Below are 56267 nucleotides of genomic sequence, written 5' to 3' on the forward strand. Positions count from 1 at the left end.
AATTTAACTTGATAGTAATAATAAAATTTTTTAATTGTAGGATTGTTATAACCAAGTACCTAAACATATATTTATCCCTAAAAACTTTTAAAGATTTTTTAAAGATTAAATATATTCCAATTTAGTTTAATAGCTACTTTTAAAACTTTTTCTTTAAAAAATATTATTTTTATCTGAAGCCTGTCATTGTAAAAATTTAATTTATTCAATGAGTTGATGCTATTTTTAATATTATTTTATAAGTTGACCTGTTTCTCTCTTAATCAGTAGGTCCGGGGTTCGAACCCCCGTCAGCCCACCATTCTTTTTCTAATTCCTTGAAAAAAAATTATTGTTTGGTATTCTATTTTAATAGTTTTTTGTTAAGGAGATTTGATTTGAAAAAAGCTTTGATAAATTTAATTTGTACTTTTATTCCTAGTAAGAACTTAAGGGTTAAGATTAGGAATTTGTTTTTGCATAAAGATTCTATGTCTGAAGAAAAAATATTACAGTACTTTGCAGATAACTATCATAATGAGGAAGTTAAAAAATTAGGTTTTGGAATAACTTCACAAGCTTATTTAGTTGGAGATATATTGTTTAAATTTCAAAGAAAGAAATATGATTATTCAGTTAATAAAATAGAAAAAAATAATTGTGATTTTATTTCAGAGAGAGTTGATGTGGAGATTCCTAATATTACTTTACATAAAGATATAAAAGGGCTTTCTTATAAAATATTAAAGGGACATGTTGTTAAAACACTTATAGATAAATCAGATGTTGTTAAAGATGTTAATGTTACTTTATCCTCTTCTGCTGATTTTTTATCGCAATTGCATTTTATTGATTTAAAAGAAGCTAATGGAAAAATAAAAAGGAAATGTAGATTGTTATCTTTGAAGCTTGAAGGCGTTTTTTTAAGTTTGTTCTTTGTTAAAAAATATTTTTCTTTTAAGGAAACTTTTAAAATAATTTCAATGGTGTTTAAATCTTTCTTTTTGAAAAAGGATTTATCTATCATTCATAATGATTTTTCATTTTATAATTCTTTATTGGATGATGATGGTAAAGTTTCTGGTATTATTGATTGGGCAGGAGCTGCTATTGAAGAAAGATATTGGGATTTAGCATCATTCAAAGTTAGGCTTAGAAATAATAAGCATTTTGATATTTTTATAAATGAATATGATAAAAAAATTGGAAAAGAAACTGATATTAAAAAGATTAATATCTTAGCATTGTTGAAATCTTTGGATTTACTTTACACAGTATATTCTATGAAGAATGACGGTCGTATTAGAATGCAAATTAATTTTATAAAGGATTTAATAAAAGCTTATTAGTAAAAAAAACAGTTACTGTTTTGTAGTATTTATTGATTTGATTTATTTTGTGATACTTGTTCTAATTTAAGTTGTTATTATGAAACTTAAGAAAAGGAGGTTATCATGAAAACATTTGATACAGTTGCATTATTATTAACAATAATTGGTGGTATAAATTGGGGGCTTGTTGGTCTTATCAATTTTGATTTAGTTGCGTGGATTTTTGGAGCGGGTTCTGTTTTAGCTAGAATTGTTTATATCTTAGTTGGTATTTCAGCTATAGTTAGTTTGAAAGAATTATAATTAATTTAATATAAGGAAATTAAAAACGTCCATTTGGGCGTTTTTACTTTTATATAATGTGTTGTTATAGTATAATTCTTTTATATAAATTGGAGGTTTTTATGGTTAAAATTAAATTGAATATGGCTAGTTCTGCAGATGGATTTGTTGCAGACGAAAATGGTAAAGTTGATTTTTTAAATAGATATCCTATGGAAGAAACTGCCAGCAAGAAATTTAGTGATTTTATGGATAGTATAGATGTTATAGTTATGGGATCTAAATCTTATTTACAATTGCCTGAATTAAGTCCTGATGAATGGCTTTATAAAGGAAAGAAAATTTTTGTTTTTTCTGATGGAAGGTTCCCAGTTCCAGATATTGCTAAAGGAGAAGAAATTAATTTTTGTAAAGGTGAAGTGGATTGGTTTATAGACCAAATAAAGAGTTCTTCTCAAAAAGCCGTTTGGTTATTTGGTGGAGCAAATATAGTTAAGCAATTTCATGATGAAGGTTTTATTGATGAATATATTATTACATTTGTTCCTGATGAGTTAGGAAAAGGAATAGAGTTGTTTAAATCTAGTGTTGATTTATCTAAATTGAAAAAGGTTTCTGAAGAAAGTGTTGGTGTTTTTGTAGAAAAGATTTTTGTGAAATAAATTTTTTATTGTTTCAATTTCGATTCTAAATTATTATTTAAATAAATTGTGATTAAATATTGGAGGTAAATATGGATTTAATGTTTTTATTAGTAGTGATAGGATTTTTAATCCTTTCAGGTTTAACTGTTGTTATGCAATATGAAAAGGGTGTTGTTTTTACACTTGGTTCTTATAGTAGTACTAGAGAGGCTGGGTTGACTTGGGTGTTTCCTATTATACAGGAACTTAGAAAGGTTGATATGAGAATTAAGACAGTGGATGTTCCTAAGCAAGAGGTTATGACTAAGGATAATATTCCGGTTTATATTAATGCGGTTGTTTATTTTAAAGTGAAAAATCCAGAGGATGCTGTGATTAAGATTTCCAATTATGTTTATGCTGTTTCTCAATTAACGCTTTCAGCGCTGAAAGATGTTATTGGTACTAATGATTTAGATGCAGTGCTTTCTGAAAGAGTTAGAATTGGTAATGAAATTAAGAAGATTGTTGATGCTGAAACTGATAAATGGGGTATTGATGTAGATTCTATTAATGTGCAAGAAGTTGAGTTGCCAGAAGATATGAAGAGAGCTATGGCAAAGCAAGCTGAGGCAGAAAGAAATAGAAGAGCTATGATTATTGCTGCTGATGCGGAAGCTCAGGCTTCGGCAAAATTATTAGAGGCTGCGAAATTATTAGAGAAGAGTCCTTTGAGTATGCAAATGAGAACGTTGCAAACTATTAAAGATATTTCTAATTCTTCATCTCAAAAGATTGTTTTATTTCCGACTGAGTTGAGTGGAATTGCGGATGCGTTAAAGCCTAAGAAAAAATAAATAAAAATGGAGCCAAATGGCTCCTTTTTTATAATCAGTAGTTTAATTAATTTCCTATAATACTCGTTTCTCCCTCAAATGTTAATATATTTATATTGAGAGCAGATGCTTGGGCTTTTTGTATTCCTTTAGGGTGCACAAAATCACCACATACCTCTGTTAATGCAATTGCTTCATCCCAATGTAATTTAGGAAGGTGTTTTGCATCCTTTTCTTTAGGGTCTTTATTATAGATGGCATAATCTTTAAGAAGAACAACTTCTACTATTCCATAGAATTTAGATTCTTTTAAAGCTATTCCAATTTCTATGGCACTGATATCAGAGCCATCTAAAGAAATTGTTCCCCATCTACCATGTATTCGGCCAATAAAGCCAGGTATTATTGGTACATAACCACTTTCAAGCACTCTATATATATCTTGAGTGTTGACATTTAGGATTTCTAATCCATTTCCGTTCTTTTTTAGATTTACAGGATGTTGGAATTGTTGTTCATTCATTAAAGCGCTCTCTATTTCCATTGCTTTTAAATTATTATTTAAAAGATTGGCAGTAGATAACTCTCCAATTGCTAAATTTTCATGATATTCGGCAGTTCCTTCTTTATGAAAGCTAGATGCAATAAGGGCTCTAGTAAATCCTTTAAGTGCAGAATTTACAATAATTACTTTATAACCTTTAGAACTATAATTATTAATTATTTCATAAATTTTTGAGTGTTTCTCCTTTATTTTTTCGGAATCATATAAACTTCCGATAGAAGAGCCTCCGGCTTTGATAATTACTACTTTTTTATTATTCATATGTACTAGGTTTAAATTATTTAATTTGAGTCCAATATATTTAATATACTTGATAAGTCAAGGAAAATTAAATAGGGACCATGAAGGTCCCTAAATTTATGCCGCTATGTTTTTAGTTTTCAGACGGCGTTTTTTGTTTATATACTTTTTCTTTTTTGGTTTGATATGTGCCGTAGCTCCAACTCTAACAGATTTGATTTTTCTGCTGCGAATTTTTTGTACATTTCTTCTGTATTGGATGATGATGTAAAGTCCATCATCTGACCATCCTAGAAAAATACCTTTTTGAGTTTTTTTGAAACCACGAACCTCAAGAAAGAGAAAATCGTTTACAGAAACATTGTTAGTTTCTAGATTTTGATTTAGTAGATAATTCATAATAGGTTTAAATTATGTTTATAAAACGTTGATGAATTATTTTTAAACATAAAATATGCAATTGCAAGTGGAAAAAATATTTTTATAAAAAAGAGGCTCTTTCGAACCTCTTAATATTTATTAGAATTTGTTGTTTTTAGGGAAGCCGTAGGGAACCATTTTTCCTACCTTAGCTCTATTATTTTTCCACATTTCAACGTCTGCTGGTTTTACGGAATATGTTTTGCTGCCGCTTGCCCATGAGAAACCTTCAAGTGATTTGAATGAGATTACATCGCTAAGATGAGTTTTCTTTTCTTTATACTTTTGAAGGATTACACCTTTACCTTTTCCAAGTGTTGGTAATTCATTAATATCGAATATTAACAACATTCTATTATTACCTGTTATGGCGATAAGGTCATCATCTTTTTCTATGATTTTAGCAACTACAGGAGTATCTCCAGTTTTTAATCCCATAACAGTTTTACCGTTTTTAGTTGAGGCAATAGTTTCTGCTATTGGGGTTTTGAAACCGTTTCCACTTTTTGAAGCTAGAAGGATTTCTTTTTCTTCATCTGTCTTGTCGTTGTAATCGAAGATTTGAACTATTTTTGCAGTCTTTAATTCTATCATTAGGTTGATAGGTTCGCCGAAACCTCTTCCTCTTGGAAGTTTTGCAGGGTCGATTGTATAGAACCTTCCATTGTCAGCAAATATTAATAGTTTATGTGCTGAATTGGAGTGTATTGCAAAGCCAAGTTTGTCACCGTCTTTGAATGCGAAATCTTGAGTTAGGTCTACATGTCCTTTAAGGGCTTTGATCCAACCTTTTTCAGAAATGATTATTGAAAGAGGTTCTCTAACTACGAAGTCAGCTTCGTTGTAAGATAGAGTTTCAGCTTCGTTATCAATTTTAGTTTTTCTTTTACCAACTTTAGTTTTCTTACCGAATTTAACTTTAGTTTCTTCTATGTCAGTTGCAACTGTTTGAAGTTGTAATTCTTCTGAATCTAAGATTTCTTTAAGGTGATCTCTTTCAGCTTCTAACATTTTTTTATTTTCTAGAATTTCGTTTTCTTCAAGTTTTCTTAACTGTCTTAATTTCATGTTTAAGATAGCTTCTGCTTGAACGTCGCTTAGACTAAATCTATCCATTAATAATGGTTTTGGTTCATCATTGTTTCTGATGATGTTGATGATTTCGTCTAGGTTTAAGTACGCGATTAATAAACCGTTTAAGATTTCTAATCTGTGCTCAATTTTATCTAGCTTATATTTACTACGACGAACTAGAACTACTTGTTGATGATCGATAAATTCTTGTAGGAATTCTCTTAGAGGCATAACTCTTGGAACACCTTTTGAATCTAGTGCGTTCATGTTGTAGTTGAATTTGATTTCAAAGTCAGTGTTTTGTAATAGTTGAGCCATAAGTTTTTCAGCTTCGATGATTCTGCTCTTTGGTTCGATTATGATACGAACGTTTTCGTCAGATTCGTCTCTGATGTCAGCAACTGTGTTTAGTTTTCCGTTGTTGATAAGCTCAGCTGTTTTTTCTATTAAACGAGATTTTTGAACTTGGTATGGGATTTCAGTGATAGCTATTTGATAAGCGCCTCTACCTAGTTCTTCTTTTTCCCATTTACATCTTAATTTAATAGCGCCTTTACCTTCTTCGTAAATTCTTGAAATAGTGTCGTGGTTTTCGCAAACTATTCCGCCAGTTGGGAAGTCAGGTCCTTTGATGTATTTTGTTAATTGTTTTGTTGTAGCTTCTTTATGTTTGATTAGGTAAAGTAAAGCTGCACAAACTTCGTCTACGTTGTGAGGAGGGATATTTGTTGCCATACCTACGGCGATTCCCATTGCTCCGTTTGCTAGAAGGTTAGGGAAGCAACCTGGCATAACTGAAGGCTCGTTGTGTTCGCCATCGTAAGTTGGTACGAAATCAACTGCGTCTTCGTCTAGACCTTCCATAAGTTTGATTGCAATTTCTGTTAGACGGGCTTCTGTATATCTCATTGCCGCTGGGCTATCACCGTCTACGTTACCGAAGTTTCCTTGACCATCTACTAGTGGAAAACGTACTGAGAAGTCTTGTGCTAAACGAACCATAGAGTCATATACTGCTGTGTCACCGTGTGGGTGATATTTACCGATTACGTCGCCGACGACTCTGGCAGATTTTTTAAAGCCGGATTGAGGTGCAAGTCTTAATGCACGCATTGCGAATAGTAGTCGTCTATGTACTGGTTTAAGACCGTCTCTCACGTCCGGTAGGGAACGAGATACGATTGTAGACATAGCGTACTCTAAGTATTTTTCCGATAGGGCTTCAGCCAGTTGGATTGTTTTTATTTCATTTATCATTCTTTTAAACTTCCTTTTTCTGTTTCTGATTTTAGAACTTAGAACAGAAAAAATCAAGTTTATTTTTCCTGTGTCTTTTAACCCAATTTAAGCCAAAGTATCGATTCTTAATTTTCAGTCATGTATTATTTATACACTCCTAAAAATTAAAATCTACTTTGACTTTCTTGAATTAAAATACTTTGGAAAAAATTTCTTATGAGAATTTGTTCTTGTTGATTTATTTTAATATAGTTGTTATCAATTAATTTTTAAATTTATAGTAATGGAGGTTATGAATGGATAATTTTAAATTAATAAAAGATATTGAAAGTAATTCTTATGATTATAAAGATACTTTAAAAGTTTCACCTATAGTTGTTAAAATTGCTGAAATAATTAAAAACTCTGAGAATGGAGATGTATTTGGTATAAATGCAGATTTTGGTGTTGGTAAAACAGTGTTTTGTCATAGGTTAAAGAAGTATTTAGAAAGTGATTTTGATAATATTATATATTTAGATATCTGGAAAGATGATCTTTCTGATAATCCTTTAATGCCAATAATATATTCTATTACTAATGAACTTAGCACTAAAAATGATATAGTAAATAAAAAGTTAAAATCTATAGGGTGTGCTTTAGCTAAAACTGCTTTAAAAGCTGGTATTGGATATATAGAACAACAAGCTAATTTAAAAATAAAAGATACTTTTGATAAGGAATTTAATATAGATGGAGGAATTGATTCAATTATAAAAAGTTTGGAAAATGATGATGAATTTAAAAAATCTGAATACTTTAGAAATAAAAAGTTAAAAGATGAATTTAAAAAGACTTTGAGTGATTTTTTGAAAGACAAAAGTATTTTACTTATTGTTGATGAGTTAGACAGATGTAGACCTGATTTTGCAGTTCATACTTTAGAAATTATAAAGCATTTTTTTGATGTTAATAATTTAAAATTTGTCATATCTTCAAATAAAAATCAGTTACAAAGTGCTGTTAAATGTATTTATGGAGTAGAAGATTTTGATGGATATTATAGAAGGTTTGTTGATATAAATTTCAATTTACCAAAAGTGGATTTTCAAAATTATTCAAATTATCTTTTTAATGATATCGGTTTAAAGTATGATAAGAAAAGAGTTTTAACTTTTTCTTTTAAGGATCAATTTAATTTAAAAAATATTGATGATGTTTTATCGGATACATTTTCTTATTATTCAAATTTATTTAATTTTTCTGCTAGAATGCAAAAACAAATTTTTAATAAATTACAAAGTTTTGTTAATTCAGATAGTGAATTTGTTTTTATTCCTGAAATACATTTGGTATTATTATTAATATATGAATATAATTTGCAAATGTTTTTGGATTTAAAAGAAGATCCATCTCTTATTAATAGGCTTTTAGATAGTAAGATATCTGAAAGGTATGGTTATTGGAGAAATGGACTTTCAACTATAGAGAGAAAAAATATTATTTATCTGTTTCAGTTTAGAGAATTAAGGAAAAATTTATCGGAATGGTATTTAATTAGTAACTTGATTAAACCTGTCGATTCTAAATCTGCTTTAACAAATATAAATTTATATCAGAATATTTTTTCAGATAAAAATATAAATTATTCAGATGATAAATTTTTTGAAATTTTAAGAAATAGTTTTGACTCTATAGAGTTTATAGAAAAAGTATTGGAAAATTAAAAATTTAAAAAAATAATTCTTGATTAAATGGTGTGCCGATGGTACACTATTTTTATATCGGGTGATTATCTGATTGGGGCTTCAAAACCTCTCGTAAAGCGGTCTGCTAGCAGAACCTGAAAAGGTCAGATCGAAAACAAAAAACTGCCTTCTTTGTCTTTAGGGACTGGGAGGCAGGGTTATGTCCAGGCTTCGGCTAAAAGCCCGCGCTGTCTTTACGCAGTTTTGAACTCCCAGTCCGTTTGTTTTTACTCTCGGGCTTTTTTATTTTATTGGAGTTTTTTTATGAGAATGATTTTAGTTTGGTTTTTAGTTATACTTTTGGTGATATTTTATCCTATTTATGATTTTCTTCGAGCTCTAATTCGTTGGGATTGGGCATCTCTAAAGGATAATGATGAGGAGTGGTTTTTTTGTGAAGAAGATCACTGTGATGATGGGGATTAAATAAAGGCCTCTATAATTAGAAGCCTTGGGTTTTTAAATTTTTTTATTATACGGCTGTCGCCACGGGTCTGCACACTTGTAGTTCGTCACCGGGTATAAAAGGAACCCAGCATCTATTGTATGTTTTTACAATAGTGTCTACATTGAAAGTGTCTAATACTTCTTTGGCAATCATGATGTCTTTTTCATCGTGTATGTTAGATGAAAGAGTGTCTTTTGAAAAGACATCGAGTTCGTTGCTTACCAGAAAAGTTTTGCTGCTAACGTTTTCTCTTTTGCCTTCGGGAGACTCAGCGTTGAATGCGTAGAAGCCATAAGCTTTGTTTGATAAAGCTATTTGAATGATAGATTCTAGAACAGTGTCTTGTTCTATCTTTTCGATGGTTTCATGATTTTGCTTACATGAGCATGAACATTTTAATAATACAAGGTAGAGATTCATAAACTTTGATTTAATTAGGTTTAACTTATTTATCTAATTTAAGTTAAGGGAATTGTTTGGTCATGTCAAGGGAAAATGAAATTTTAAGTTGTGAAAATATGGCTAATTATTTTTGTGAATTAGCTTGATAAGAAGGGATTGCTATATTATAATAATATGACTATTTAAGATGAGAATTTTTAGGAGGAATTTTAAATGAAAAAGTGTTTTCATTCTAGGCATAAAAATAATTTTGGTGATGTGTTAAACAAGCACATGTTTGATGCTCTTTTTGATGATTGGAAAAGGGTGAAACCATGGAAGGCTAATTACTTTATGATAGGTAGTATTATTGATAAAGTTTTGCAGGATGGGACTAAATTTCATTTTAAAAATTTGTTTAAGAAAAAAGATGATTTGACGTTGCTTGGAACTGGGTTTATTCAGCCATCTCCTTTTAAAAAAGATTTGATTCATAAAAATATTATACCTGTGGCTGTTAGAGGTGAAACTACTAAGGCTAGACTTGAAAGTATGGGCGTTGATTGTAGTGAAACTGTTCTTGGTGACTGGGGTTTGATAGCTGATAAGTTTGTGGATTTTGAAAAGAAAGAAAAGAAATATGATGTTGGAATTATTCCTCATTATGTGGATAAGGAGCATCCTACTTTAAAACGATTCGACGGGGATAATAGGGTGAAAATCCTTGATATTAGCCGAAATCCTAAAGATTTTATAGAGGGCGTTTGTGAGTGTGAAACGGTGTTGTCTAGTGCTATGCATGGTTTGATTATTGCAGATGCATTGAAGATTCCTAATCTCGCCTTGAGACTTTCTGATTTGGTTGTTGGTGGTGAGTATAAATTTAATGATTATTATTCTGTTTTTGGAAAAAAGGTTAAGTTTTTATATCCAAAAGATTTAGATGAAATTGATGATTTGAAAAAATATATTAGTGAGAATTATGAGCTTTCTAATGATGAAATTGATAGGGTTAAAAAGAATATTTATGATTGCTTTTTGAAGGTTAAAAAAGTTAATAAAAAATAGGTGGGTTTCAGTATGACTAAAAAGAAGAAAATTATATTGTCGTTGACTAGTTATGGGAAGCGAGTTGATACAGTTTATTTGACTATTCAGACTTTGTTGAAGCAGACAAAAAAAGCTGACAAAATCGTTCTTTGGTTGGCTGAAGATGAGTTCAGTTTGGAGACTATTCCTGCGAGTTTAAAATCGCTTGTTGATGAAGGTAAGTTGGAAGTTGGTTTTTGTAAGGATATAAGGTCGTATAAAAAGTTAGTTCCTAGTTTGAAGAAATATCCGAATGATATAATAATCACTTTTGATGATGATATTTTTTATAAAAATGATATCGTTGAAAAATTATATAATGCTTATTTAAAAGAACCGGAGTTGTTACATTGTATGAGAGGTCGTATGATGAAATATAATTCTAAGGGAGAATTGTTGTCTTATAAAAAGTGGAGGAAATTTCCTTTATACTTTAAAGCGGATATAAATATCCTTCCTACTACTGGTGGTGGAACATTATTTGTTAAAGAGTATTTTGATGAAGATGTATTTAGAGATGATGTTTTTATGAAATTGGCTCCTCATGCAGACGATGTTTGGTTTAAAGCTATGACTATGAAGAATGGTGTGAAGTGTAAGCTTATTAAGAGAAGGTTTTGGCATTCTACTAAGTTGGATAATATTGATGGAACACAAGAAGGTGGTTTATGGGAATTAAATAGAAATATTTATGAGGGGAATAATCCGCAGATAAAAGCTGTTTTTGAAAAGTATGGAATTTGTAAGATGGTAGATATTCCTAAAAAGAAATAAAAATAAAAGCCTCATAAGTTGGAGGCTTTTTTTGAAAAAATAAATTGTTTAATTTTGGCAGTTTACTTACTGTTCTTTAATCTCCATCAATTGGTCGTTATCTTTTATGAAGTTGGTCCAGAAGCCGTTGTAGCATTTTACAACATATTCCATATTTTCCATTTCTTTCATTAGGTTTATTAGACCGGTGATAGTGTCTTTTTCGATCTTGGACTTAAACTCAGTGATTTTTTCTAGTTTTTTAAGGGTGAAAAGTTCACATTCATTTTCTTTAACAAGGAAGATTGTTTTTGATTTATTTTCTTGTGTGCTATTTGGGCCATTTGCTTCAAATGTTTTAAATCCAAAGGCATTATTTTTAATGGCTTTTTGGATGATCTCATCCATATATAAATTGTCACTAATTTCTTCTGTTTCATAATAGATGGGTGAAACTGAAGGAACAAAAATAAAGTACTCTACGTATTTTTTCATTTCTTTTTTATTTAAAGGTTACTTAGTCTTTAAGATATATTATGTTTGATTTTTATCAAGCTAAAAATTTTTCAAATGAGTTTGTATAAAAAAGCCTCCCAGATGGGAGGTTTATTTTTTAATATGATCCACTTAAGATTGGTGGGATGATTTGTTTTTTTCTACTCATTACACCAGGAAGCCATTTTGATACATTGTTTTCAATCTTAGTATCGAAGGCTTTATCTATACGGAACATGTCATTAGATACTACTAGCAAGTAACTGCTTTGCTTTATGATATCTGTGATTATCATTATAACAGTTTCGTATCCGTCATCATTTTTAATTCGGTTCATTTCAGAAATGATTTCTTCTTGTTTAGAAGGGGAAATGTGATCAGCATCGATAAGTTCTATTTGTCCTATGCCGAACATATTTTGACCAACAGCAACGTTTTTGAAGTCTCTTCTGATTAATCTTTCTGCAGGAAGATTAACGTCAGATTTAACTTTGAACATTTCCATACCAACTTCTTCTACGTTTATTTGAGCGATTTTGTTTAGTTCTTCTACTGCAATCTTGTCTGCTTCAGTAGTTGTAGGAGATTTGAACATAACTGTATCGTTTAATATTGTAGCAATAAGGGCTCCGGCTATGTTTTTAGGAATTTCAAGATTGTGATGATTATATAATTCTTGTATGATTGTTCCACAACATCCAACAGGTCTGATCCACATTTCTAAAGGAGCAGAAGTTCTAAGGCTTCCTAAGTTATGGTGGTCTAATACGAAAACAACTTTTGCTTCTTCAATATCTTGAGGAAGTTGTTCGTTTGTTGTAGTGTCTACAAGGGCTACTTTTTCGCCTTTAACTTCTTCTATTAATTCTGGAGCTTCAAGAGAGAATTTTTCTAATATCCATGTACTATCGTTTGTTAAGTCTCCTTGAGTGCAAGCAGTTGAAGCTCTACCTGTTTTGTTTAGCACATCTGAAACTGCTATTGATGATATAGTGCTATCTGCATCTGGGTTTTTGTGGCCGAATACTTTTATCACTTTTTAACCTTTCTAAATTTTTTCTCTGATTTAGGTCCATAATCCTAATAATTTGGAATTGTAGTTTAATATGACTGATTCTAAATTGCAAGCGAGAATTTAAAAGGGATAGGTAAAAATTTGTTTCAACTATTTCTGGTTTTTGTTAGATTTTTTCTTATATTCTTTTTCTATTGAAATTTCGGGGTTGGTGTTATAGTATGTAGAGAGCTAAATTATAAGGAAATTATTATGAAATTTTTAGATCAAGCAAAGATTTTTATTCAATCAGGTAAGGGGGGTGATGGTATCGCTTCTTTTCGTCGTGAGAAATATGTAGAATATGGCGGCCCTGATGGTGGTGATGGTGGCCGTGGTGGTGACGTTATATTTAGAGCAGTTAATGACTTAAATACTCTTATTGATTTTAGATTTATACAGCATTTTAAAGCTTCTGCTGGGCAAAATGGTATGAAGAAGGTTAAGACTGGAAAGTCTGCGGAGGATCTTATTATTAAAGTTCCAGTTGGTACCGAAATTTTAGCAGAAGATGGAAGAACTGTTTTGGCTGATATGGTTAAAGAAGGTCAAGAGATTAAAATGTTGAATGGTGGTAAAGGTGGATTAGGTAATGTTCACTTTAAATCATCTACAAATCAAGCTCCTAGAAAATGTATTCCAGGTGAGCCAGCTGAGGAGATGTGGGTTTGGTTAAGATTAAAATTGATTGCTGATATTGCTTTTATTGGTTTTCCTAATGCTGGTAAATCTACTTTATTATCTGTTTTGACTAGAGCGAAACCGAAGGTTGCTAATTATGCATTTACTACTTTAAATCCAAATCTTGGTGTTTGTAAGTACGGTGAGCAAGAGCTTGTGTTAGCTGATCTTCCAGGATTGATTGAGGGTGCCGCTGATGGAGCAGGACTTGGAGATAGATTCTTAGGTCATGCGGAAAGATGTAAGGCTATATTACATGTTATAGATTCTTCTACTGAAGATGTTGTCGAAGCTTATGAATCTATTAGAAATGAGTTAGAAGATTATAATGAAGTTTTTGGTGGTAAGAATTTAGAGAAGAAAAAAGAGATTATTGTTCTTAATAAATCAGATCTTTGTTTGGATGAAGAAATGGATGAAAAAGAAAAAGCTTTAAAGAAAATTACTAAGAGTGAAATTATTCGAGTTTCGGGAGCAGGAATGCTTGGACTTGAAGAGTTGAAGCGAAAGTTATTTTCATTATAATAAAATTAAAATTCCTCCTAAAAATTTGGGAGGAATTTTTATCTTTTGTGTTGCGATGATATATTTTATATGTTAGCATTTTTTTTCGATTTAAAATTTTTTTTGGGTAGTATATGAAAAATAGAAAAAGTATTAAATTATCTCTTATAGTTCCATTTTATAATGAAGAAAAAATGGTTGATATTTTTTTTGAAACAGTAATTCCTATTGTTAAAAAAATCTCAAATGATTATGAAATAATTTGTGTTAATGATAGTTTTGCAGATACTACTTTTGAGTTGTTAAAAAAGTGGCACTTTATAAATAATAAAATAAAGGTTTTAACATTTTCTAGGAATTTTGGAAAAGAAGCCGCTATGACTGCTGGTGTAGATTATTGCACTGGTGATGCGGCGGTTTTTATTGATGCTGATTTGCAAGACCCCCCTCAAGAATTATCAAAAATGGTTGAAAAATGGAAAGAGGGGTTTGATGTTGTTTTGATGAAAAGATTAAGAAGGAATAAAGATTCTTTTTTTAAGAGGGTAACAGCCTATTGTTTTTATAGGATAATAAATTTCATGAGTCATAAAATGGTTGAAAAAGATGTTAGTGATTTTAGACTTTTAGATAGAAAGGTTTTAGATGTTTTAAAGTGTTTAAAGGAAAAAAATCGTTTTATGAAGGGGTTGATGTCTTGGTCAGGATTTAAGAAATGTGATCTTTATTTTGAGAGACCCGCTAGAATTAAGGGAAAAACTAAATTTAATTGCTCAAAGATGATTCGACTGGCTTTTGATGGTATTTTTTCGTTTTCTATTATGCCAATAAGGTTATTTACTTTGTTAGGAATTCTTTTGTCTATTATATCTTTTATCTGGATTTTTTATATTATATATCAAAAACTATATTTAGGAGATGTTGTAAGTGGTTGGGCTTCAATAATGAGTATAATTTTGTTTTTTAATGGGGTTATAATGATAGGTTTAGGTGTTCTTGGAGAATATGTAGGTCGAGTTTATAATGAGGTTAAAGATAGACCTATTTATGTAGTGGATCAAGAGTTGTTTTAGATGGTAAATTTATTTTTTAAATTATCAGAAAAGTTAAGATATTTAATGATAGGTGGCTTAAATACTATTATTGGATATTTAATATTTATTTCATTAACATTAATATTAGAAGGTAAAATTAATTATATTTTTATTGTTCTTTTAAATTATGTTTTTGGATTTAATGTTAGTTTTTTTAATTTTAAATATTTTGTTTTTAAATCTAAAAAGAGAATAAGGGATGAATATTTTAAAACTATAAATAGTTATATTTTATTATTTTTTATTAATTCATTTTTAATGATAATTTTTCAAGAAATTTTGAAAGTAGGTTTGATTTTGTCTCAAGGTATTATAATTATATTTATGACAATAATAACTTATTTAATACATAAAAATTATTCTTTTAAAAAGGAGAGCACTGTTGAAAAATAACATGAAAATATTAATAATTTTATTAGGTGTTTCTTTAAGAATTTTTGCAGGATATAATAAACAATATTATCACACGGATGATATATTTTCTTTTGAAATAATTAATGATAATAGTTGGGCTGAAGAAAGAATTAATGAAGATAATTGGAATAAAATTATAGATGGTAATATTTTAAAATCGGATGTTGAAATTTCAAAAGAAGAGATGTTTAATTTTAATTTTTTAGAAGTTGTAGGAAATAAGGAGCCTCATCCACCATTTTATTATATAGTTTTGCATATTGTTCAATCTTTATTTGTAGATGGAAAATTTTCTAAATGGCCAGGAATTATTTTGAATATATTTATTTATATTCTATCATCTGTTTTTTTATATAAACTTTCTAAATTTTTTATTAAGAAAGAATTATTATCATTATTCACTGTATTTTTATTTGCGATAAATACATAGGCTATTTCAAGTACAGTTTTTATAAGAATGTATGAGATGTTTATTCTGTTTACTATTTTAATATTTTATCTATTTATTAAATTTATAGAGCAGAACCATGTTGATAAAAAATTGTTGGTAAAAATTGGTATAACTTCTATTCTGGGAGTTATGACGCATTATCATTTTGTTTTTTTTATATTACCTTTATTTTTAGTTTCTATTATATATCTATATAAAAAGGGAGATTTGTTGAAGATAAAATCTTTGTTTGTTTCTATGGTTTTATCTGCTTCTTTATTTTTTATTTTATGGCCTTATGCTTGTCATCAAATATTTGGAAGTTATCATGGTATGGTTTTGCTTGGAGGGGTTTAATGTTAAATTTTATTCAATTTAATTTGAGTTATTTTCTTTTAATTGTTGTTTTGATTGTTTTTTATGGGAGAGTAAATACCAAAAGTAATAAGGGGTTTAATATATATTTTTTATTTTATTCTGTAGTTTTTTCTTTTCTTTTGGTTGAATTCTGCAGAACTTGGAATTCTCCTAGATATTTATATTTTATAATACCTTTGATATTTTTATTTTTAATATCTTTTGTTGATAGGTTTGTTAAAAAGAAAGTTTTTATTTATTTATCTACTCTGTTATTGTTAATAGTTAATTTTATTGTTTTTGGGGTGTTTAAAGTGAACTATTTGAATTATGATCAACCGAGTTCTCCTACCTTTACTGAAGATAGGAGTGTTGTTTTTGAATTTGTGAAAGATTTTGATCAAAATAAAAGAGATATTTCTACTGTCGTAGTTTTAGAAGAAAATTGGAAGAAGTATAAATTTGATGATAAAAAAGTATTTGATAGATCTTATAAAGACATAACAGTTTCTAAATTAATGCCTTTGTTAGTGAATAGAGAAAAATTATATATGGTTGAAAAAGGTGATTTGTCTGATATTAAATGGGATGGCATTTTAAAAGATTTCGGAAATCCTAATGAGATTTATATTTTATCTAAGAATAAAATTCTTTATTTAGACTCTTTATATAAAGAGAGAAAATGTTATTTTCTATTTCATAGAAATATATGCTTTTATAAAAAATAATTTGTTGCGTTTTTGTTCTATATGTGCTATTTTGTTTTTGTTATATATTTAAGGAGAAATTTATGTTGCAAAAAAAGGATTTTAAAAATATTCGCGGTACTATTAAGATGGGTAAATCTTTAGCTGGTTACACTTGGGTTAAAACAGGTGGTGAAGCGGAGATGTTTTTTGAGCCAAAAGATATAGATGATTTGGTTTGCTTTTTGCAGCAGGTGAGACCTGGAACGTCTGTTCAATATATTGGAGGGGGTTCTAATTTGTTGGTTGTTGATGAAGGTGTTAAGGGAGTTGTAATTAAATTGGGCATGGCTTTTTCTTCTATTGAGTTGAATGATAAAGGGCAGGTTGTTTGTGGTGCTGCGGCTATGCCTGTTTCTATATCGCACTTTGCATGTAAGAATTCTTTAAAAGGTTTGGAATTTATGTCGACTATTCCTGGGACAATTGGAGGTGCTATATTTGGTAATGCTGGTTGTTTTGGTGGAGAGATAAAAGATGTATTAGCTTCTTGTAAGGTTGTTTCTGAAGATGGTGATATTGGTGAGTTATCTAATAAGGATTGTGGTTTTGTTTATAGAAAATCTGATATAACTGATTTTATTGTTGAGGCTACTTTTAATGTTGAAGAGGGTGTGCAAGAAGAGATAGCTGAGAAGATTTCTGAGCAAAAGAAAAAGAGAAGTGCAGGGCAGCCTATGGGTGAGAAGACTTTTGGATCTTGTTTTAAAAATCCAGAAGGGACTTCGGCTGGTGCTTTAATAGATCAAGCTGGTTTAAAAGGTTTTTCTATTGGTGGAGCTGCTGTGTCAGAGAAGCATGCTAATTTCTTAATTAATAAAGGTGGAGCGACTACTCAAGATTTCTTAGATTTGATTGCGCATATACAGAAAGTAGTTTTGGAAAGAGATAATATAAAATTAGAAACTGAAGTTCGAATTTTATCATAGTTTAATGAGAGATTTTGGGGATTTTACTTTATCTGATTGTGAGAAATAATTTTCTCATTTACTGCATGTAAACTTCGAAATCATTTTCACTTCCATCTAAATCAAAATTACCAAAACGTTGTGTTGAGATATTTTTATAAGGGGATAATCATGGATGGAGAAAAACTATGTATTCTTTGCAATAAGAATTTAGCGGAGACTAGAGAGCACAAAATATTAGCTGCTTTTATTAGGGATTTAACAAAAGAAGAAGATACTAAAGAAGTTTTTGTTCATAAAACAAAAAATGTATTTGACGGTGTTTATGAAGATTTTAAGTTTTCTAAAAATGATAAAGGTGGTGCTTTAAAGTTCAAAGACAAGCAATTATGTTTTAAGTGTAATAATGAACGCAGTCAAAGTATAGATAAGGCATTTATAAAATTTATTAATAATGCAGAAAAGATATCAAAAAGTTTTGATGAAAGACAAATAACTTTAGTTAAAAATAACTTTATTCCAATAAAAAATTTAGAATCTTTAAATCAAGTTATTAAATATTTAATTAAAATTATAATTTGTATGATTGATGAAGCAAAACTTGATATTCCAAAAGAATTAATAGGTGATGATTTTTTTTTACAAGATATAAATTTAAATAAGGTAAAATTTAAAATTAAATTGTTAGATTTTATAACAGTTAATGAAAAAAATACATTGATACCAACCAATGGTGACTTATTGATAGAAAGTGGAAAGAATATTTTTCTGAAAAATTATAGAATAAATGGTGTTAATATCTATTTTAAATATTGCTTAGATGAAAAAATTGATATTAAAATATAAAAAAGGTCTCGATTGAGACCTTTTCTTTTTAAACTTATATTCGGTAAATTATTTTTGACCAGTTAGTTCTTCAGGTTTAACTTCTTTTTCTTTAGTTTTAACTTGAGAAACGATGTGATCTAATATTTTAGCTTCAAATAGTTGAGCTCTAAGCATTTGCATAGCTTGAGGATTCTCATTGTAGTATTTAAACACTTGTTCGTGTTGTCCTGGGAATCTCATAGCTTCTTGCATGATAGCTTGTTGAGCATCATTTTCGTCTACTTTAATTTCAGCTTTTTTACCAATTTCAGCAACTAGAAGACCAAGTTTAACTCTTTTTTCAGCTAATTCTTTTTGTTCAGCTTTAAGTTTCTTTTCACCTTTCTTTTTATTTTCTTCAGAAAGTTTATCTTCTTTAATTTGTTGTTCGAATGGTTTCCACATAGCGTTGAATTCTTGTTCAATTAAGCTTTCTGGAAGAGTGATTTTAACTTTAGCTAATTCGTCTAAAACTAAATCTTTCATTCCGTTTTTAGAAAGGCTTTCATAGTGATCTTGAGTCATTTCTTTGATTGAATTTTTAAGATCTTCTAAGTCTTTTCTACCAACTTGTTTAGCTAATTCGTCATCAATCTTAACAGGAACTTTTGCTCTGATGTCATGGATTTTAACTTTGAACATAGCAGGTTTACCAGCAAATTCTTTAGCATGGTATTCTTTAGGGAAAGTTACGTTTACTTCTAATTCGTCGCCTTTGTTTTTACCAATTAGTTGATCTTCGAAACCTTCGATGAAAGAGTTTGAACCTAATTCTAGGTTATGTTTTTCACCTTTTCCGCCAGGGAATGCTTCGCCGTCAATGAAACCTTCGAAATCGATAATAGCTACGTCACCTTTTTTAGTGGCTCTATCTTTTTCTAATTTAGCTGTGCTAGTTCTGCTTTCAGCTAATTGTTTTAATGAAGTTTCGATTACTTGGTCAGTAACTTTTGCAACTTTCTTTTCAACAGTGATTTTTGAAAGTTCGATATCTTTATCTTTGATTTCAGGTAGAACTTCTAATTCCGCTGTGAATTTTAACTCTTTATCCTTAACAAATGAAGTGATTTCGATTTGTGGTTGAGTTGCAGGTGAAAGATTTTTTTCTTTTAAGTAACTGCTTAATTCTGTGTTGATAGCTTCGTTCATTGTTTCGCTAATGAAAGAATCTTCATATTTTTGTCTGATAACGTCTAGAGGTACGTGTCCTTTTCTGAAGCCTTTGATGTCAGCATGTTTTTGGTATGCTGTTAATTTTTTCATCAATTCTTCTTCGAAAAGCTCTTTACTAACTTCAAATGATAAGTTGTATTTTAGACCTTTGATTTTTTCTTTGCTTAAACTCATAAGTTTATTCTCCGTAATAATTAATTAATTTACTTCTCAGAGTTTAGTCTTTTAAAATCAAAAATCAAGGTAATTGTGTTTTGTTTTATATAAATGAAAAAGGTTCGTAATTAAACGAACCTTATCTATAATGGTGCGGGTGAGAGGACTTGAACCTCCACGCCGTAAAGCACAGGTACCTAAAACCTGCGTGTCTACCAATTTCACCACACCCGCATTGTTTGGACTTGGGCAATTTATAACAAATAGTTTTTTAAAAATCAAATAAAAAATTTTAAAAATTATATTTTTTTGCTTTTTGATTAAAAAAAAGCAGCCCTTTGCAGGCTGCTTTTCTTATTAAACGGTAGTAAAGATTGCTTTTCTTTGAGAAGAAAGAAATCTTTCTAATTCATTTAATTTGATTTCGTCTTTGATTTCGCTGTCTGGTAATTTTAAAATAAATTTGCCTTCTAGCATTTCATCAATAGATGGTTGTCTTATATGATATAATTCTAACCTTTTTTTGAAGGTTTCAATATCATTATCAATTCTATCTTCTTGCTTTTGTCTTAGATAGAATCTTTCGATCAGAGTTTTATTTTTAGGTTTGATTTCAATAAATTTGATATTATCGAAATTCCTTATAAAGATCGACTGATCTTTGTTTCTTGGGAAACCATCGAGAACGGTTTTTTTAATTCCTGATCTTTCTAGCCTTTCTAACTCTTCTGATAATATTGGAAGAGTGATCTGATCAGGTACTAATTCACCTTTCTTTTGGAAGGTTTCTATTTCAGGAAATTTTTTGATGCTATCACTAAGTAGTGACGACATACTAATTATATGATAATTACTAAGGTATTTCTTTTTGAAAAAACCTTTGCCACCGCAGGGTGGTCCCATTAGACATAATATTTCCATTACTTTACAAATTAGGTTTATAAATCGTGTTAACAATGGGATTTTATTCAGCTTTTATAATTTTGCAAGTAATTTTATTATTTTCTTGTTTTATCTCTTAAATTTTATTAAAATATCATCATATAAGGATGAAAGGGAAGTTATGTTCTTAGAAAAAAATCAAAAAGGTAGATCTGCTATAGAAATGCTTGGTGTTTTAGGTATTATGGGTATTATTACTATGTTGGGTATTGGAGCTTATAATATTGCTACTAGAAACGTTAAGGGTAATAATATTAAAGCAGAAGTTTCAGCTATTGCTCAAAAAGTAAAAACTATTACTCAGCCAGCAGCTTATGGGGACTGGGGATCATCTAAAACTTATAAGTCAGCTTTTGTTGATACAGGACTTATGCCAGCTCATAATGGTATGGGTGTTGGTTTGGATACGAATGCGACTACGACTGGATATACTATTACGGGTATTGAAAATACCAGTTTTACGATTCATATCGGATTGAGGGATGATAAGGATTGTGCTATTGTTAAAGAACAAAATTGGAGTGAGGCTATAGACGTAAGTGATTGCGATTCTGAAGGCTTATCTATAACGTTTGAATAAAAGAATTTTATTAGGATTGAATTGTGTTTTTTTTTAAAAAACGCTTTTCTTTTCTTTGAACCTGTGTTATATTATACACAATATTGATATGTAATATGAAAAAAGGAGATTTTAATATGTTATCAAGACAAAATCAAAAAGGTAGATCTATGATCGAAATGCTTGGTGTGCTAGGTATTATGGCTGTTATCACAGTTCTAGGTATTACGGCATATACTATGGCTACAAGAAACGTTAAATCAAACAACATTAAAGCTGAAGTTGCTACTATTGCTCAACAAGTTAGAACAATGACTCAACCTTCAGAATTTAGTGAATGGGATGGTTCTACAAGAGATTATGAATCAGCATTCGTTGATACTGGCCTTATGAAAGAGTACAACGGTATGGGTGTTTCTGATGGTTATGAAATTATTGGTGAAGACAATGTTGGTTTCGCTATTGTTATTAATTTAGATGACGATGAAGATGCAGCTTTAGTTTACTCTATGGATTGGTCAAATGCTTCTGCAGTTCAATGTGTAGGTACAGCTCCAACATCTATAACAACAATACCAACAAGTGATGACTCTTGTGCTTCTAACGAACAAGAAATCGTTATTTATTATAATAACTAGTTTGTAATATATGGTTGTTAAAAGTCTCAACTTTGGTTGGGGCTTTTTTTTATTTTTGATGTTGAATAAAATCTTGTTTTATGTTATTTTTCCCCAGATTTTTTTAGAAATGAAAGGATATAAAATAATGTTATTAAAACAAAACGAAAAAGGTAGATCTATGATCGAAATGCTTGGTGTGCTAGGTATTATGGCTGTTATTACAGTTTTAGGTATCACTGCTTACACTATGGCTACAAGAAATGTTAAATCAAATAATGTTAAAGCTGAAGTTGCTACTATTGCTCAACAAGTTAGAACAATGACACAACCATCTGAATTTGGTGAGTGGGCTGGTGGAGGCTCAAGAACTTTTAAAAGTGCATTTGTTGATACAGGTTTAATGAAAGCTTATAATGGTATGGGTGTTGGTACAGATTCTCGTCCAGGATATTCTCTTTTTGGAAAAAACAATGATGGTTTTGCAATTACTATTGCTGTTCCGGATGAAGAGGATTGTGCTTTGATAGCTTCTATGGACTGGTCTAATGCATTTAGTACAGAAGTTGATTGTGATAATGGGTTTGTTACAGTTAATTATGAGGGAAATCCAAGAGATTAGGTGAAATTAAAATCCCCTTTAAAAGGGGGTTTTTCATGTTTAAAAAAAATCTTTTCTATGTTATAATGTTTGAAAGTTGTAAAAATTAATATTTAAGGAGAAAAAAATGTTTTTTAGAAAAAATGAAAAAGGTAGATCTATGATTGAGATGCTTGGTGTGTTAGCTATAATGGGTATCATTACAGCTCTAGCAGTTAGTTCTATTTCTGGCGGTACTAAATCTGTTAAGATGAACTCTTATAAGTCAGAAATTTTGAGTATAGTATCTGAAGTTAAGGAATTGTATGGTGATGATGCTGATTATACAGATGTAGCTTCGAATACTACAGCTTTAAGAAATATGGGGCTTACAGGAGAAGGTATATTGGATACATTTCCTAATGCTGTAGTTGCTATTAATAATAATGATGGTGCTACATTCCTTATGAGAGTTACTTTTGAAGATCAAGAAAACTGTAGTTTAATTGCTACTATGCAAGATGTTAGTGATGATTTAACTAATAACTGTTCATCTAATAAAAGTATTGATTACTTGTTTAATTAATTTTTAACCAAGCGTTTTGTAAATGTTTGATTTTGCCGATTCCTTTGCCGTAGATTGCTATGGCATCGAATTGGCAATTTTTATTTTGTGTTTCTTTTGGGTGTTTTCTTAGAAATAGTTCAGCTGTGTTTGCTATTCTTTGCTGTTGTCTCGGAGTTATAGATTCAAGTGCTTCGATTTCAGTTTTTCTTCGTTTAACTTCTATGAAATGTATGGTATTTTTCTTTTCAGCGATTATATCTATTTCACCAAAAGAAGACCCTTTTACACCTTTAAATCGATTCGATATAATTTTATATCCTTTTAATTTTAGGAATATTTTAGCATAATTCTCGGAAGCGATTCCAGTAAGGTAGTTTGATTTTATTCTCATAAATTTTTCCTCTTTGACTATATTCTTAATTATAAGACTTTTTTCCTTAAAAAATAGTATAATTTTCCTGTTTCAATCTTTATTATGTTTTTTCTCAAAATGCAATTGACTTTTTGTATTTTACGAGTATATTCTGTTTTTGTTCAAGTGTTGTTCTGCTTTTTGAGAGGGATAATTTATTTGAAAGGGGAGAGATATGAGTTCAAATAATGATATTTATGAAGTAGAAAGGATTTTGTTTTGGTTCTATGAATCTCAGAAATTGAGATTGAAAGGGTTTTCAAAAAGAGATTTTAAAAGTCAAAGAGAATACTCTGTTGACGATGTTGCTATATGTATAAAGAGGTTGTATTTATCCGGTTTATTAACGAAGGATGAGTTGGATACTTTTAGCTTGGTTTGCCATAGAGGGATTATTCCTGATGAGAGAGATGAGGATGATGTTTTGATCTATACTCATTGGAATTCTTTTTTAGAGGTGGTTTCTCAAGAGTTTTCTAAGAAAGGTTGGTTGGAAAAAAGTGCTTGCAAAACAGCTTGATACAAAATATAATTTCCCTATTATTTTATTTAAAATTTTAGGGATTTTTTATGATAGAATTTATTGAAAATATTTTTTTAAATCCATTCACAGTGGAAAATTTAGTTTTTATTTCCTCTATTTTGGGATTTTTATTTTTTATATTGTTTAAAAATGTTATTTCATCAGGTCTTTTGAGATTGCTTCAATTATTCTTTTTTAAGAAAGAGAACTTGGCTAAAATAAAACTTAAATTTTTTACTTCAGTTAAAAGTGTTTTATCTTTTTTTGTCTTAGTATTGGCTTTTTATATTTTAGGTAAGGGTGTCGAATTTAAGTTGATGGAAAAGGTGTCTTTATCTTCATATTTTTCACTTTTATCTTTATTGTTTAAATTTGGAGCCGTTTGGTTTGCTTATGTTTTAGTAGATCCTTTGATGGAACAATTAAATTCTTTAAAGAAGAAACTGGGTAAAACTATATTTTCTTGGTTTGTTAAAACAGTTAAGGTGTTGGTTGCTTTTCTTGGTTTGACTATAGTTCTGAGTTACATGGGAATATCTGTAGTTTCGTTGATTGCTTCTTTAGGTATTGTTGGTATGGCTGTTGCTTTAGGTGCTCAAGATATGTTTAAGAATATAATATCTGGTTTTATTATTATATCAGAAAAGAGGTTTAAAATTGGAGATATTGTTAAGTTGTCAGATGGTACTGAAGGGGTTGTTGAAAAGATAGGTTTTAGATCTACTTCTATTAGAGCATTTGATAAGACTATAATTTATGTTTCTAATTCTAATTTTTCAGAAGGTTCAGTTGTTAATTATTCTTTAAGACCTTATAGAAGAATTTTGTGGAACTTGGGATTGGAGTATGACACATCTTCTAAAGATTTGAAAAAGATTAGAGATGAGATATCTAAGTATATAGAAAAGAGTGGTAGTTTTGTTAATAATGAAGAATTGGGTTATGAAGTTAGAATAGATAGTTTTCAGGATTCTTCAATTAATATATTGGTTATTTGTTTTGCAAATACTGCTGATTTTTCTCAATGGTTAAAAATTAAAGAAGACTTGTTGTTAGAAATAAAAGAAATAGTAGAAGAAAGAGTTGGTGCTAGTTTTGCATTCCCATCTCAAACTTTGTATGTAAATAATAAATAGGATTGTTATGAGAAGAAGAGTAAAAAAAATACTTAAGAGTAAGTTTTCACATTTTATAATTTTAAGAACATTAAGCGCCTATCTTTCTTTTTGTTATATGACTTCTAGGATAGAAATTAGAGGTGGCGAAGAAGTTAAAAAGTTAGATGGTAAAAAGCCAATGATATTTTTATTTTGGCATGGTAGATCATTAGCAATGCCAGTTTTTAAAAAGAAACTTTTAAAGCATAAAACTTATGGCTTATTTTCAGATCATGCGGATGGTCAAGTGATAGCAGATTTATTTACATTGAAGGGAATTAATACTATTGTTGCTTCAACTTTTAGTTCTAAGGGGATTTCAGGGTTGAAAAAATCTTTATCTGTTTTGAAAAAAAATGAGTCTATTGGAATATCTCCAGATGGTCCAAGAGGCCCTATATTTAATATTTTAACTGATAGTGCCTTCTTTTTATCTAAAAAAACAGGTGCTAAGATTATTCCTGTAATTGGAAGTTTTTCAAATCCTAAAATTTTTGAAAAGAGTTGGGATAAGTATATGTTTGCAAGACCTTTTGGAAAAGTAGTTATTGATGTTAGTAAGGGGATTGTTGTGCCTTCAGAGGCTAGTCAGGAAGATATAGATAAGCTTAGAGATAAAACTGAGAAATTTATGGTAAATAAGGTTGCTAAATTAGATAAGGAAGTTTTCGGAAGAAAAGTTATTTAGGAAGGAAGTAGATAAGATGAAGTTGTTTTTTTATAGAATATTAATGCAGTTATTGGCGCCAGTTATAGTTCTTATATTATTGAAGAGAAAAAGAAAAGGTAAAGAAGATGCTTCTTGGAAAAGATTTAAAGAGAGGTTAGGTGTTGCTTCTGTTGCTAGGCCTGAGGGTAAACTGGTTTGGTTTTTATGTGCTTCTGTTGGGGAAAGTTTATCAATTCTTCCTGTTATAGAAGATATGAAAAAAGAAGATCCTTCTTTAAATTTTTTGATTACTACTACGACTGTAAGTTCGGCAGCTATTTTGCAAAAGAAAATGCCTGAATATTGTATTCATCAATATGTTCCTGTTGATGTTCCTTCTTTTGTTAAAAAGTTTATGAAGTATTGGGCTCCAGATATTTTGTTTAATGTTGATTCTGAAATTTGGCCTAATCTTGTTTTGAGGGCTAATAGAACTGGTATTAGAATGGGAATACTGAATGCTAGAATGCAGGATAAATCTTTTGCTACTTGGAAGAAGAATATGAAATCTGCAAATAGAATATTTTCATCTTATGATTTTGCAATTGCTTGTGACGATGATAGTGCTGAGAAGTTTAAATATTTAGGAATTAGAGATGTGAGATCTTATGGAAATATAAAGAGTGGGTATGCTCCTAAATCTCCTAATAAAGAAGACATTGATGAGTTTAAAAAATTAATAGGTAATAGAAAGTTTTTTACAGTTTCATCTACTCATCCATCTGTTGAGGAAGAAAAAGAAGTGTTTAGAGCTTTTGAAAAAGTTCTAGAAAAACATAAGGATGCTTTAATGATTTTAGCTCCTAGACATATTAATCTTGCTTCTAATGTTGAAAAATGGGCAGAGAAAGATTTTGGATTTAAAGTTGCAGTTAGAAGTAAAGGAGAAAAATTAACTAAGGATGTTAATGTGTATTTGGCAGATACTATGGGTGAACTTAATTTGTGGTATAAGTTAGCCGATTTAGCATTTATTGGAGGTTCTATGCATAAGACTTTAGGAGGTCATAATCCTATGGAGCCAGCTTATTTAGATTGTATAGTTTGTGCGGGTAGAAATGTTAAAACATTTAAAGAGAGTTATGATGAGATGGAAGCTGCTGGATTTTTTAAGTATGTTGATAGTTCAGATCAATTGGCAGATTTCATTTTAAAATGTTTTGATGACGAAAAGTTTTTGAATGAGACTAAAAATAAAGTTTCTAAGTTTATGAGAGAAAAATCTAAAATTAGAACTTTTGTTATAGAAGATGTTATGAAATTTATTTAATAGGTGGATTTGATTTATGGATTTTTGGTATAGAAAAAAAGGTTTGTTATCGATATTAATGTTGCCATTAGCTTTGCTATTTTGGTTAATTTCAATGTTGAAAAAAGTTAGTTATTTAGGTCGCAGTTACAGATCTTCTTTACCAGTTATTTGTGTTGGAAATATAGTTGTTGGTGGAAGTGGTAAAACACCGGTTGTTATAAAAATTGTTGAAATGTTGCAAGCTCAAGGTTTAAAAGTTGCTGTTGTATCTAGGGGGTATAAATCATCATTATCATCTTCAAAAGGAGTTGTTATTGTCGATGATGAGTATAGTGCAGATGAAGTCGGTGATGAACCTCTTATGATCTATAAAAAGACGGGTGCTTCAGTTTATGTTTCACCAGATAGATCTAAGTCTGCTAAGGTAGCAGAAAATCATAATTGTGATGTTATTGTTATGGATGATGGAATGCAAAATTATACCTTGAAAAAGGATATAATTATATCTGTTTTTAATGGAAAAAATGGTGTGGGAAATGGCTTCTTGATGCCGGCAGGATGTCTTAGAGAAAGCTTGTTTTCAGGAGTCGTTAAATCTGACATGGCTATTTTTATGGGAGACGATTCGACGGGTATTTCTAGTAAGTTTAAGTCTTTTGTTACAGGGAAGTTGGCTGCAGATAAGGTTTCTGTTAAAGAATTGAAGAAGGTTAAAAACTATATTGCTTTTGCTGGAATTGGTAAGCCAGAGAAATTTTTTAAATCTTTAAATGATATTGGTTTAAATGTTTTGTATCAAATGGAATTTGAAGATCATTATTCTTACAGTGATGAGGATATAAAAAGGTTGTTAAATTTTGCAAAACAAGAAGAAGCAACTTTAGTTACTACTGAAAAAGATTTTGTTAAGATTTCTAAGAAGTTTAAAAAGGAAATTTTAGTGTTACCAGTGGCAGTTGAATTTTCTAAAAACGATTTAAAAAAGCTTGAAAAACTTTTGCATTCTGTTATAGTAAAATAACATTTTATTATTAACGAATTAGGAGTTGTTTTATGTTTGAATGGTTTTGGAATGCGGTTAGTTTTGATATTTTACCAACATTCCCTATGGTTCTAACTTGTAAAGGTTTTATTGGAACTGTTCTTTTATGTTTTATACCATCTTATATTGTTTATGCTAAACAAGGTATTTCTAGAAAACAAATATATGCTATGTCTACGATAGTATTTATTTTAACTTATTCAGTATTTTTTGTTAGTTTATCTAATTTCTTTTTTGATAGGGCTAAAATGACAGTGTTGGTTAAAACACTTTTAGCTATGTTATATGTGTGGAGTGTCTTGGATCCAACAAGTGTTGTTAGAAAAGGTATTAAGGCAAGAGATTTTGCAGCATCTAATTTTTTTGAAAGATGGGTGGGTAATCCTTTGGGTTCATTTTTCTTTCACTTGTTTTATGGTTTCTTTAAAATTTTACCATTGCCAGTTGCTTCTGCTATAGGTGGTGTTTTGGGTAGGTTTATAGGATTGTTTATGTCTGGTAAAAACAAAATTGTTGATAGTGGATTGAAAATAGCTTTTCCTAGAAAGTCAGAAGAGAAGAAAAGAAAAATTAAGTTTGGTATGTGGGATATGATGGGACGTTATATTACGGAAGCTCCTCATATTGGAACTTATTATAAAAATCTTGGTGACTATGTAGAAGTTGAAGGTGAGGAAATTTTAAAAAAGTTTAAAGATAAAAATCAAAATTTTATTACTTTTATTTCTCATTCAGGATCTATGGGAATAATAAATACTATATTTAAAAAGTATGATTTGTTTATGAATATTGTATATAGATCTCCCAATAATTTCTTGGTTGATAATATTACTAAAAAGACTTTTGGTTATACATTGGGTAATGTTAATTTATTACCTAAGGGAAAACAATCTTCAAGAGATATGTTAAGGGTCTTGCAAAAGAATGGTAATGTTAGTATTACTCCTGATCAAAGATATGATAGAGGTTTGGATTTAAAATTCTTTGGTGTTAAAGCTCCAACGGCACCTGGTGTTGCTAAATTGGCTAGACATTATGATTGTCCAATAATTCCTGTTCAATTAATAAGAACTAAAGGTTTTAGACATAAGATTGTTATACATGAACCATTTAAAGTTGATAAGACTCAAAATGTTGAGGCTGATATGAAAAAAGGTATGCAAAAAGTTAATGATCACATTGAAGCTTGGATTAAAGAAAATCCTGAGCAATGGTTTTGGGTTCATAGAAGGTGGTCTAAAAATCAAGAAAAAAAAAGTTCTAAATAATATAAAGGATTTGGGAATTTTAAATCCCTATTCACGAGAAATGATTATCTCATTTACTATTTGTAAACTTTGAAATCATTTTCGTAAATATTAAAATTAAAATAACCAAATCTTCAAGAGTGTAATTTTTGAACTTGAAATTAAATTTGATTATTTTGAGAATGTGCTATTGTTAAATAATTTATTGGAGGAAAATTTATGATTAAAAATTCTGGAAAATTTGGAAGACAACAAACTTTAAAAAAGGAAGTTGTTGTTAAAGGTATTGGAACTCATACAGGTGAAGAAGTTAGTGTTTCTTTGAAGCCAGCAGGAGTTGATTTTGGTATACAATTTTCTAAGAATGGATCTGATTCTGTTAAGGCAGCCGCTGATAATATTTTTGCTTTTATGGGTTGTACTGTAGTTGGTACTCAAGAAGATAATATAAAAACTATAGAGCATTTAATGGCTACTTTTAATGCTATGAAAATAGATAATTGTTTAGTTGAAGTTTCTGCAGGAGAAATTCCTATTTTTGATGGTTCTGCTAAGACTTGGGTTGATGCTATTTTAGAAGCTGGTGTAGAAGTTCAAGATAAGCCTCGTAAGGTTTTAAGAGTTTTAAAGAGAGTTGAAGTTGTCGATGAAAAAACAGGTAGTAAGGTTTCTTTAGAACCAGTAAGTGATAACGTTGAAGATTTAGAATTAGATGTTATTGTTGATTTTACTTTTAGTGGGGAACAGGGGGCAGAACATATTTTAATGGAAGAAAGTTTTGTTAAAGAAGTTGCTTTTGCCAGAACATTTATTGAGAGAAAAACTTATGAGCAATTAAAATCGGCAGGCCTTGTTGTTGGGGCTGTGAAAGCTGTCGATGCTTTCTTTGATGGAAAGGCTGAAACTATTTCTGTTGGAGTTGGTATAGAAGAAGGCGGTGAAATTTTAAATCCAGAAGGCCTTAGGGATGAAAAAGAATTTGCTAGACATAAGATGTTAGATTCTATAGGAGATCTTTATTCTTTAGGATATCAAATTATTGGTAAGTATGTTGGATATAAGCCAGGTCATACTTTAAATAATTTGTTGTGTAAGAAGTTGATGGAAGATAGTAGTAATTTTGAGATAATAGAATAAATTTTTTAAATCTTTTGCACGGGCTAATCGTAAAGAAATAATTTTTATTTAAAGCGATTGAGTATTAGATATATACGATACTTTATCTAAAAATCATTTTTACATCTATCCGCACAAAATCTTTGAAAATAATATTGGGTGGGAAATAATTTGTTATCGGTATAATTTTTATTTGATTATTTTAAATTCATTTATTATAATTGTTTTATCGTAACGTTGATCTGCTAACAACAGGGAGTTGAAAGAAGAACAGTAGAAATACTTATTAGAACTTTCCGGGTAAGCCCGTTATAGCTACGATTGATAAGGTCGTTTCAAATTAAGTCAAATTTAAGGGTGGCACCGCGTTTATCGCCCCTTATTCAAAAAATATAATTAAATTTTGTTTTGTGATTTTAGAGATCGCCATTTTTGAGTCTTTAATTTTATGAAGCAATTAATATTGTTTTGAAGACAAAAAGGAAAAGTAAAAAATGACAATAATTAAAAATAAATATAGAACGCATTCTTGTGCTGAATTGAATGAACAAGCAGTTGGTGAAACTGTAACTTTATCTGGTTGGATTCATAAAATGAGAGACCATGGTGGATTGATTTTCGTTGATTTAAGAGATTATTATGGAATTACTCAGGTGGTTTTTGATGCTTCTGTTTCTGATGATCTTAAGAAGATTGAAGAGAATAGAGTTGAAAGTGTTATCACTATTGAAGGTGAAGTTGTTGCTAGAACTGAAGAAACAATTAACCCTGATTTATCTACTGGTAAAATCGAAGTTGCTGCTAAGTCGTTTAAAGTTTTAAGTAATGCAGATGTGTTACCTATACTTGTTGCTTCAGATGAAAAGTTTGGTGAAGATTTAAGACTTAAATATAGATATATAGATTTGAGAAGAGAGAAGTTGAAGAAGAATATTCAAATGAGAATGGATGTTTTTAAAGAAATTAGAAGTATTATGAATGGAAAAGGATTTAATGAAATTCAAACACCTGTTTTGACTGCGTCGTCTCCAGAAGGTGCAAGAGATTTCTTAGTTCCATCTCGTGTTCATCATGGCAAATTTTATGCATTACCACAATCTCCTCAAATTTTTAAAGAGCTTTCTATGGTTGCTGGTTTTGATAGATATTTCCAATTAGCTCCATGTTTTAGAGATGAGGATTTAAGATCAGATAGATTGTTAGAATTTTATCAATTGGATATGGAAATGTCTTTTGTAGAAAGAGAAGATGTTATGGAAACTATGCAAGATAATATGATGAAAGTTTTCAATAAATTTAAAGGTGATAAAATTATAGATGAGAATATTCCTCATATTACTTATCAAGAAGCTATGGAAACTTATGGTATTGATAGACCTGATTTGAGAAATCCTCTTGTTATTAAAGAAGTTGGTGAAGTTTTTGCAGGTTCAGATTTTGGTTTGTTTGCAAGCTTAGTAGCTAAGGGAAATAGTGTTAAAGCTGTTAGAACTCCTGGTACTGCTGGTCAACCTAGATCTTGGTATGATAAGTTAAATGATTGGGCTAGAAGTGAAGGTGCTGGTGGTCTTGGTTATATTGTGTTTAACGAAGATGGCACAACTAAAGGACCTATAGCTAAGAATTTAGATGAAGCTAGAATTAATCAAATTAGAGAAATTTGTGGTGTTGAAAATGGCGATTCTGTTTTCTTCTGTTGTGATAAATTAGAAGAAGCTCAAAAGTTTGCTGGAAAGGTTAGAACTAAATTGGGTACAGACTTAGAGCTTATTAATAAAAATGAATTTAAGTTCTGTTGGGTAATTGATTTTCCTTTCTTTGAAAAACATGAAGAGACTGGTGAATTAGCAATGGGTCATAATCCATTCTCTCAACCTAGAGGTGGAATGGAAGCTTTAAATAATGCTGAAAATCCATTCGACATTTTATCAGAACAATATGACTTCATTTGTAACGGTTATGAACTTGGTGGTGGATCTATAAGACATGAAACTTTAGATACTTTAGTTAAATGTTTTGATATGGTTGGCTATGGTGAAGAAGTAGTTAAAGAAAAGTTTGGTTCTATGTATGATGCTTATCATTACGGTGTTCCTCCTCATGGTGGAATTGCGATGGGTATGGAAAGAATTATTATGTTGCTTTGTGATGAGCCTAATCTTCGTGAGGTAGTTCCTTTCCCTGCTAATGGTAAAGGACAAGATACTATGATGGGTTCTCCTTCTGAAGTTTCTGAACAACAGTTGAGAGAGGCTCATATTAAGGTTAGACCAACTATAAAGTAATCCTTTTTAAAATTCGGGGATTTTGAATATTTATTCCTGAAAATTGCTTCCTCAAGTACTACTTGTACTATACGGAAACAATTTCAGAAATACTTAAGTCAAAAGTAACCAAATCTCTGGAGGTTTAGTTTAAGAAAAGCAGTTTTAATAACTGCTTTTTTCTTGTGAAAAAGTTTGTTATTTGATAGAATGTTTTATGCAGAAAGGAGATATTTAGATATGCATTTTCCACATCATTATTCATTAAATTTAGAAGATAAAGAAATTAGATCTTTTTGTTTTTTAGGTTTCTTTTTTTCTATAGCTATTACAGCTTTTAATTTGATATTGCCTTTGATATTAAATGATCTTTTAGGTGGTAACAAGGTGTTGGTTGGTTATTATTTATCAGGCTTCGCATTTGTAGAAATATTCTCTAGTCTTTTAGTTTCTTATGTCTTTATGAAGTACTCAAAGGTATCTGTTTTAATACATTCTTTGATGTGGTGTATAGCCGCAATTTTGGGGATGGGAGTTGTTAGCTCTATTTATCCTTTTGCGATTTTGGATATTTTGAGATCAGTTTTGTTTATTGTTATTTTGACGGCATTTATTTTGTTGATTTCTGACTTTTCTACTAAGGAGAAATTGGCTAAAAATATGAGTGTTAGGACTGTATTAAATAATGCTGGTGGTGTTTTAGGTAGTTTTTTAATAGGTGGAATTGTTGCTTATTATGGTAATGGAAGTATGTTTTCTTTTGTTGCTTTGATATTGCTTTTATTGTTGTTTTATTTAAGCCATATGAAGTTGGTTCAAAAGAATAAAACGTTGCATCATAATAAAGATAAATTCTCTATGAAAGATATATTAAAAACTTTTGGAGATCTTAAAAGAAGGGAAGATATAAGACAGATATTTTTATTATATTTTCATTTTGGTTTGTGGATATCTTTCTATTCTGGTTTTAAATCTTTAATGATTGTTGATTTAGGTTATGATGTGGAAAGATTGGGAATTATTGCAGCTCTTACTTCAATTTCAGCAGGGTTTTCTTCAGTTTACTCTTCAAGAATGCACAAGTTTTTAGATATAAAAAATAAGAGTATTTTTACTTCATTTATTTTATCTAGTTTGTCTATATTGATGTTCTTTTTGTATGAGCTTGGGTTGATGGGATATGCATTACCTTTTGTTATTATACTTATTTCATCCTATTTCTTTTTACAGTTTGTAGCTTCTGCTAGACTAATATTCTTTTCGTTTGTATTGAATGTTAAGGATAGGGCTAAGTATTCTTCGTTTGCTATAATTGTATTTAGTATTGCTAAGTTGATAACGCCTTTCTTAGTTTCTATAGGGCTTAAGATGGGATTTGGAATGCATCATTTCTTTTTAGTTATGCCATTTGTTTCATTCTTGATGAACTATATTTTTTATAGACGACCTGAGTTAGAGGGGAAATAAAATTCTTGATTAATTTGAGAATGTTTTCTATGATGTTTTTGAAATGTACATTTCAACGTTCTTTGAAATTTTCAGGGAGCTGTTACTTGAAGAAAACTGATGTCATGTAAAGCTAATGTTTTAATTAGGTTTGGCTAAAGTCTACTTGAATTTTTATTGAGAAAAGAATTTGAGATAGTGGAATAGTAAAGTGACAGGGTGCCTGAGAACAATTTTTAAATATCATCGAAATCAGATGAGCCCCACAGAAATACTTTTATGTAATTTCTAAAGGGGCATTTTTTTTATGAATTTTTCATAAGGTCTAAGAAGTTTTGAAGAAGAACTGAAGAAGATAGTTTGTCAGTGATTTCTTTTCTTCTTTTTCTTGTCATGTCGAATTGCCCTACAAGCATAGTTTCTACTGCTGATGAAGTTAATCTTTCATCAAATAGGATTATGTTTGTTTTATCATCTAGTATATTATTAAGTTTTTTAGCAAATGAGTGAACTTTTTCAGACGATTCTGTTTCCTCATTTTTCATATTTAATGGAAGTCCTAAGATGATGAAATCTATTTGCCACTCTTTGATTATATTAGGAAGTTTTTGAAGAGCTTCTTTAGGTGTTATTTGCATGAAAGGAGATGAGATAGTTTTCGTGTCGTCTGACTTTGCAATTCCTATGCGTTTTTCGCCCCAATCTATACCTAGAGCGGGTGATTTTTTAAGCCATTCTTCTTTTGATATTTTTTTTGTTTCTACTATCATTTTATTCTTGAATTTCCTTTGTTTATTGATAAGATTATATGATATGAAAAATAATATCAAGGATAAATAGAAAAGGAAGTTTAGATGGCTTTTACTAATGATGAAATTAAAAAAGTTGCGCATTTGGCAAGATTAGATATGAGTGATGAAGAATTGGCTTCATTGAAACCAGATCTAGATGCTATTATGGATTGGATTGAACAATTGAAGGAAGTTAGCACTGAAGGTGTTGAGCCTATGTTGAATGCTTGCGATTATGATCTTCCTATTAGAAAAGATGAAGTTAAGATGAATAACACAAGAGAAGATGTTATGACTAATGCGCCAGAAAGAGGTGGAGAGAAGAAGGAGTATTTTTCTGTGCCTAAAATGGTATAAAAATTTATGTTCTTTTGCACGATTAATTGTAATAAATAATTTTAATCTTTGGCGATTGAGTATTATATATACACAATACCAAATCTGAAAATCATTTTTATTTATACTCGCACAAAATATTCATAAATTTCCAGTTAATGGATTTTAAAATTTTTAAAACTAAAGAGGGAATTTTGAAGTTTGTATTTAGTTAATTAAAAATAGGGGAATTGCTATGAATATAAATGATTTGGATGAATTTTTTACTTTTATGATGAGTAAGTATGATCAGGCTCTTGAAACTGATAGAGAAAGAGCATTGAGTAGAATTGTGAGATTGCAAGAAGAGCTTGGTGAATTGGCAGAGCAGACATTTTGTAAGATTGGTGTAGGAAGAAAAGAGAAAATAGATTCTTATACACAAGATGCTTTGGAAAAAGAATTTGGAGATGTTTTTATTTCGTTAATGGCTTTTGCTAAGGTTCTTAAAATTAAACCGGATGAAGCTATTGCAAAAACTTTGGATAAGGTTGCAGATAGATGTGGTTATGAAAATAAACATCATTGGAAATTGGAGAAGTAGATATGGAAATAATTAAATACCCTCAATCATGTTTTATGGTTAAGTCAGATGAGAAAAATATTTTAGTAGATCCTGGTAATTTATTATTTAAAAGTGAGTTTTTAGATGAATGGAAAAAGGCTGATTTTATATTGATTACTCATAGTCACGGTGATCATTGTTTTTCAGATGTTTTAAAAGAATTTAACTGCCCTATATATTCTACGAATGAGGTTAAAGATAGAAGTGGCTTGGATATAAAAGTCGTTAAAAGTGGTGATGAATTAGATATTGAAGGTATTAAGATAGATGTCGTTGATGCTAAACATGGATATATGCCTTGGTTAACTACTTTTGATGCTGAGATAAATGATGGTGTTGGATTTATAGTTGAAGTAGAAGGTAAGAAGATATATTTTACAAGTGATACTTTATGTTTTAAAAACGATTATAAATGTGATGTTTTATGTGCGCCAGTTTCTGCTCATGGTTTAGTTATGGGTGATTTTGAATTAGTTCATTTTTCTAAGATGGTAGAAGCTAATTTAGTTTTGCCATGTCATATGGAAAACCCTAAGTTTCCTGTTGATGTAGAAAAGATGGAAAATGTTTTGAGTGAATTAGACGTTAATTATAAAGTTTTAGGAATTGAAGATTCTGTAGAAATATAAATAATAAAAGAAAAAGAAGGAAGTGAAGAATAAAATGAAATTGTATGATTTGACTATTGTTGAAATTAGAGATGGTTTGAAAGCTGGTAAGTTTACAGTTGTTGAGCTTGTGGAAAGTTTAATTAAGAGAGCTGAAGAATTTAAGCATCTTAATGTTTTTGTTACAGAGACTTTTAATCAAGCTAGAGAAAGAGCTGTTGAGTTAGATAAACAAATTGTTGCTGGAGAAATCTCTGATAAGAATTTAGCTGGTGTAGTTGTAGGTATGAAAGATATTTTCTGTACTAAAGGTGTTAAGACTACAGCTTGTTCTAATATTCTTGAGAACTTTGTTCCGCAATATGAATCTACTGCTTCACAAAAAATGTTAGATAATGGAGCTATATTTTTAGGTAAGACTTCGTTGGATCAATTTGCGATGGGATCTTCTAATAAAACATCTGCATTTGGTAATGTTTTAAATCCTTATAAAGATACTTCGAGACCTGAGAAAGATTTAGTGCCTGGTGGTTCTTCAGGTGGTACAGCTGCAGGTGTTGCTGCAGGTATTTTCCCTGGTGGTACAGCTACTGACACTGGTGGTTCTGTTAGACAACCGGCGGCTCTTTGTGGTATAGTTGGTTTAAAACCTACTTATGGAAGAGTTTCTCGTTGGGGTATTATAGCTTATTCTTCTTCTTTGGATACTCCTTCTACTATGGCAAGAACAGTTAAAGATGCTGCTATTCTTTTAGACGGTATGGCAGGTCATGATGAAAAAGATTCTACTTCGGCTCCAGTTGAGACACCTTGTTTTGAAAATGCTTGTAATGCAGATGGATCTGTTGAAGGTTTAAGAATTGGTATTCCAGCAGAATATATTGAAGGACTAAATGGTGGTATGAAAGAATTGTTAGATTCTCATATTGAAGATTTAAAATCTCGTGGTGCAGAAATTGTTGAAATTAGTTTGCCTCATACTAAATATGCATTGCCTGCTTATTACATAATTTCACCAGCTGAAGCTTCTGCTAACTTAGCTAGATATGATGGTGTTAGATATGGTCATAGAACTGAAAAAGATGTTGAGAGTTTAGCTGATATGTATTCTAAGACTAGAAGTGAAGCTTTTGGTGAAGAAGTTAAGAAAAGAATTATGATTGGTACAGCTGTTTTATCAGCTGGTTTCTATGATGCTTACTTTATTAAAGCTGGTAGAGTTAGACGACTTATAACTCAAGATTTTGAAAAAGCATATGAAAAATGTGATGTTATTTTAACACCGACTACTACTGGTGGGGCATTTGCTACGGATGATAAATTGTCTGCTATTGATATGTACTTGAATGATGTTTATACAGTGTCAATTAACTTAGCTGGTTTGCCTGCGATTTCTATTCCTGCTGGATTGAATAAAAATGGTTTACCGTTAGGTTTGCAATATATTGGTAAGAAATATGATGAAGAAGGTATTTTGAAAGTAGCTTCTGTGTCAGAAAAGATTATTGGATTTGATAATAGACCGAGTAAATTTGATAAGTAGAAATTTATATTTCAGGAGATGAGAGATGAGTGAAAAACCTAAAGTTACTAGAGCTGGTGGTGGAATTATGTTTTTGAAGGATGGTAAAGTTCTTCTTGGATTAAGACATGATGAAAAAGAAAAAGCTGATAGTGATTTAAATGGTGAAGGGACATGGACATTTCCTGGTGGTAAATATGATTTTCAAGATGGTCTGTTTGATGGGGTAGCTAGAGAAGTTAAAGAAGAAACAGATCTTAATTTGAAAAATGCTCATGTGTTTACTATTACAAATGAAAGAGTTGATACAGCTCATTATGTTACTCTTGGTTGGATGGCTGATGAATGGGATGGTGAAGTTAAAGCTATGGAGCCTGATGAAATAGTTAGGTGGGAATGGTTTAATTTAGATAATTTACCTGCGAAGTTGTTTAGACCTACTGAGAAAATGATAAACAATTATAAAGATAAAATTTTTATGATTGAAGATGATAGATTAGATATAAAATAAAAAAAGGAAAGTGTGAAAAATATGACATATACTATAAAAGGACAAACTGGTGATTGGGAAGTTGTAATGGGATTGGAAATTCATTGTCAGGTGATTTCTAATTCGAAATTGTTTTCTCCTGCTTCAACTAAATTTGGTGCAGAACCAAATTCTCAAGTGCATTTAGTTGATGCTGCTCAACCTGGTATGTTGCCTGTTATAAATGAAAAGTGTATTGAACAAGCTGTTAAAACTGGTTTGGGTATTAATGCTGTGATAAATAATAAATCAGTGTTTGCTAGAAAGAATTATTTTTATGCTGATTTACCTCAAGGGTATCAAATTTCGCAAGCAGATCAACCTATTGTTGGAGAAGGTCATGTTGATATTGTTGATGATCAAGATGAACATAAAAGAATTAGAGTTGAAAGAATTCACCTAGAGCAAGACGCGGGTAAATCTATTCATGATATGGAACCAGGTAAGTCTATGGTTGATTTGAATAGAACTGGTATTGCGTTGATGGAAATAGTTTCTTATCCAGATATTAGATCTCCAAAAGAGGCTGGTGAATATGTTAAAAAGATTAGATCTATAGTTCGTTATTTGGAAACATGTGATGGTAATATGGATGAAGGTTCTATGAGATGTGATGTTAACGTTTCTGTTAGAAAAGTCGGTGAAGAAGGATTTAGAACTAGAACTGAGACTAAGAATGTTAATTCTGTGAAGTTTGTTATGCAGGCATCTGAATATGAAGCTAAGAGACAAATTGAAGCTTATGAAAATGGTGAAGAGATAGTTCAAGAGACTAGATTGTTTAATACATCTACTGGTGAAACTAGATCTATGAGAGGTAAGGAAAATGCTAATGATTATAGATATTTCCCAGACCCTGATTTACTTCCATTAGTATTGAGTGATGAATATATTCAAGATATTAAAAATAATTTGCCAGAGCTTCCTTCTGAGAAGAAAGAAAGATTTGTTAAAGATTTAGGTTTGTCAGATTATGATGCTGAAGTTTTAACAGCAGAAAAAGAGAATGCAGTTTATTTTGAAACAGCTATAGCTGCTGCGAAAAAGGCTGAGGCGAAATCTATTTCTAATTTGATTACTTCTGAGCTGTTTGGAATTTTGAAGAAAGAAGAAGCTGGAATTACAGAAAGCCCTATTTCTGCTGAGCAAATTGCTGATCTTGCAGATCTTATTAAAGAAGGTGTAATTTCAGGTAAGATTGCTAAGCAAATTTTTGAGCTTATGATTGGTGAATGCAAAAGTAAAATGCCATCAGTTATAGTTGAAGAAAAAGGTTTAAAGCAAATGAATGATACTGGTGCTATAGAATCATTGATTGATGAAGTTATCGCTGCTAATCCAGATAAGGTTGCTGAAATAAAGGCTGGTAAAGATAAGCTTAAAGGTTGGTTTGTTGGACAGGTTATGCAGAAGTCTCAAGGTAAGGCTAATCCTGGTCAAGTAAATCAATTATTGGCTGCGAAGTTGAAATAAGGTTTTGGGGATTTTACTTCATCTGTGTTATAAAAAGAACCCTCGCGTATCATCTATACGCGTCGGAACCTTTTTATTTAACATCTAAAGCAAAATTACCAAAACGTTGGGTATTGAGATATTGCTTAATTAAAAGATATTATTAATATTTAAATTAATTCACTATGGAAAATGTAAAGGTTAGACTTATTGGATTTGAAAAATATAAATTTGATAAGCTTGAAAAAATTAAAGAAGAGCTTGTTGAGCAATATTATAAGGAAAATAGAGTTAAAATTTTTTTTGAAAAATTAAGAAAAGGTTTTTATCGATTTTTGTCTATGATATTTTTAGAATGAAGTTAAGGTTGTATCTTGACTTCTTTTTTATTTTATTGACTCGTGGAATTATGTTTTGTAGAGTTTAATTAGTTAAATTATTTGTAAAATTAAATACTATTTATATATGGGAAAAGTTAATAATTTATATGTCGCTGTTAATTATGATTTAGGTGTCTTAGAAAAAGAATTGCCATTTAATTTGTTTAATAGTCTTAGAGGGCATCATACTACAATAATTTATATTGGAGAAAGTTATGATGTTGTTTCTATTGAAATTGTTTTGAGATATATTTCTATTTGTTATTATAAATTTAAGATGAGAGTCGATGGGATATATACATTTTATGATGAACATGGTTATAATTTTTTAGCCGCAAGTATAAATTCTTTATATTTAGGTAGAATTAGAACTTCGTTAGCTAAGGCTTTTGATAAAGCTGAAATTAGGTATTCAATGGGTTTTGGATTCAATCCTCATATTACATTTGAAGAAATAGTTTCAGAAATTGATCTAAATAAAAAGTTTAAAGATTTTAGGCCTTTTGAATTAAAAGTTGAATCTATTGACTTGGTTTATAATAAAAAAATTCAGAAGAGATTTATGCTTAAAGAGGTTTCATGAGGTATATTTTATTTTGTAGAATGTTTTTATATTGAATAATTATGGCTGGATTAGATTTAGATGGAAATATTGAAGAAGGAATGGCTATTAAAACAACTGATACAATAGAGATTAAGTATTGTGAATTAGGTTATAATCTTCAATGTTGTAATTGTGGAGGTTGTAAAGATAGAGAAGATTTCGGTGAGATAGCTGGGATGCTTTCTACTTCTATTTTTTCGGATGATTAAGGAAAGGGTTGCATTAATGGCAACCTTTTTTTATTTGACTTTTTTTGAGAGAAATGTATTTTATCCATAATTAATTAAGTAATTTAAACCTAAAAACAAATCAATGATTGATCGAAATTCAGTGAAGAAGTTGTCATTTAAGGAATTAATAAATGATAATGTTGAAGTGTCTTATGAAAACTATGTTTTTCATTTTACTAATGGAAATGACAAGTTTTTATTAAAAAGAGATGATGACGATTCTGGTCGTTGGAAAATAGAAGGTCATTTAGGATTTTCTAAAGTTATTAACTTTATTTCTAATGAGATTAAGGAAGAGTTATTAGAAAACTTTTCTAAAAAAATAGAAGCCTTTCATAAAAATAGAAAACTTCGCTTTAAAATACTTTTAAAGCAAGATCATTCTCTTAATGTTACTTGTTCATGTAATGGACTTATAGACAGAGAAAGGAATGAAGCGGAAGAGTATTTTGAAAAACTTTTCAATGAATTTTTTGAAATATAGAATAGAGCGGCCCATAGAGGTCGCTTTTAATTTTTAGTTGTTTAAAAAGTTTAGTAAAATCAATGGTTAAGCTTTTATTCTTATTGACTTTAGTAAATTAATATTATATATTTAAGGAACACAAAATATACATTTAAAAAGAGAAAATGACTCAGGGGAACGAAGATCAATTTAGGGGAAAATTAGATAAGGATGAAATTATTAGTTTTGTTTCTTTACTTCCGAAAATTGATAAGTTGACATCTTTGGATAATTTTTTATATCAATTAATTAAAGAAGTTTTTTCAAAAGATATCGCTGAAAAAGCTTTAAAATCTTATCGATATAAAATTGTAAATAAAAAAGTTTGTTCATCAGATGAAAAAAAGGAAGATATTTTAAAAAAATTATTGTTAGATTCTTTATCTGAAAATTTACCTGAATAAAGTTATTTTGAGATCCTTCTATTAATTATAATAGAGGGATTTTTTTCTTTTTTATGAAATATATTTTTTGTTGTAAATTGTTTGTTTACTATTTATAATGTTTGTGCAAATTTTATTGAAAAGGGTAAATTTATGAAGAAGTTTTATATAGATACATTTGGGTGTCAGATGAATGTTTATGATGGAATTAGAATTGCTGATATGTTGAAAAAATTGGCATTTGTTCAAGTGCAAGATGAGAAGGAAGCTGATGTTATTCTTTTGAATACTTGTCATATTAGAGAGAAGGCTGCTGAAAAAGTTTTTTCTCGTTTAGGTAGAATTAAAAAGGCTTTAGAAAAATCAGGTAAGCAAGTTGGTGGAGAAGGTTCTCAAGTTGTTATTGGCGTTATAGGTTGTGTTGCTAAAGCTATGGGTAAGGAAATTTTTAAAAGAACTCCTTATGTTTCTATTGTTTTGTCTTCACAAAGATACCATTTGTTGCCAGATATGATTGATAAATCTTTTGTTGATTTAATGGAAGAAGGTAAGGCTAGAAATATAAATGTAGATGTGGAAGATGGTATTGAAAAGTTTGATGAATTGCCTCAGTTGAGCAAGTCTTCTAAAGTTGCATTTTTAGCTATACAAGAAGGTTGTGATAAGTTTTGTACTTATTGTGTTGTTCCTTATACTAGAGGTAGGGAAATTTCTCGTCCTGTTGAAGCTGTTTTAAAAGAGGCTAAAAACTTGAATGATTTAGGTGCTGTTGAAATTAATTTGTTAGGGCAAAACGTTGATGCTTATCATGGAGTTGATGTTTCTGGTGAAGAAAAGAATTTAGCATATATTATTAAAGAAGTTGCTAAGTTGGAAAATGTTAAGAGAATTAGATATACTACTTCTTATCCTACGCAGCTTGGTGATGAGTTGATGGAATTACATGGTAGTGAGCCAAAGTTAATGCCATTGATTTATTTACCTATGCAAGCGGGTTCAGATAACGTGTTGAAGACTATGAATAGAAGATATACTCAAGAGTCTTATTTGGCTACTATTGATAGGTTGAAAGAGATAAATCCTAATGTTCAAATTTCGTCAGATTTTATTGTTGGTTATGTTGATGAAACAGATGAAGATTTTGAAGAAACTTTAAAGGTTGTTGAAAGAGTTGGTTTTATTCAGGCGTTCTCATTTAAGTATTCTAGAAGACCAGGTACTGCTGGAGATAGAATGGAAGGTGGTAGACATGTCGCTGAAGATATTAAAGCAGAAAGATTAGAAAGGCTTCAAGCTTTATTGAAAAAGAAACAATCTGAGTTTTATGATAGTTGTGTTGGAAAAATTATGAAAGTTCTTTTTGAATATAAGGGTGAAAAGACTGGATTATGGGTTGGTCGTACAGAATATATGCAGCCAGTTATGGTTAAATCTGATAACGATTTAGAAGGTGAAATTTTAGAAGTTGAGATTGAAAGTGCCGGTCACTCTGTGTTACATGGAAAGATATAATGTTAAAGTAAAAACTGCAGAAATTATCTGCAGTTTTTTAAAATGAATAATTAAATAATAGCCATTACACCAATTTCTTCGACATTCTCGTGATAATTATTTCCGTTGAAACGAAAATCTTTTATCTTATCTCCAAAAGTTTTCCATTTTTTATTAACTTTTATCATCCTTTGGAAAAAAAGTTTTTCTTTTCTTGGACTTATCAATAGTATTTTTGAATGTTCTTCAGGGAAAATTACTACGCAGGCATCCAATGCTGTTGATTGTTCTAATCGGTTATAATTTTCTCTATTTGAAAATATTAGTTTTTTACCTCCAATTTCACTTTTGATTAATTCGGTAGTTTCAAACCTTTCAACTATTTTGGCGTTTTTAATTCCAATTAGTTGAGTCATTTTTGATGGTTTAATTGGGGTAACTAGATTGTTTACTAACATTTTAAGGCTAATTTCTTCGACCTTGAATCCTTCTTCTTCTAGTAATGATTTTAATTCAACTTTGTTTAATTTATTCATAATATAAATGTTTGTGTTGCTACCACCTGAGTTTAGGCAGCTTTTTAAGCAACTGGTTTATAATATTGTTGTTTCAAATTATATTTTATAAAAATCTTTTTGTCAAGTATTTATGTTTTTTCTTTACAAGTTTAAAATTATGTTTAATAATTTATTAGTTCTTTTAGAGGGGAAACTAAAGGAGGCTCATTATGACAGCTAAAGAAGATTCTAAAATTCAATATTATGAAAAGCATTCTGCTAATGTTGGGGATAATTTTACAGAGATTAAATATTCAGGACCTACGCGTAAAGATTATAGGGGTAAGACTTTGTTGTCAGATTATGTATTTTATTCTGATGGTAAGGCTCTTAGAAATCATGAAAAGATTTTTGATGGACATTTGATGCAAAGAGATTTTCCAGAAGAATTTCTTCCTGATAATATGAAGGAAAGCTTAAAATATTTTAGGAATGAGAATCATGTTGATTATGTATTTGCCTCTAATTCTAAAAATAAATTAAAGTTATTGTTTGAAGGTGTGAATGATATTGAATTTAAACATGGATTTTTAATGCATGATACGGATAATGAGAATGATGCTTTTAAATTAAGTTTTGTTGAAAACGAAGAAACTGGGAATATGGATTTGAATGGTTACTATGATTTAAAAGATCTTGTTACTAAGTTGGATGGAATTGAAAGAGGATATCATTTTCAAATACATGGTGAAAATACTTTTTCATTTAAAGTTGATGGGAGTGATGAAGTTGCTACTTATTTTTTAGTTAATGTTTTAGATTGGGATAAGGGAGAAATTGAGTATTATCCTTTCGATAAAAATGTTAGAGAGCTTGTTGATGGGTTTGCTATTTTGGGTTGGAGAAAAAGTCCTGCAGATCGTTATTCAAAAGAAGAATTTGATAAGGTTTATAAATTACTTGAAGATGGAAATTCTTTTCAAGATTTAGGTATAGATTATGATAATGCAAAAGGTAATAATAAAAAGTTTGAAACTTATAGAGATGGAAAGTATTTTTCTTATTTAGATAAAGAAAATCTTTATTTAAAATCTATTGAAGAGAGGGAAGATGGTTTTTCTATAGATACTATTAAAGAAGGTAGTTATGATAAAGTTGGAGTTGGGAAGGATGATAATAATTGGGTTTCTTTTTATAAGAGAGATAAATCTAGAGATCTTATCATATTAGATGGTGGCAATATTGTCTGGGAAGGAAATGAGGATAAAGAATATTCTTATAGAGATTATGATGGAATGTATGTTATATCTTATGATAGTTCGGAGCATGGTGTTAAGAAAAATAAGGAAGTTGTCTTTTTAGATGAAAATAAAAACGTTTTATTTAAGATAGAAAAATTCCAAAAGCATCAAAGTTATTATTATACAGATAAGGATTTTGAAAATAATTCTTTATATGCTGAAAGTGATAATAATATATCCTTTTTAGAACATATATTGATGGATAGAACAGATTACTTTACGAGTAACGATGAATTGGTAAGGTTTGTTAGAAGTATTCCTGAAGAAGAAATTGAGGATTTTAGGATTGAATTTCAAGAAATCATAGATCAGCTTAATTCTGAATATTCTGATTTTGTAAAAGATAAAGATATTAGAATTAGCCAGGCTAGAGAGAATGAAATTAGGAAAAATGAAATTTTTAATTTACAAAATAAGTTGAATGAACTTCAAAAAGAAGATCAATTACATGATTAATATTTTTGCAATAACCTTGTTAAATTAACGGGGTTATTTTTTTCTTTACAATAATTTCTTGACAAAATATCTTCTATGGTTTATTTTGAGTTTAGTTAAAATGTAAATTATGATAATAGTTTAAATATATAGATATGAAAAAAATTAATTTAGAATTTCTTAAATTGCATAACTTGTCTTTAGTTGCGGCATCTAATGATGGAAAGCTTTTTCTAAAGCTTATTAAAGATGATGAAAATAGTCACAATCATTCAATGAGAAGCTATGTTAAGTATATGTTTCATGATGTTGATTGTTTAGAAGATTCCATTTCTTTGAAGGTAAATAAGTTTGAATTCCCACAGTTTTTAAAAATTTTGGATACGGAAGTTTTGATAAAGTTCTTTCAAGAGTTTAGAGTTTTATTAAATAAAACAGAAATATCGGGTACTACATATGTAGCCTTTGATGGAAATAAATTAGAAACTTTATATGCTAGTTTAGAAAAACGTGGGGATAATGATCCCTTAGCAGCTTTGGAATTGGAAAAGATTTTTTTAACCTATTTCTCTTTAGAAGAGAAAAATGGGGTGGAAGAAAAATCAGAAAAAGTTGATGTGCCGGAGCTGGTGCCTATAAAATCTTTTTTAGATGAAGGATATGGAGTTTCTTTTAAAGTTGAAATTAACTTTAATAAATTGATGATTCAACTTAGTAAAGGGCCTAATTTCATTTTTGAATTCGGTTCAGCTTCTTCTAAAGAGCTGGATAGTTTTTATACCTATCCAGTGGATTATAATTTAATGGAATTTGTGACTTCCAATATTATTGGAGAAAAAATGTGTTCTTTTTATGGAGATGTTAAATCTCATTTAAAAGAAAATGTGGAGCTTGCTTTTTATAGAAGGGAAGGAAATGAATATTCTACATTTGCTAATACATTTTTTTCCGATGATGAAAATCAGAAAACTGAGTGTTTGGAAGGTTTGCGAACTAAGTACTTTGATTATTAATTTTTTATATATAGCCCTGTTAAATTATCAGGGCTATATAGTTAAAAAAATTACTGAGATGAAAAAAATTAATTTAGTAGATTTATTGTCTAAGGAGAATTTTAAATTTGGCTTTGGACTTTATCAAAAAGAAATTTCATTCGAATATGATAATTTAGTTGTCAAATTTGAATTTGGTTTAAATAGAAAAATTATGATAAGTAAGCTTTCTGAAGAAGAGCGCAGGGTTAAGGCTTTATTTCCGGAAAATTTATTGGAAAGTTTTTTTAAAGAAGTATGTAAATTAATAGTAAATGATAAGGTTGTTTTAACTTTTTTAAATTCTAAATTTACTTCTATCGAGGCTGAATTCGGTTCTGCTGAAGATCATTTAGATGATGTTAAAAAAATAGTTGAAAAATACTTTGTATTATGAGGACCTTTAGGGGTCCTTTTAATTTATCTCCTTGCTTTGTTTTGGGAGATTCTTTAGACTTTACTCATGTTATAATTTTTTGATTTAAGGGATTCTTATGTATGAAATTTTAATTAGAAATGAATATGAAAATTTGGATGATATTTTATCTGAGTTTAATGTTGTTATAAAGGATGTTATTGAGGCTTCAGCTAGTTATTTGAATTTTTCTTTAGATGGAAAAGAAGTTTCTATTTTACTTACTAATGACAGTGAAATTCATAAATTGAATAAAGATTTTAGAGGTAAAGATAAACCGACTAATGTTCTTTCTTTTGAAACGGAAGATGATGAAATGTTGGGTGATATTGTAGTTTCTATTGATACAGTTTTGAAAGAGGTTAAAGAGCAGGGTAAAGAATTTAAAAATCATTTCGTGCATTTAATTGTTCATGGATTTTTACATCTTCTGGGTTATGATCATTTGGATGATTCTGAGGCTGATGAGATGGAAGGTTTAGAAATAGAAATTATGGAAAGTATGGGGTTGGATAATCCTTATTAAAGATTTTTAATCATGAAAAAATATAGAGAAAGAAGTAGGATTTATTTTATGAAAAGTTGGGTTGAAAAAGTAGTTAAATTTTTAAAGGAAAAAAAGATTTTTTCTTTGGCATTTTTAGGTTTGATTGTTGGTCTTTGTGAACCTAAAATTGATAGTCAAATTTGGTGGTTAAAATTTACTATAATTGGTGTTTGTTTAAATGTTTTTTATAGTGTTTTAAAAGATACTTTTAGTAAGAAGATTTCGTTTAAAGAATTTTACTTTTTAGTACTTTCATTTTTTTATGGATGGTTTTTTGTTTCGGCATCTTGGGTTGCTAATTCTGCATTAGTGAATGGGTTGCCATCTTATTTTGTTGTTGGATATTTTTTAATTAGAGTGTTTTTCCCTGTTGTTTTGGCAGGTGTTAAATCTATACCTTTTTATTTTTTATGGAAATATCAAAAAGGGCAAAATAATGTTTGGAAAGCGATTCTTTTTGCAGTTGTTTTTGTGTTGTCAGAGATGTTTTTAACTTTTGTTTGGCAAGGTTGGCCTTATGAATATATGGCTTATAATTGGTTTGAAGTGAAGAGTATGATTCAGCTGGTATCTTTACCGTTTATCTCGGTTTTTGATTTATCCTTAGTTACTATGCTTTTGATACTATCTTTTAGGTTTATTAATTTTAAAAATAAATCGATTCGACCGGCGTTTTTGGCATTTTTCCTACCTTTTGTGGTTACTATCTCTTTTGGATTTGTTAGGTTGAGTGGGTATGAAAAGTATGATGTATCTAAGTCGGATTTGAAGTTAGATTTTTATTTGTTTCAGGGTAACGCTCCTTCATATATAAAATATACTCCTAAGGTTATAGATCAAAGAAAAACAGATTTAATAAATATGCAATCTACTATTTCTTTGGATGAAAATTCTGATAGGATTCCTGTTTTTACTTTTTATGAATCTGCTTTGCAATATTATATAGGTGGCAGTAAACTTCATATAGAAGAAATTCAAAAAATCATTCCTAAAAATGGATATTTAATTTCTGGTCACTTAGCTTCTTTTGGATATATAGATCATAAAACTGATGATTTTGAAAGGAAGTTTTTTAACTCACTTTCTACATTTGATTCTAATGGAAATATTATTCATACTTATGATAAAAAAAGGTTGGTTGCTTTTGGTGAATACTTGCCTTGGTTTTTGAAAATTTTTGTTCCTGAAAATGGAGAGGGAAGTGGATTTTCTAATGGTGAAAATAGAGATGAATTATTCTTAAAAGATAGATTGTTTTTCTTACCTAAAATATGTCATGAAATTACATTTCCATTCTGGAATTTTAAATTCTGGAAAAAGAAAGATGATGTTGAAAAGTTTGCCATACTAAATGTTCTTAATGAGGGATGGTTTGCAGATAAGGTTTTAGATAAGCATTATATCATTTCTACATTTCAAGCAGTAGAAAATAACAAGCCTTTATTAAGAATTGCTAATACAGGTTTAACAGGGGCGATTGATAAATATGGTTTTTCTATGGATGGAATTTCAAACGGAGAAAAGAAAAAATATTTAAATAAAAATATTTCTGGTATTTTAAAAATTTCTCTGTAAAATATTTAGCATAAGGGGAAAAAAAAGAACTGGGTTTTTAATTCAGTTCTTTTTGATTTTTGACTTTGTTTAGAAAGATTTAATCTTTTAAAACTTTTTCAGCGAATGGAAATAGTTCAGGATCTCTTGCTCCCATTATCACAACAGCATCACCTTCTTTTAAATTAGGAAGACGATCTTTTAAGTTTTCTAACTTGTCTAAAAATTCTCCGTTTGTGATTTTATCAGCTACTATTTTTGAGCTTTCAAATTCTTTTGTTTTAAGATAAGTATCCATTAGATAAAGTTTATCTTCTTTTCTTAGTAGTTTATTAAATAAGTCTGGCATTTTATCTTTCATGTGAGTATGTGATACCATTCCGTGAGGTTGGTACATTAAGAATACTCTTTTATATATTTCTTGAAGAGCCGAAAGAGATGCTTCAATTTCTTCTACTGTGTGAGCAAAGTCACATATACTTGTTACACCATCTTTGTTATCACATATGCTTAATCTTTGTTTTGTTCCTTTAAAGTCTTTTAATGCTTCAATAGCTTCTTCACTAGTGATATCAAAGTTTGCCGCAGCTGCAATTGCACTAGTTGCATTATAGGCATTGAAATATCCTATTATAGGCATTTGAGCTTGTAGGTTATTTACTTTGAATGTTAATCCATTGGAAGAGCTTTTAATGTCTGTTATAAAATATTTTGCGCATGAGCAAGTTCCGAAAGAAACTGTTTCTATATTTTGATTTTTAATATTGTCACTTAATTTACAATTTTCATTTTTAATAAGTAATTTTTGAACATTGTTTTTAGCATAGTCTTCAAATACAGCTTTTGCATCTTCAATGTTTTCGAAATGATCGTTACCTACGTTTAGAACTATACCAACTTCAGGTTGGCATTGAGAGATGATATCATAAAAGCCTTTGCTTTTGTATGCTTCACCACTTTCGTCTATTTCAGCAACGATTATATTGCTTTTACCTATTACTAGGCGAGAGTTGTAATTAGTCATTTCAGATCCAGTTACTATTGTAGGATCTTTTTGGCATTTTTTAAGAATGTGGCCAACCATTGCTGTTGTAGTGGTTTTACCAGCTGTTCCAGCAACGCCTACTAATCTGTAGTTAGAGAAGAATTCTGCTAATTTTTTTGGTCTTAAGACAGATGGGATATTTAACTTTCTAGCTTTGGCTAAATCTTTTTGAGTTTCAGGTATAATTCTGTTAATGATTATTTCATCTGTGTTTTCATTAATACCACTTCCATCTTCTGGAAATATTTTAATACCTGCGTCTTCTAACTCTTTTCTTACTTCAGGTTTTACTCCTTTATCAAAGTATATATCTGATCCGCTAACGTTAGCTCCAGATGCTTTAAGTAATAATGCTAGTGGTTGCATTCCGTTTCCGGCTATTGCAGTAAAAAAGTAGTTCTTAGTCATTTCTTTTTCTTTCATTTTAGGATTAATAAATAGATATTTTTCTAACAGTATTTTTCTTTTTTTCTTCAGCTTCGGCCTCAGCTTTTTCTTTGGCTTCTACTTGATCTTCTTTATTTTTTTCATTAATAATATCTTCAGCTTTTTTTAATTTTAAAGCTTCTTTTATTTTTTTTGTGAATTCTTTGTTTTCACCCACTTCGATTCCTCTTATAGTTTGTTCTTCGAATTTATCTTGTAGGTATTCAGGAGTTCCGCAATCATATCCTGTTCTTTTCATAGCATCACATACGTCTTGAAATATAGGTTCGCAAAATTGAACAAATTCTCCGCAATCTCTTTCACCTTTATCTCTTCTTGATTCACTTACGTCTGCTGATTGAGCTTGAGTGCAATATTTAAAGTTGTTCATACATTTTGAAATAGAGTATACTTTTCTTCTACCAAATTCACCCCATTCTTGTTCTTCGGCTGCGTGTGTTATTGGTGTTGCAAGTAATGTATTTGCTATTAAAAAAGTTGCGATTTTATATAATTTCATGGCTCATTCCTTTTGTATATTATTTTATAAAAAAAAGCTTTTTTTAGCAAGGGAAAAAATAAATTGTAAATTGAATGTAAGTATTCTATAATATACTTAAGTATAGTTTTGAATTTATGCTTTTTTGTACGATCTAATCGTAATAAATAATTTTGATGAGGTGTTTTATGTCTGATAATAATATAAAAGAAGTTTTGATATCTTCTACGGCGAAGATTGTTGCCGCTTGTGTTGATAAAGAAGTTGTGTCTAAGGATAAATTGGGTAAATTAATAGAAGATGTTTTTAAATCATTGAGTAACTGCGCTCAGGGTAAATTGGGTAGTGGAAATGTTCCGGCTGTTTCTATTGAGGATTCTATTAATGATGATTATATAGTTTGTCTTGAAGATGGTAAGAAATTAAAAATGCTTAAGAGATATTTGAAAACTCACTATAATATGACACCTGAAGTTTATAGGAAGAAGTGGGGATTGCCTTTGGATTATCCTTTTGTAGCTCCTAACTATGCGAAGACTAGAAGTAAGTTAGCGAAGAATACTGGATTAGGAAAGTAATATAAATTGAAAAAGTTATGATGGGTGAACTATGGAAAAAAAATTGGAAATAAAAACTAGAGATGGATTTAGCATCTCAGGTATATATTATAATAAAGAAAAAAATCAAAAGAACTTGGTTATATTTTTACATGGATTAACAGGCTTGATAGATTCATATCTTATTAAAAGAAGTGTGGATTTTTTTTATCATAAAAATTTTGATGTTTTTGTTTATAATAAATATAGTGATGAAGAAATCGATGGAGTTAAGAAGAGAGCTTTATATGAAGGTTTGACTATGTCAAGACAGTCTCAAGATTTGCAAGATGTTTTTTATTATTTTAAAGAGAAATATGATAGTATCTATTTAGTAGGCCATAGTAATGGAGGATTAGCTATTGTAGTTGCTAATATTTTATGTTCTGGGCAGGCTTTGTGGGATCCTACTTTTAATCAAAATGTTTTAGAGGAGCAAGAATTTGTAATTAGGAAAAAAGATTTACCAATAGTTAATTGGGATGGTCAATATTATTTAATAAATGATGAGCTTTTAAAAAATTCTAAAATCTATACTAAAGATAAAGTTTCAGAATTATGCTCTAAGATAGAAGTTCCTACGAAAATAATAGTTGCTAGCAAATCAACTAAGTGGAATGATTGTTATGAGGGAAAAATTAAAAATTCAGATTTTGAAATTTTAGAAGACGCTAATCATAACTTTACTAAGTTGGGTCAAGTTGATGATGTATGTCAGAAAACCTATGAATTTTTTATGAATAAATGTAAATAGTTATGATAAAAAAAACCTCTCAATTGAGAGGTTATTTTTTATTTGTTATATAAACATCTGAAGCCGTATTCTTTAACTTCTCCGCCACCATATGTCGGTTTGTATTCTTGTAGGTCGTATTTTGTTAAACCTAGAGATGGTTCGTTGTAAACAGTGATAGGCATTCCGTTACCGCAAGTTCTGATCATATATCTATCAGCTACTGCAGAGATCATGTTTTCAATGGTATCAGGGTATGCTCTATTGTTATCAGACACCCATAGGACTCTAAATTCTTTTAATTCACCAGTATGGAATTTATATTGAACTTTGAAAGAGTGTCCTTTAAAAGTTTCCATTTTTTCTCTAACCTTATTTGAATACCATTTTTCTTTTACATACTCTATTTCAGATTGAGAAATTTCTTTGTTTCTTGCCAGGTTATCGTATCTATTTACGTCATTATATTTTTGTTCTACTTCTACGTCAGAAAAATTTTCAGAATCTCTGAAGTCGTTCATAGAACAAGCAGCTGTAGAAATTAGTGCTCCAGCAATTAATATGTTTTTGAAATTTTTGATTTTCATATCCTATCTCCCTGCATATTTAGATATATTTTATCATAAATTATGATTGTTTACAACAAGATTATTTTCTATCTTTTACCTATAAGGAATTTATCTATATTTCCGTTTAATACGCTTTGCACGTTACTCTCTTCGATACCGTTTCTAGTATCTTTTACTAGTTGGTATGGTTGCATAACATATGATCTAATTTGATTGCCCCAGCCAATTTCGCTTTTATTTGCATTGGCTTCGTTTGTTTCTGCTTCTCTTGCTGCTACTTCCATTTCGTATAATCTAGATTTAAGCATTTTCATACATTCTGCTTTGTTTTGATGTTGTGATCTAGAGTTTTGAGATTGTACTACTATTTTAGTAGGTAGGTGAGTTATTCTTACAGCTGAGTCAGTTTTGTTTACGTGTTGACCACCAGCTCCGGAAGCTCTGTATGTATCTATTTTTAGATCTTTATCTTCTATTGTTATTTCAATTTCTTCTTCTATTTTTGGATATATCCATACAGAAGCGAAGGATGTATGTCTTTTAGCATTAGAGTCGAATGGAGATATTCTTACTAATCTGTGAATACCACTTTCGTTTTTTAACCATCCGAAAGTGTTTTCTCCTTCTATTGAAATAGTTGCAGATTTAATACCTGCAACTTCACCGGATTGCTCTTCTATGATTTCATACTTGAATTTCTTTTGTTCTGCCCATCTGATATACATTCTTAAAAGCATTTCTGCCCAGTCACAGCTTTCAGTTCCTCCTGCTCCAGGGTGTATTTCTATATAGCAATCGTGTTTATCTAGTTCTCCAGAAAATCTTGTTTCTGTATTTAAAATTTCAAGTTCTGTTAGAAGGTTTTTGAAGTTGTTTTCAATTTCTTTTATTAGATCTTTTTCATTTTCTTCTATTGCTATTTTTAGCATTTCAGAATTATCTACTAGAGTATTAGAAAGGGTTGAGAATTTTTCTAATTTTTTCTCAATAGATTTTTTTTCTTTTAAAACTTTTTCAGATTTTTTTTGATTATTCCAGAAATCAGGTTTTTCAATTTCTTTTTCTAGATCTTTTAGGGTAGAGGTTAAAGTAGGTATGTCAAAGACACACCTTTATATTTTGAATTAACTCTGAACATTTAGATTTGATATTTTCTAGTTCTATCATATTAGAAGCCTGTTATATCAGTACATTGACTTAGATAAACTTTAAGTTTTGAACTTTGTAAAGCTGTTCTTGAATCGATAGGAACTAATCTGTCACCAACTTGTTTTTGAACAGAACAGATATTCATTCCTGTGTTGTTAGAACTTATTACAAATATGTTTGTTTTTCCAGACATGTTATTTACGTGACTTACGAAGCTATCAATATTATTTTTGCTTACGGCAGACCCAAATACGTTTTGACTTATTTGAGCATCAATTGGATTGTTAGCATCTACATAAGTTGGGTTTTCAAGTATTATTGAAAGTCTGCTTGTTGCAACACCAATGTTAGTAGTATTGATATTGTATATAACTCCATTTATTAAAGCATCTAGTTTTGAGCCATCTGAGTCAGCTGGAGCTACTGCAGGAGCTGAAGGTTGAGCAGAAGTTCTACCTTTTATTTTGTTTATGCTACTGCCTATTGCGTTAATGATGTTTGCATCACTATTTGATAGACCAGCATTGGCATTATTAATTCCTTTTTGCATAGCATAAGCATCTCTTTGTTTTGTTAGAGAGTTTGTTTGGCTATCAGGTGAATATAAATTTATGTCAGTAATTTCGAAATCATCTACACCACAAGCTGCCTTGGCTTTCATCATGTATGTAGAAAGTACCGCGTCTACTGTTTGTCTCCAGTTAGCTTCTTTCCCTGTGAATTGACCTGTAGTGAAGTTGTCTACATATCCCATAATATTAGATGCGCCCATGTTTCCTGCTCTTTCGAAGTCTCTTCTAACTTCGCCAGAACAAGATCCTTTTGCTCCATCAAAATATGAACCTGATGAAGAAATTACTTTCATGTGGCAATCTTTAGCTTTGTTTAATAAATCTTTTGCTCTTTGGCATTCGTAAGAGCTTTCTTTAGCACTTTGTTCGATGTTATTTTTTATAGATAAAAATCTTTCGATAGCTTTTGATTTGTAAGCTGAACATTTTTGTCTGTAATGTTCTTCTTGATTTGCAGGAACTACATAGAATAGATTTGCATCCATGAATGTAGATAGGTCAGACATAGAAGAATCTGCGCAATCTTGATAAACGCCATTTGAAACATCTATATCGTCGTAACAAGCTTTATCTAATGCTTGAAGTAATACAGAGATACAATCCTCTTGAGAGTATTGAGCTAGGTAATAATTGTTATACTGTTGTCCACCTACGGCCATGAAGCCACCGTTTCCATTACTTTTCATATAACCTATATGTTTTTGAGCATTTCTTTGGTTGGCGTACCTAGTATTTGTTACAAGAGAAAAGGCATCATTTGATACTAAAAATGAAGTTAAAAATATTGGTAATAGTGCTTTTTTAAGTTTCATAACCTATTTCTCCTAACTCAAGATATAGATAATTATATCAGAAAAAAAGCCTTCATGCAACTTTTTTTTAAACTCGCTATATAAGTGGTTTTTAATTTGTTTGGAATTATATTTTATGCTTGATTTTTATTTTTTATTCTATATATTTCTTTGTATTAAAATACTTATGGGATTGTGGCGGAACTGGTAGACGCGCTAGACTCAAAATCTGGTTTCTTCGGAAGTGGGGGTTCGATTCCCCCCAATCCCACCATTACTTTGCGGAGGTTTTGTACCTCTTTTTTTATTTAATGATTTCGTTTCCCGTCGAATACGCATACGAAGTATAGATCTTCTGTAGAAGAGGTGTTA

At 29.9% G+C, this 56267-nt stretch carries 62 protein-coding genes, 2 tRNA genes and 1 pseudogene (1 of these 65 running past the window's edge); 47 read left to right on the forward strand and 18 right to left on the reverse strand.

From position 1 onward, the window contains the following. Positions 1-377: 377 nt before the first annotated feature. The 4 genes from N4A44_00090 to N4A44_00105 all read left to right on the forward strand — a co-directional run bounded on the left by N4A44_00090 (position 378) and on the right by N4A44_00105 (position 3072). Positions 378-1328 carry a phosphotransferase gene (locus N4A44_00090; protein ID MCT4552048.1) on the forward strand — a complete coding sequence of 317 codons (951 nt, stop codon included), beginning with the start codon at positions 378-380 and terminating at the stop codon, positions 1326-1328. A 105-nt stretch (positions 1329-1433) separates the two neighbouring features. Then, on the forward strand, positions 1434-1613 hold the full coding sequence (locus tag N4A44_00095) for a DUF378 domain-containing protein (GenBank protein MCT4552049.1): 180 nt from the start codon (positions 1434-1436) through the stop codon (positions 1611-1613). Between the two features lie 101 nt (positions 1614-1714). After that, positions 1715-2254: a dihydrofolate reductase family protein gene (locus N4A44_00100; protein ID MCT4552050.1), complete on the forward strand. Its 540-nt coding sequence runs from the start codon at positions 1715-1717 to the stop codon at positions 2252-2254. 71 nt (positions 2255-2325) lie between these two features. Continuing rightward, positions 2326-3072, forward strand: coding sequence for a slipin family protein (locus N4A44_00105; protein MCT4552051.1), 747 nt, complete (start codon positions 2326-2328; stop codon positions 3070-3072). A gap of 46 nt (positions 3073-3118) precedes the next feature. Here the strand turns inward: N4A44_00105 and N4A44_00110 are convergent, their stop codons facing one another. The 3 genes from N4A44_00110 to parC form a co-directional block, all read right to left on the reverse strand. Further along, complete coding sequence (locus N4A44_00110; protein MCT4552052.1) at positions 3119-3877, reverse strand: hypothetical protein; 759 nt, start codon at positions 3875-3877, stop codon at positions 3119-3121. A 96-nt stretch (positions 3878-3973) separates the two neighbouring features. Then, positions 3974-4255, reverse strand: coding sequence for a hypothetical protein (locus tag N4A44_00115; GenBank protein MCT4552053.1), 282 nt, complete (start codon positions 4253-4255; stop codon positions 3974-3976). 120 nt (positions 4256-4375) lie between these two features. Further along, positions 4376-6607 (reverse strand): DNA topoisomerase IV subunit A, encoded by a 2232-nt coding sequence (gene parC / locus N4A44_00120; protein ID MCT4552054.1) that lies wholly within the window; start codon positions 6605-6607, stop codon positions 4376-4378. Positions 6608-6885: 278 nt separating this feature from the next. Here parC and N4A44_00125 point away from each other — a divergent pair, with 278 nt between their 5' ends. Together N4A44_00125 and N4A44_00130 are read left to right on the forward strand one after the other, a co-directional pair. Beyond that, the gene (locus tag N4A44_00125) at positions 6886-8295 is read left to right on the forward strand and encodes a KAP family NTPase (GenBank protein MCT4552055.1); all 1410 of its coding nucleotides are present in this window, start codon (positions 6886-6888) and stop codon (positions 8293-8295) included. Between the two features lie 285 nt (positions 8296-8580). Next, positions 8581-8742, forward strand: coding sequence for a hypothetical protein (locus tag N4A44_00130; GenBank protein ID MCT4552056.1), 162 nt, complete (start codon positions 8581-8583; stop codon positions 8740-8742). 46 nt (positions 8743-8788) lie between these two features. On the opposite strand, the gene N4A44_00135 is transcribed toward N4A44_00130, so the two are convergent. Continuing rightward, positions 8789-9184, reverse strand: coding sequence for a hypothetical protein (locus tag N4A44_00135; protein ID MCT4552057.1), 396 nt, complete (start codon positions 9182-9184; stop codon positions 8789-8791). A gap of 195 nt (positions 9185-9379) precedes the next feature. Here N4A44_00135 and N4A44_00140 point away from each other — a divergent pair, with 195 nt between their 5' ends. Then, positions 9380-10213: a polysaccharide pyruvyl transferase family protein gene (locus tag N4A44_00140; protein ID MCT4552058.1), complete on the forward strand. Its 834-nt coding sequence runs from the start codon at positions 9380-9382 to the stop codon at positions 10211-10213. Positions 10214-10225: 12 nt separating this feature from the next. Beyond that, positions 10226-11008, forward strand: a complete 783-nt coding sequence (locus N4A44_00145) for a hypothetical protein (protein MCT4552059.1) — start codon at positions 10226-10228, stop codon at positions 11006-11008. Positions 11009-11074: 66 nt separating this feature from the next. Here the strand turns inward: N4A44_00145 and N4A44_00150 are convergent, their stop codons facing one another. Further along, positions 11075-11482 carry a hypothetical protein gene (locus tag N4A44_00150; protein ID MCT4552060.1) on the reverse strand — a complete coding sequence of 136 codons (408 nt, stop codon included), beginning with the start codon at positions 11480-11482 and terminating at the stop codon, positions 11075-11077. A 118-nt stretch (positions 11483-11600) separates the two neighbouring features. Further along, positions 11601-12518: a manganese-dependent inorganic pyrophosphatase gene (locus N4A44_00155; GenBank protein ID MCT4552061.1), complete on the reverse strand. Its 918-nt coding sequence runs from the start codon at positions 12516-12518 to the stop codon at positions 11601-11603. Positions 12519-12749: 231 nt separating this feature from the next. On the opposite strand from N4A44_00155, the gene obgE reads away from it, so the two are divergent. The 7 genes from obgE (at position 12750) to N4A44_00190 (ending at position 18516) form a co-directional block, all read left to right on the forward strand. Next, positions 12750-13742, forward strand: a complete 993-nt coding sequence (gene obgE, locus N4A44_00160; protein MCT4552062.1) for a GTPase ObgE — start codon at positions 12750-12752, stop codon at positions 13740-13742. 113 nt (positions 13743-13855) lie between these two features. Then, positions 13856-14794, forward strand: coding sequence for a glycosyltransferase family 2 protein (locus N4A44_00165; GenBank protein MCT4552063.1), 939 nt, complete (start codon positions 13856-13858; stop codon positions 14792-14794). Between the two features lie 403 nt (positions 14795-15197). Further along, positions 15198-15659 carry a hypothetical protein gene (locus N4A44_00170; protein ID MCT4552064.1) on the forward strand — a complete coding sequence of 154 codons (462 nt, stop codon included), beginning with the start codon at positions 15198-15200 and terminating at the stop codon, positions 15657-15659. A gap of 231 nt (positions 15660-15890) precedes the next feature. Further along, positions 15891-16016 (forward strand): hypothetical protein, encoded by a 126-nt coding sequence (locus N4A44_00175; GenBank protein ID MCT4552065.1) that lies wholly within the window; start codon positions 15891-15893, stop codon positions 16014-16016. 314 nt (positions 16017-16330) lie between these two features. Continuing rightward, a complete protein-coding gene (locus N4A44_00180) occupies positions 16331-16744 on the forward strand; it encodes a hypothetical protein (protein MCT4552066.1) in 414 nt (137 codons plus the stop codon). A gap of 62 nt (positions 16745-16806) precedes the next feature. Then, complete coding sequence (gene murB / locus N4A44_00185) at positions 16807-17691, forward strand: UDP-N-acetylmuramate dehydrogenase (GenBank protein ID MCT4552067.1); 885 nt, start codon at positions 16807-16809, stop codon at positions 17689-17691. Positions 17692-17841: 150 nt separating this feature from the next. Then, positions 17842-18516: a hypothetical protein gene (locus tag N4A44_00190; protein ID MCT4552068.1), complete on the forward strand. Its 675-nt coding sequence runs from the start codon at positions 17842-17844 to the stop codon at positions 18514-18516. 48 nt (positions 18517-18564) lie between these two features. On the opposite strand, the gene tig is transcribed toward N4A44_00190, so the two are convergent. The 3 genes from tig to N4A44_00205 all read right to left on the reverse strand — a co-directional run bounded on the left by tig (position 18565) and on the right by N4A44_00205 (position 20769). Further along, the gene (gene tig / locus N4A44_00195) at positions 18565-19884 is read right to left on the reverse strand and encodes a trigger factor (GenBank protein MCT4552069.1); all 1320 of its coding nucleotides are present in this window, start codon (positions 19882-19884) and stop codon (positions 18565-18567) included. 131 nt (positions 19885-20015) lie between these two features. After that, a tRNA-Leu gene (locus N4A44_00200) sits at positions 20016-20100 on the reverse strand. Between the two features lie 123 nt (positions 20101-20223). Beyond that, positions 20224-20769 (reverse strand): nucleoside monophosphate kinase, encoded by a 546-nt coding sequence (locus N4A44_00205; protein ID MCT4552070.1) that lies wholly within the window; start codon positions 20767-20769, stop codon positions 20224-20226. Between the two features lie 160 nt (positions 20770-20929). Between N4A44_00205 and N4A44_00210 the strand changes: the two genes are divergently transcribed. The 4 genes from N4A44_00210 (at position 20930) to N4A44_00225 (ending at position 23150) form a co-directional block, all read left to right on the forward strand. Then, positions 20930-21388 (forward strand): hypothetical protein, encoded by a 459-nt coding sequence (locus N4A44_00210; GenBank protein MCT4552071.1) that lies wholly within the window; start codon positions 20930-20932, stop codon positions 21386-21388. A 116-nt stretch (positions 21389-21504) separates the two neighbouring features. Continuing rightward, positions 21505-22005 carry a type II secretion system GspH family protein gene (locus N4A44_00215; protein ID MCT4552072.1) on the forward strand — a complete coding sequence of 167 codons (501 nt, stop codon included), beginning with the start codon at positions 21505-21507 and terminating at the stop codon, positions 22003-22005. Between the two features lie 127 nt (positions 22006-22132). Then, positions 22133-22606, forward strand: coding sequence for a hypothetical protein (locus N4A44_00220; protein MCT4552073.1), 474 nt, complete (start codon positions 22133-22135; stop codon positions 22604-22606). 106 nt (positions 22607-22712) lie between these two features. Then, positions 22713-23150: a hypothetical protein gene (locus N4A44_00225; protein MCT4552074.1), complete on the forward strand. Its 438-nt coding sequence runs from the start codon at positions 22713-22715 to the stop codon at positions 23148-23150. Here N4A44_00225 and N4A44_00230 read toward each other — a convergent pair. Then, positions 23143-23523, reverse strand: coding sequence for a YraN family protein (locus N4A44_00230; GenBank protein ID MCT4552075.1), 381 nt, complete (start codon positions 23521-23523; stop codon positions 23143-23145). The genes N4A44_00225 and N4A44_00230 overlap by 8 nt on opposite strands. A 196-nt stretch (positions 23524-23719) precedes the next feature. Here N4A44_00230 and N4A44_00235 point away from each other — a divergent pair, with 196 nt between their 5' ends. From N4A44_00235 to N4A44_00275, 9 genes are all read left to right on the forward strand, one after another. After that, positions 23720-24064, forward strand: a complete 345-nt coding sequence (locus tag N4A44_00235) for a hypothetical protein (GenBank protein MCT4552076.1) — start codon at positions 23720-23722, stop codon at positions 24062-24064. Positions 24065-24114: 50 nt separating this feature from the next. Next, positions 24115-25203, forward strand: a complete 1089-nt coding sequence (locus N4A44_00240) for a mechanosensitive ion channel family protein (GenBank protein MCT4552077.1) — start codon at positions 24115-24117, stop codon at positions 25201-25203. A 7-nt stretch (positions 25204-25210) separates the two neighbouring features. Then, the gene (locus tag N4A44_00245; protein MCT4552078.1) at positions 25211-25912 is read left to right on the forward strand and encodes a DUF374 domain-containing protein; all 702 of its coding nucleotides are present in this window, start codon (positions 25211-25213) and stop codon (positions 25910-25912) included. Between the two features lie 16 nt (positions 25913-25928). Beyond that, a complete protein-coding gene (locus N4A44_00250) occupies positions 25929-27203 on the forward strand; it encodes a hypothetical protein (protein MCT4552079.1) in 1275 nt (424 codons plus the stop codon). 16 nt (positions 27204-27219) lie between these two features. Beyond that, entirely contained in the window at positions 27220-28206 is a 987-nt protein-coding gene (lpxK, locus tag N4A44_00255; GenBank protein MCT4552080.1) for a tetraacyldisaccharide 4'-kinase, read from the forward strand. 32 nt (positions 28207-28238) lie between these two features. After that, entirely contained in the window at positions 28239-29495 is a 1257-nt protein-coding gene (locus tag N4A44_00260) for a hypothetical protein (GenBank protein MCT4552081.1), read from the forward strand. A 198-nt stretch (positions 29496-29693) separates the two neighbouring features. After that, the gene (lpxC, locus tag N4A44_00265) at positions 29694-30611 is read left to right on the forward strand and encodes a UDP-3-O-acyl-N-acetylglucosamine deacetylase (GenBank protein ID MCT4552082.1); all 918 of its coding nucleotides are present in this window, start codon (positions 29694-29696) and stop codon (positions 30609-30611) included. 473 nt (positions 30612-31084) lie between these two features. Then, a complete protein-coding gene (aspS, locus tag N4A44_00270) occupies positions 31085-32875 on the forward strand; it encodes an aspartate--tRNA ligase (protein ID MCT4552083.1) in 1791 nt (596 codons plus the stop codon). Between the two features lie 219 nt (positions 32876-33094). Continuing rightward, complete coding sequence (locus N4A44_00275) at positions 33095-34321, forward strand: MFS transporter (GenBank protein MCT4552084.1); 1227 nt, start codon at positions 33095-33097, stop codon at positions 34319-34321. 284 nt (positions 34322-34605) lie between these two features. On the opposite strand, the gene ruvX is transcribed toward N4A44_00275, so the two are convergent. After that, complete coding sequence (gene ruvX, locus N4A44_00280; protein MCT4552085.1) at positions 34606-35070, reverse strand: Holliday junction resolvase RuvX; 465 nt, start codon at positions 35068-35070, stop codon at positions 34606-34608. 84 nt (positions 35071-35154) lie between these two features. On the opposite strand from ruvX, the gene gatC reads away from it, so the two are divergent. The 11 genes from gatC to miaB all read left to right on the forward strand — a co-directional run bounded on the left by gatC (position 35155) and on the right by miaB (position 43756). Continuing rightward, a complete protein-coding gene (gene gatC / locus N4A44_00285; GenBank protein MCT4552086.1) occupies positions 35155-35448 on the forward strand; it encodes an Asp-tRNA(Asn)/Glu-tRNA(Gln) amidotransferase subunit GatC in 294 nt (97 codons plus the stop codon). Between the two features lie 214 nt (positions 35449-35662). Continuing rightward, the gene (locus N4A44_00290) at positions 35663-36010 is read left to right on the forward strand and encodes a hypothetical protein (GenBank protein ID MCT4552087.1); all 348 of its coding nucleotides are present in this window, start codon (positions 35663-35665) and stop codon (positions 36008-36010) included. A gap of 2 nt (positions 36011-36012) precedes the next feature. After that, positions 36013-36660: an MBL fold metallo-hydrolase gene (locus N4A44_00295; GenBank protein ID MCT4552088.1), complete on the forward strand. Its 648-nt coding sequence runs from the start codon at positions 36013-36015 to the stop codon at positions 36658-36660. 34 nt (positions 36661-36694) lie between these two features. Beyond that, complete coding sequence (gatA, locus tag N4A44_00300; protein MCT4552089.1) at positions 36695-38182, forward strand: Asp-tRNA(Asn)/Glu-tRNA(Gln) amidotransferase subunit GatA; 1488 nt, start codon at positions 36695-36697, stop codon at positions 38180-38182. A 25-nt stretch (positions 38183-38207) separates the two neighbouring features. Beyond that, positions 38208-38672 (forward strand): NUDIX domain-containing protein, encoded by a 465-nt coding sequence (locus N4A44_00305; GenBank protein ID MCT4552090.1) that lies wholly within the window; start codon positions 38208-38210, stop codon positions 38670-38672. Between the two features lie 21 nt (positions 38673-38693). Continuing rightward, the gene (gene gatB, locus N4A44_00310) at positions 38694-40163 is read left to right on the forward strand and encodes an Asp-tRNA(Asn)/Glu-tRNA(Gln) amidotransferase subunit GatB (protein ID MCT4552091.1); all 1470 of its coding nucleotides are present in this window, start codon (positions 38694-38696) and stop codon (positions 40161-40163) included. A gap of 444 nt (positions 40164-40607) precedes the next feature. Next, positions 40608-41105 carry a 2'-5' RNA ligase family protein gene (locus N4A44_00315; protein MCT4552092.1) on the forward strand — a complete coding sequence of 166 codons (498 nt, stop codon included), beginning with the start codon at positions 40608-40610 and terminating at the stop codon, positions 41103-41105. A 41-nt stretch (positions 41106-41146) separates the two neighbouring features. Continuing rightward, on the forward strand, positions 41147-41335 hold the full coding sequence (locus N4A44_00320) for a hypothetical protein (GenBank protein MCT4552093.1): 189 nt from the start codon (positions 41147-41149) through the stop codon (positions 41333-41335). 103 nt (positions 41336-41438) lie between these two features. Then, positions 41439-41840 carry a hypothetical protein gene (locus tag N4A44_00325; GenBank protein MCT4552094.1) on the forward strand — a complete coding sequence of 134 codons (402 nt, stop codon included), beginning with the start codon at positions 41439-41441 and terminating at the stop codon, positions 41838-41840. 146 nt (positions 41841-41986) lie between these two features. Further along, complete coding sequence (locus N4A44_00330) at positions 41987-42265, forward strand: hypothetical protein (protein ID MCT4552095.1); 279 nt, start codon at positions 41987-41989, stop codon at positions 42263-42265. A 132-nt stretch (positions 42266-42397) separates the two neighbouring features. Beyond that, complete coding sequence (gene miaB, locus N4A44_00335; GenBank protein ID MCT4552096.1) at positions 42398-43756, forward strand: tRNA (N6-isopentenyl adenosine(37)-C2)-methylthiotransferase MiaB; 1359 nt, start codon at positions 42398-42400, stop codon at positions 43754-43756. A gap of 50 nt (positions 43757-43806) precedes the next feature. Here the strand turns inward: miaB and N4A44_00340 are convergent, their stop codons facing one another. Beyond that, positions 43807-44271 (reverse strand): hypothetical protein, encoded by a 465-nt coding sequence (locus N4A44_00340; GenBank protein MCT4552097.1) that lies wholly within the window; start codon positions 44269-44271, stop codon positions 43807-43809. 191 nt (positions 44272-44462) lie between these two features. On the opposite strand from N4A44_00340, the gene N4A44_00345 reads away from it, so the two are divergent. From N4A44_00345 to lnt, 5 genes are all read left to right on the forward strand, one after another. After that, positions 44463-45989, forward strand: coding sequence for a hypothetical protein (locus N4A44_00345; protein ID MCT4552098.1), 1527 nt, complete (start codon positions 44463-44465; stop codon positions 45987-45989). A 134-nt stretch (positions 45990-46123) separates the two neighbouring features. Further along, complete coding sequence (locus N4A44_00350; GenBank protein ID MCT4552099.1) at positions 46124-46981, forward strand: hypothetical protein; 858 nt, start codon at positions 46124-46126, stop codon at positions 46979-46981. Between the two features lie 58 nt (positions 46982-47039). Further along, positions 47040-47396, forward strand: a complete 357-nt coding sequence (locus N4A44_00355) for a hypothetical protein (GenBank protein ID MCT4552100.1) — start codon at positions 47040-47042, stop codon at positions 47394-47396. 97 nt (positions 47397-47493) lie between these two features. After that, entirely contained in the window at positions 47494-47940 is a 447-nt protein-coding gene (ybeY, locus tag N4A44_00360; protein MCT4552101.1) for an rRNA maturation RNase YbeY, read from the forward strand. 48 nt (positions 47941-47988) lie between these two features. Continuing rightward, a complete protein-coding gene (gene lnt, locus N4A44_00365; protein MCT4552102.1) occupies positions 47989-49536 on the forward strand; it encodes an apolipoprotein N-acyltransferase in 1548 nt (515 codons plus the stop codon). A gap of 79 nt (positions 49537-49615) precedes the next feature. On the opposite strand, the gene N4A44_00370 is transcribed toward lnt, so the two are convergent. Continuing rightward, the gene (locus N4A44_00370) at positions 49616-50968 is read right to left on the reverse strand and encodes a Mur ligase family protein (GenBank protein MCT4552103.1); all 1353 of its coding nucleotides are present in this window, start codon (positions 50966-50968) and stop codon (positions 49616-49618) included. A gap of 22 nt (positions 50969-50990) precedes the next feature. Next, a complete protein-coding gene (locus tag N4A44_00375) occupies positions 50991-51506 on the reverse strand; it encodes a hypothetical protein (GenBank protein MCT4552104.1) in 516 nt (171 codons plus the stop codon). Between the two features lie 167 nt (positions 51507-51673). On the opposite strand from N4A44_00375, the gene N4A44_00380 reads away from it, so the two are divergent. After that, positions 51674-52063: a MucR family transcriptional regulator gene (locus N4A44_00380; protein ID MCT4552105.1), complete on the forward strand. Its 390-nt coding sequence runs from the start codon at positions 51674-51676 to the stop codon at positions 52061-52063. A 31-nt stretch (positions 52064-52094) separates the two neighbouring features. After that, entirely contained in the window at positions 52095-52835 is a 741-nt protein-coding gene (locus tag N4A44_00385) for a hypothetical protein (GenBank protein ID MCT4552106.1), read from the forward strand. A 38-nt stretch (positions 52836-52873) separates the two neighbouring features. Here N4A44_00385 and N4A44_00390 read toward each other — a convergent pair whose 3' ends face one another. From N4A44_00390 to N4A44_00400, 3 genes and pseudogenes are all read right to left on the reverse strand, one after another. Further along, the gene (locus N4A44_00390) at positions 52874-53401 is read right to left on the reverse strand and encodes a hypothetical protein (GenBank protein ID MCT4552107.1); all 528 of its coding nucleotides are present in this window, start codon (positions 53399-53401) and stop codon (positions 52874-52876) included. Between the two features lie 68 nt (positions 53402-53469). Further along, positions 53470-54501: pseudogene (gene prfB, locus N4A44_00395) on the reverse strand (peptide chain release factor 2). Between the two features lie 50 nt (positions 54502-54551). After that, entirely contained in the window at positions 54552-55916 is a 1365-nt protein-coding gene (locus N4A44_00400) for a hypothetical protein (GenBank protein ID MCT4552108.1), read from the reverse strand. A 168-nt stretch (positions 55917-56084) separates the two neighbouring features. Between N4A44_00400 and N4A44_00405 the strand changes: the two genes are divergently transcribed. Further along, positions 56085-56169 (forward strand) — tRNA-Leu (locus N4A44_00405). A gap of 34 nt (positions 56170-56203) precedes the next feature. Here N4A44_00405 and N4A44_00410 read toward each other — a convergent pair. Further along, positions 56204-56267, reverse strand: partial view of a cupin domain-containing protein gene (locus tag N4A44_00410; GenBank protein ID MCT4552109.1) — the 3' portion only. Its footprint extends 311 nt past the window's final position; 64 of the gene's 375 nt are visible here — the last part of the coding sequence; its start codon lies off the right edge, out of view; its stop codon occupies positions 56204-56206.

Source organism: Alphaproteobacteria bacterium (genome assembly GCA_025210155.1).
Taxonomy (GTDB): domain Bacteria; phylum Pseudomonadota; class Alphaproteobacteria; order Rs-D84; family CASDRH01; genus JAOASE01.

What these genes read in the sequence shown, in the direction of transcription:
- N4A44_00095 (MCT4552049.1), top strand. Translation starts at nt 1,434, where the DNA reads ATGAAAACATTTGATACAGTTGCATTATTATTAACAATAATTGGTGGT.
- N4A44_00100 (MCT4552050.1), top strand. Translation starts at nt 1,715, where the DNA reads ATGGTTAAAATTAAATTGAATATGGCTAGTTCTGCAGATGGATTTGTT.
- N4A44_00105 (MCT4552051.1), top strand. Translation starts at nt 2,326, where the DNA reads ATGGATTTAATGTTTTTATTAGTAGTGATAGGATTTTTAATCCTTTCA.
- N4A44_00110 (MCT4552052.1), bottom strand. Translation starts at nt 3,877, where the DNA reads ATGAATAATAAAAAAGTAGTAATTATCAAAGCCGGAGGCTCTTCTATC.
- N4A44_00115 (MCT4552053.1), bottom strand. Translation starts at nt 4,255, where the DNA reads ATGAATTATCTACTAAATCAAAATCTAGAAACTAACAATGTTTCTGTA.
- parC (MCT4552054.1), bottom strand. Translation starts at nt 6,607, where the DNA reads ATGATAAATGAAATAAAAACAATCCAACTGGCTGAAGCCCTATCGGAA.
- N4A44_00125 (MCT4552055.1), top strand. Translation starts at nt 6,886, where the DNA reads ATGGATAATTTTAAATTAATAAAAGATATTGAAAGTAATTCTTATGAT.
- N4A44_00130 (MCT4552056.1), top strand. Translation starts at nt 8,581, where the DNA reads ATGAGAATGATTTTAGTTTGGTTTTTAGTTATACTTTTGGTGATATTT.
- N4A44_00135 (MCT4552057.1), bottom strand. Translation starts at nt 9,184, where the DNA reads ATGAATCTCTACCTTGTATTATTAAAATGTTCATGCTCATGTAAGCAA.
- N4A44_00140 (MCT4552058.1), top strand. Translation starts at nt 9,380, where the DNA reads ATGAAAAAGTGTTTTCATTCTAGGCATAAAAATAATTTTGGTGATGTG.
- N4A44_00145 (MCT4552059.1), top strand. Translation starts at nt 10,226, where the DNA reads ATGACTAAAAAGAAGAAAATTATATTGTCGTTGACTAGTTATGGGAAG.
- N4A44_00150 (MCT4552060.1), bottom strand. Translation starts at nt 11,482, where the DNA reads ATGAAAAAATACGTAGAGTACTTTATTTTTGTTCCTTCAGTTTCACCC.
- obgE (MCT4552062.1), top strand. Translation starts at nt 12,750, where the DNA reads ATGAAATTTTTAGATCAAGCAAAGATTTTTATTCAATCAGGTAAGGGG.
- N4A44_00165 (MCT4552063.1), top strand. Translation starts at nt 13,856, where the DNA reads ATGAAAAATAGAAAAAGTATTAAATTATCTCTTATAGTTCCATTTTAT.
- murB (MCT4552067.1), top strand. Translation starts at nt 16,807, where the DNA reads ATGTTGCAAAAAAAGGATTTTAAAAATATTCGCGGTACTATTAAGATG.
- N4A44_00190 (MCT4552068.1), top strand. Translation starts at nt 17,842, where the DNA reads ATGGATGGAGAAAAACTATGTATTCTTTGCAATAAGAATTTAGCGGAG.
- tig (MCT4552069.1), bottom strand. Translation starts at nt 19,884, where the DNA reads ATGAGTTTAAGCAAAGAAAAAATCAAAGGTCTAAAATACAACTTATCA.
- N4A44_00205 (MCT4552070.1), bottom strand. Translation starts at nt 20,769, where the DNA reads ATGGGACCACCCTGCGGTGGCAAAGGTTTTTTCAAAAAGAAATACCTT.
- N4A44_00210 (MCT4552071.1), top strand. Translation starts at nt 20,930, where the DNA reads ATGTTCTTAGAAAAAAATCAAAAAGGTAGATCTGCTATAGAAATGCTT.
- N4A44_00215 (MCT4552072.1), top strand. Translation starts at nt 21,505, where the DNA reads ATGTTATCAAGACAAAATCAAAAAGGTAGATCTATGATCGAAATGCTT.
- N4A44_00220 (MCT4552073.1), top strand. Translation starts at nt 22,133, where the DNA reads ATGTTATTAAAACAAAACGAAAAAGGTAGATCTATGATCGAAATGCTT.
- N4A44_00225 (MCT4552074.1), top strand. Translation starts at nt 22,713, where the DNA reads ATGTTTTTTAGAAAAAATGAAAAAGGTAGATCTATGATTGAGATGCTT.
- N4A44_00230 (MCT4552075.1), bottom strand. Translation starts at nt 23,523, where the DNA reads ATGAGAATAAAATCAAACTACCTTACTGGAATCGCTTCCGAGAATTAT.
- N4A44_00235 (MCT4552076.1), top strand. Translation starts at nt 23,720, where the DNA reads ATGAGTTCAAATAATGATATTTATGAAGTAGAAAGGATTTTGTTTTGG.
- N4A44_00240 (MCT4552077.1), top strand. Translation starts at nt 24,115, where the DNA reads ATGATAGAATTTATTGAAAATATTTTTTTAAATCCATTCACAGTGGAA.
- N4A44_00245 (MCT4552078.1), top strand. Translation starts at nt 25,211, where the DNA reads ATGAGAAGAAGAGTAAAAAAAATACTTAAGAGTAAGTTTTCACATTTT.
- N4A44_00250 (MCT4552079.1), top strand. Translation starts at nt 25,929, where the DNA reads ATGAAGTTGTTTTTTTATAGAATATTAATGCAGTTATTGGCGCCAGTT.
- lpxK (MCT4552080.1), top strand. Translation starts at nt 27,220, where the DNA reads ATGGATTTTTGGTATAGAAAAAAAGGTTTGTTATCGATATTAATGTTG.
- N4A44_00260 (MCT4552081.1), top strand. Translation starts at nt 28,239, where the DNA reads ATGTTTGAATGGTTTTGGAATGCGGTTAGTTTTGATATTTTACCAACA.
- lpxC (MCT4552082.1), top strand. Translation starts at nt 29,694, where the DNA reads ATGATTAAAAATTCTGGAAAATTTGGAAGACAACAAACTTTAAAAAAG.
- aspS (MCT4552083.1), top strand. Translation starts at nt 31,085, where the DNA reads ATGACAATAATTAAAAATAAATATAGAACGCATTCTTGTGCTGAATTG.
- N4A44_00275 (MCT4552084.1), top strand. Translation starts at nt 33,095, where the DNA reads ATGCATTTTCCACATCATTATTCATTAAATTTAGAAGATAAAGAAATT.
- ruvX (MCT4552085.1), bottom strand. Translation starts at nt 35,070, where the DNA reads ATGATAGTAGAAACAAAAAAAATATCAAAAGAAGAATGGCTTAAAAAA.
- gatC (MCT4552086.1), top strand. Translation starts at nt 35,155, where the DNA reads ATGGCTTTTACTAATGATGAAATTAAAAAAGTTGCGCATTTGGCAAGA.
- N4A44_00290 (MCT4552087.1), top strand. Translation starts at nt 35,663, where the DNA reads ATGAATATAAATGATTTGGATGAATTTTTTACTTTTATGATGAGTAAG.
- N4A44_00295 (MCT4552088.1), top strand. Translation starts at nt 36,013, where the DNA reads ATGGAAATAATTAAATACCCTCAATCATGTTTTATGGTTAAGTCAGAT.
- gatA (MCT4552089.1), top strand. Translation starts at nt 36,695, where the DNA reads ATGAAATTGTATGATTTGACTATTGTTGAAATTAGAGATGGTTTGAAA.
- N4A44_00305 (MCT4552090.1), top strand. Translation starts at nt 38,208, where the DNA reads ATGAGTGAAAAACCTAAAGTTACTAGAGCTGGTGGTGGAATTATGTTT.
- gatB (MCT4552091.1), top strand. Translation starts at nt 38,694, where the DNA reads ATGACATATACTATAAAAGGACAAACTGGTGATTGGGAAGTTGTAATG.
- N4A44_00315 (MCT4552092.1), top strand. Translation starts at nt 40,608, where the DNA reads ATGGGAAAAGTTAATAATTTATATGTCGCTGTTAATTATGATTTAGGT.
- N4A44_00320 (MCT4552093.1), top strand. Translation starts at nt 41,147, where the DNA reads ATGGCTGGATTAGATTTAGATGGAAATATTGAAGAAGGAATGGCTATT.
- N4A44_00325 (MCT4552094.1), top strand. Translation starts at nt 41,439, where the DNA reads ATGATTGATCGAAATTCAGTGAAGAAGTTGTCATTTAAGGAATTAATA.
- N4A44_00330 (MCT4552095.1), top strand. Translation starts at nt 41,987, where the DNA reads ATGACTCAGGGGAACGAAGATCAATTTAGGGGAAAATTAGATAAGGAT.
- miaB (MCT4552096.1), top strand. Translation starts at nt 42,398, where the DNA reads ATGAAGAAGTTTTATATAGATACATTTGGGTGTCAGATGAATGTTTAT.
- N4A44_00340 (MCT4552097.1), bottom strand. Translation starts at nt 44,271, where the DNA reads ATGAATAAATTAAACAAAGTTGAATTAAAATCATTACTAGAAGAAGAA.
- N4A44_00345 (MCT4552098.1), top strand. Translation starts at nt 44,463, where the DNA reads ATGACAGCTAAAGAAGATTCTAAAATTCAATATTATGAAAAGCATTCT.
- N4A44_00350 (MCT4552099.1), top strand. Translation starts at nt 46,124, where the DNA reads ATGAAAAAAATTAATTTAGAATTTCTTAAATTGCATAACTTGTCTTTA.
- N4A44_00355 (MCT4552100.1), top strand. Translation starts at nt 47,040, where the DNA reads ATGAAAAAAATTAATTTAGTAGATTTATTGTCTAAGGAGAATTTTAAA.
- ybeY (MCT4552101.1), top strand. Translation starts at nt 47,494, where the DNA reads ATGTATGAAATTTTAATTAGAAATGAATATGAAAATTTGGATGATATT.
- lnt (MCT4552102.1), top strand. Translation starts at nt 47,989, where the DNA reads ATGAAAAGTTGGGTTGAAAAAGTAGTTAAATTTTTAAAGGAAAAAAAG.
- N4A44_00370 (MCT4552103.1), bottom strand. Translation starts at nt 50,968, where the DNA reads ATGACTAAGAACTACTTTTTTACTGCAATAGCCGGAAACGGAATGCAA.
- N4A44_00375 (MCT4552104.1), bottom strand. Translation starts at nt 51,506, where the DNA reads ATGAAATTATATAAAATCGCAACTTTTTTAATAGCAAATACATTACTT.
- N4A44_00380 (MCT4552105.1), top strand. Translation starts at nt 51,674, where the DNA reads ATGTCTGATAATAATATAAAAGAAGTTTTGATATCTTCTACGGCGAAG.
- N4A44_00385 (MCT4552106.1), top strand. Translation starts at nt 52,095, where the DNA reads ATGGAAAAAAAATTGGAAATAAAAACTAGAGATGGATTTAGCATCTCA.
- N4A44_00390 (MCT4552107.1), bottom strand. Translation starts at nt 53,401, where the DNA reads ATGAAAATCAAAAATTTCAAAAACATATTAATTGCTGGAGCACTAATT.
- N4A44_00400 (MCT4552108.1), bottom strand. Translation starts at nt 55,916, where the DNA reads ATGAAACTTAAAAAAGCACTATTACCAATATTTTTAACTTCATTTTTA.